This window comes from Gaetbulibacter sp. M240, from assembly GCF_043876815.1.
Taxonomy (GTDB): Bacteria; Bacteroidota; Bacteroidia; order Flavobacteriales; family Flavobacteriaceae; genus Gaetbulibacter_A.
Genome location: NZ_JBAWKA010000003.1, coordinates 403,699 through 451,984 on the forward strand (window position 1 = coordinate 403,699; position 48,286 = coordinate 451,984).

Annotated in this window: 51 protein-coding genes and 1 tRNA gene (1 of these 52 cut by a window edge); 35 read left to right on the forward strand and 17 right to left on the reverse strand. The window is 34.9% G+C overall.

The features are described 5' to 3' along the window. The 15 genes from rodA to miaB form a co-directional block, all read right to left on the reverse strand. Nucleotides 1–1,242 carry the 5' portion of a rod shape-determining protein RodA gene (gene rodA, locus V8G61_RS10965; RefSeq protein ID WP_394875715.1) on the reverse strand. Its footprint begins 36 nt before the window's first position, so 1,242 of the gene's 1,278 nt are visible here — the first part of the coding sequence; the start codon lies at nucleotides 1,240–1,242; the stop codon falls past the left edge of the window. After that, on the reverse strand, nucleotides 1,242–3,200 hold the full coding sequence (gene mrdA / locus V8G61_RS10970; RefSeq protein ID WP_394875716.1) for a penicillin-binding protein 2: 1,959 nt from the start codon (nucleotides 3,198–3,200) through the stop codon (nucleotides 1,242–1,244). The genes rodA and mrdA overlap by 1 nt, the downstream gene beginning before the upstream one ends. Before the next feature lies 1 nt (nucleotide 3,201). After that, nucleotides 3,202–3,705, reverse strand: coding sequence for a rod shape-determining protein MreD (locus tag V8G61_RS10975; protein ID WP_394875717.1), 504 nt, complete (start codon nucleotides 3,703–3,705; stop codon nucleotides 3,202–3,204). Then, nucleotides 3,705–4,526: a rod shape-determining protein MreC gene (gene mreC / locus V8G61_RS10980; protein ID WP_394875719.1), complete on the reverse strand. Its 822-nt coding sequence runs from the start codon at nucleotides 4,524–4,526 to the stop codon at nucleotides 3,705–3,707. Before mreC ends, V8G61_RS10975 begins: the two co-directional genes overlap by 1 nt. Before the next feature lie 17 nt (nucleotides 4,527–4,543). After that, nucleotides 4,544–5,572 carry a rod shape-determining protein gene (locus V8G61_RS10985; protein ID WP_394875720.1) on the reverse strand — a complete coding sequence of 343 codons (1,029 nt, stop codon included), beginning with the start codon at nucleotides 5,570–5,572 and terminating at the stop codon, nucleotides 4,544–4,546. A 172-nt stretch (nucleotides 5,573–5,744) separates the two neighbouring features. Continuing rightward, a complete protein-coding gene (purH, locus tag V8G61_RS10990) occupies nucleotides 5,745–7,277 on the reverse strand; it encodes a bifunctional phosphoribosylaminoimidazolecarboxamide formyltransferase/IMP cyclohydrolase (RefSeq protein ID WP_394875721.1) in 1,533 nt (510 codons plus the stop codon). A gap of 145 nt (nucleotides 7,278–7,422) precedes the next feature. Beyond that, nucleotides 7,423–7,878: a GAF domain-containing protein gene (locus V8G61_RS10995; RefSeq protein WP_394875722.1), complete on the reverse strand. Its 456-nt coding sequence runs from the start codon at nucleotides 7,876–7,878 to the stop codon at nucleotides 7,423–7,425. A gap of 45 nt (nucleotides 7,879–7,923) precedes the next feature. Beyond that, a complete protein-coding gene (locus V8G61_RS11000) occupies nucleotides 7,924–10,635 on the reverse strand; it encodes an outer membrane beta-barrel protein (RefSeq protein ID WP_394875723.1) in 2,712 nt (903 codons plus the stop codon). A 163-nt stretch (nucleotides 10,636–10,798) separates the two neighbouring features. Then, nucleotides 10,799–12,430 carry a chaperonin GroEL gene (gene groL, locus V8G61_RS11005; RefSeq protein WP_394875724.1) on the reverse strand — a complete coding sequence of 544 codons (1,632 nt, stop codon included), beginning with the start codon at nucleotides 12,428–12,430 and terminating at the stop codon, nucleotides 10,799–10,801. 99 nt (nucleotides 12,431–12,529) lie between these two features. Then, the gene (groES, locus tag V8G61_RS11010) at nucleotides 12,530–12,805 is read right to left on the reverse strand and encodes a co-chaperone GroES (RefSeq protein ID WP_394875726.1); all 276 of its coding nucleotides are present in this window, start codon (nucleotides 12,803–12,805) and stop codon (nucleotides 12,530–12,532) included. 146 nt (nucleotides 12,806–12,951) lie between these two features. Further along, nucleotides 12,952–13,305, reverse strand: coding sequence for a preprotein translocase subunit SecG (gene secG, locus V8G61_RS11015; protein ID WP_394875727.1), 354 nt, complete (start codon nucleotides 13,303–13,305; stop codon nucleotides 12,952–12,954). Continuing rightward, on the reverse strand, nucleotides 13,305–14,231 hold the full coding sequence (locus tag V8G61_RS11020; RefSeq protein ID WP_394875728.1) for a hypothetical protein: 927 nt from the start codon (nucleotides 14,229–14,231) through the stop codon (nucleotides 13,305–13,307). Before V8G61_RS11020 ends, secG begins: the two co-directional genes overlap by 1 nt. Nucleotides 14,232–14,302: 71 nt before the next feature. Next, nucleotides 14,303–14,812 carry an LPS assembly lipoprotein LptE gene (gene lptE / locus V8G61_RS11025; RefSeq protein ID WP_394875730.1) on the reverse strand — a complete coding sequence of 170 codons (510 nt, stop codon included), beginning with the start codon at nucleotides 14,810–14,812 and terminating at the stop codon, nucleotides 14,303–14,305. A gap of 48 nt (nucleotides 14,813–14,860) precedes the next feature. Beyond that, nucleotides 14,861–16,114 carry a sigma-54 interaction domain-containing protein gene (locus V8G61_RS11030; RefSeq protein ID WP_394875731.1) on the reverse strand — a complete coding sequence of 418 codons (1,254 nt, stop codon included), beginning with the start codon at nucleotides 16,112–16,114 and terminating at the stop codon, nucleotides 14,861–14,863. 9 nt (nucleotides 16,115–16,123) lie between these two features. Then, nucleotides 16,124–17,572 carry a tRNA (N6-isopentenyl adenosine(37)-C2)-methylthiotransferase MiaB gene (gene miaB, locus V8G61_RS11035; protein ID WP_394875733.1) on the reverse strand — a complete coding sequence of 483 codons (1,449 nt, stop codon included), beginning with the start codon at nucleotides 17,570–17,572 and terminating at the stop codon, nucleotides 16,124–16,126. 151 nt (nucleotides 17,573–17,723) lie between these two features. Here miaB and V8G61_RS11040 point away from each other — a divergent pair, with 151 nt between their 5' ends. From V8G61_RS11040 to V8G61_RS11075, 8 genes are all read left to right on the forward strand, one after another. Further along, nucleotides 17,724–18,509: a hypothetical protein gene (locus V8G61_RS11040; RefSeq protein ID WP_394875734.1), complete on the forward strand. Its 786-nt coding sequence runs from the start codon at nucleotides 17,724–17,726 to the stop codon at nucleotides 18,507–18,509. A 140-nt stretch (nucleotides 18,510–18,649) separates the two neighbouring features. Beyond that, nucleotides 18,650–21,139: a type I DNA topoisomerase gene (topA, locus tag V8G61_RS11045; RefSeq protein WP_394875735.1), complete on the forward strand. Its 2,490-nt coding sequence runs from the start codon at nucleotides 18,650–18,652 to the stop codon at nucleotides 21,137–21,139. Nucleotides 21,140–21,292: 153 nt separating this feature from the next. Further along, nucleotides 21,293–22,459: a formimidoylglutamase gene (locus V8G61_RS11050; RefSeq protein WP_394875736.1), complete on the forward strand. Its 1,167-nt coding sequence runs from the start codon at nucleotides 21,293–21,295 to the stop codon at nucleotides 22,457–22,459. A gap of 156 nt (nucleotides 22,460–22,615) precedes the next feature. After that, nucleotides 22,616–23,980: a gliding motility lipoprotein GldK gene (gene gldK, locus V8G61_RS11055; protein ID WP_394875737.1), complete on the forward strand. Its 1,365-nt coding sequence runs from the start codon at nucleotides 22,616–22,618 to the stop codon at nucleotides 23,978–23,980. Nucleotides 23,981–24,060: 80 nt separating this feature from the next. Beyond that, complete coding sequence (gene gldL, locus V8G61_RS11060) at nucleotides 24,061–24,696, forward strand: gliding motility protein GldL (RefSeq protein WP_394875738.1); 636 nt, start codon at nucleotides 24,061–24,063, stop codon at nucleotides 24,694–24,696. 48 nt (nucleotides 24,697–24,744) lie between these two features. Beyond that, nucleotides 24,745–26,307 carry a gliding motility protein GldM gene (gldM, locus tag V8G61_RS11065; protein ID WP_394875739.1) on the forward strand — a complete coding sequence of 521 codons (1,563 nt, stop codon included), beginning with the start codon at nucleotides 24,745–24,747 and terminating at the stop codon, nucleotides 26,305–26,307. A gap of 109 nt (nucleotides 26,308–26,416) precedes the next feature. Then, nucleotides 26,417–27,307 (forward strand): gliding motility protein GldN, encoded by an 891-nt coding sequence (gene gldN, locus V8G61_RS11070; protein ID WP_394875740.1) that lies wholly within the window; start codon nucleotides 26,417–26,419, stop codon nucleotides 27,305–27,307. Between the two features lie 83 nt (nucleotides 27,308–27,390). Then, a complete protein-coding gene (locus V8G61_RS11075; protein WP_394875741.1) occupies nucleotides 27,391–28,434 on the forward strand; it encodes an NAD(P)/FAD-dependent oxidoreductase in 1,044 nt (347 codons plus the stop codon). Nucleotides 28,435–28,437: 3 nt separating this feature from the next. Here the strand turns inward: V8G61_RS11075 and V8G61_RS11080 are convergent, their stop codons facing one another. Continuing rightward, nucleotides 28,438–28,821 (reverse strand): DUF983 domain-containing protein, encoded by a 384-nt coding sequence (locus tag V8G61_RS11080; protein ID WP_394875742.1) that lies wholly within the window; start codon nucleotides 28,819–28,821, stop codon nucleotides 28,438–28,440. A gap of 85 nt (nucleotides 28,822–28,906) precedes the next feature. On the opposite strand from V8G61_RS11080, the gene V8G61_RS11085 reads away from it, so the two are divergent. The 7 genes from V8G61_RS11085 to V8G61_RS11115 all read left to right on the forward strand — a co-directional run bounded on the left by V8G61_RS11085 (nucleotide 28,907) and on the right by V8G61_RS11115 (nucleotide 34,756). Then, nucleotides 28,907–30,820, forward strand: coding sequence for an ABC-F family ATP-binding cassette domain-containing protein (locus tag V8G61_RS11085; RefSeq protein ID WP_394875743.1), 1,914 nt, complete (start codon nucleotides 28,907–28,909; stop codon nucleotides 30,818–30,820). Nucleotides 30,821–30,916: 96 nt separating this feature from the next. Next, nucleotides 30,917–31,741, forward strand: coding sequence for a Two component regulator three Y domain protein (locus V8G61_RS11090; RefSeq protein ID WP_394875744.1), 825 nt, complete (start codon nucleotides 30,917–30,919; stop codon nucleotides 31,739–31,741). A 71-nt stretch (nucleotides 31,742–31,812) separates the two neighbouring features. Next, complete coding sequence (locus V8G61_RS11095; protein ID WP_394875745.1) at nucleotides 31,813–31,995, forward strand: CPXCG motif-containing cysteine-rich protein; 183 nt, start codon at nucleotides 31,813–31,815, stop codon at nucleotides 31,993–31,995. A gap of 58 nt (nucleotides 31,996–32,053) precedes the next feature. Beyond that, a tRNA-Met gene (locus V8G61_RS11100) sits at nucleotides 32,054–32,126 on the forward strand. A gap of 659 nt (nucleotides 32,127–32,785) precedes the next feature. Then, entirely contained in the window at nucleotides 32,786–33,055 is a 270-nt protein-coding gene (locus V8G61_RS11105; protein ID WP_394875746.1) for a hypothetical protein, read from the forward strand. A 30-nt stretch (nucleotides 33,056–33,085) separates the two neighbouring features. Then, nucleotides 33,086–33,937, forward strand: coding sequence for a CFI-box-CTERM domain-containing protein (locus V8G61_RS11110; RefSeq protein WP_394875747.1), 852 nt, complete (start codon nucleotides 33,086–33,088; stop codon nucleotides 33,935–33,937). Between the two features lie 3 nt (nucleotides 33,938–33,940). After that, a complete protein-coding gene (locus V8G61_RS11115; protein ID WP_394875748.1) occupies nucleotides 33,941–34,756 on the forward strand; it encodes a hypothetical protein in 816 nt (271 codons plus the stop codon). A 276-nt stretch (nucleotides 34,757–35,032) separates the two neighbouring features. Here the strand turns inward: V8G61_RS11115 and V8G61_RS11120 are convergent, their stop codons facing one another. After that, nucleotides 35,033–35,431: a hypothetical protein gene (locus V8G61_RS11120; RefSeq protein ID WP_394875749.1), complete on the reverse strand. Its 399-nt coding sequence runs from the start codon at nucleotides 35,429–35,431 to the stop codon at nucleotides 35,033–35,035. Nucleotides 35,432–35,519: 88 nt separating this feature from the next. Here V8G61_RS11120 and V8G61_RS11125 point away from each other — a divergent pair, with 88 nt between their 5' ends. The 20 genes from V8G61_RS11125 to V8G61_RS11220 all read left to right on the forward strand — a co-directional run bounded on the left by V8G61_RS11125 (nucleotide 35,520) and on the right by V8G61_RS11220 (nucleotide 48,089). Then, entirely contained in the window at nucleotides 35,520–36,437 is a 918-nt protein-coding gene (locus V8G61_RS11125) for a tyrosine-type recombinase/integrase (RefSeq protein ID WP_394875750.1), read from the forward strand. A 53-nt stretch (nucleotides 36,438–36,490) separates the two neighbouring features. Then, nucleotides 36,491–36,922, forward strand: a complete 432-nt coding sequence (locus tag V8G61_RS11130) for a hypothetical protein (RefSeq protein ID WP_394875751.1) — start codon at nucleotides 36,491–36,493, stop codon at nucleotides 36,920–36,922. A gap of 163 nt (nucleotides 36,923–37,085) precedes the next feature. Beyond that, nucleotides 37,086–37,508: a hypothetical protein gene (locus V8G61_RS11135; RefSeq protein ID WP_394875752.1), complete on the forward strand. Its 423-nt coding sequence runs from the start codon at nucleotides 37,086–37,088 to the stop codon at nucleotides 37,506–37,508. Between the two features lie 244 nt (nucleotides 37,509–37,752). Further along, nucleotides 37,753–38,217, forward strand: a complete 465-nt coding sequence (locus V8G61_RS11140) for a DUF4274 domain-containing protein (protein WP_394875753.1) — start codon at nucleotides 37,753–37,755, stop codon at nucleotides 38,215–38,217. 256 nt (nucleotides 38,218–38,473) lie between these two features. Further along, complete coding sequence (locus V8G61_RS11145) at nucleotides 38,474–39,028, forward strand: hypothetical protein (RefSeq protein ID WP_394875754.1); 555 nt, start codon at nucleotides 38,474–38,476, stop codon at nucleotides 39,026–39,028. Nucleotides 39,029–39,209: 181 nt separating this feature from the next. Beyond that, nucleotides 39,210–39,824 carry a hypothetical protein gene (locus V8G61_RS11150; RefSeq protein WP_394875756.1) on the forward strand — a complete coding sequence of 205 codons (615 nt, stop codon included), beginning with the start codon at nucleotides 39,210–39,212 and terminating at the stop codon, nucleotides 39,822–39,824. 165 nt (nucleotides 39,825–39,989) lie between these two features. Next, nucleotides 39,990–40,496, forward strand: a complete 507-nt coding sequence (locus V8G61_RS11155; RefSeq protein ID WP_394875757.1) for a tetratricopeptide repeat protein — start codon at nucleotides 39,990–39,992, stop codon at nucleotides 40,494–40,496. Between the two features lie 259 nt (nucleotides 40,497–40,755). Further along, complete coding sequence (locus tag V8G61_RS11160; RefSeq protein WP_394875758.1) at nucleotides 40,756–41,304, forward strand: hypothetical protein; 549 nt, start codon at nucleotides 40,756–40,758, stop codon at nucleotides 41,302–41,304. 163 nt (nucleotides 41,305–41,467) lie between these two features. Then, entirely contained in the window at nucleotides 41,468–41,962 is a 495-nt protein-coding gene (locus tag V8G61_RS11165) for a hypothetical protein (RefSeq protein ID WP_394875759.1), read from the forward strand. 242 nt (nucleotides 41,963–42,204) lie between these two features. Continuing rightward, on the forward strand, nucleotides 42,205–42,795 hold the full coding sequence (locus tag V8G61_RS11170) for a hypothetical protein (protein WP_394875760.1): 591 nt from the start codon (nucleotides 42,205–42,207) through the stop codon (nucleotides 42,793–42,795). A 163-nt stretch (nucleotides 42,796–42,958) separates the two neighbouring features. Beyond that, nucleotides 42,959–43,408, forward strand: a complete 450-nt coding sequence (locus V8G61_RS11175) for a carboxypeptidase-like regulatory domain-containing protein (RefSeq protein WP_394875761.1) — start codon at nucleotides 42,959–42,961, stop codon at nucleotides 43,406–43,408. Nucleotides 43,409–43,578: 170 nt separating this feature from the next. Next, nucleotides 43,579–43,998: an SMI1/KNR4 family protein gene (locus V8G61_RS11180; RefSeq protein WP_394875762.1), complete on the forward strand. Its 420-nt coding sequence runs from the start codon at nucleotides 43,579–43,581 to the stop codon at nucleotides 43,996–43,998. A gap of 168 nt (nucleotides 43,999–44,166) precedes the next feature. Then, nucleotides 44,167–44,667 carry a hypothetical protein gene (locus tag V8G61_RS11185; RefSeq protein WP_394875763.1) on the forward strand — a complete coding sequence of 167 codons (501 nt, stop codon included), beginning with the start codon at nucleotides 44,167–44,169 and terminating at the stop codon, nucleotides 44,665–44,667. A gap of 114 nt (nucleotides 44,668–44,781) precedes the next feature. Continuing rightward, nucleotides 44,782–45,327 (forward strand): hypothetical protein, encoded by a 546-nt coding sequence (locus V8G61_RS11190; protein ID WP_394875764.1) that lies wholly within the window; start codon nucleotides 44,782–44,784, stop codon nucleotides 45,325–45,327. A gap of 219 nt (nucleotides 45,328–45,546) precedes the next feature. After that, nucleotides 45,547–45,942 carry a hypothetical protein gene (locus V8G61_RS11195; RefSeq protein WP_394875765.1) on the forward strand — a complete coding sequence of 132 codons (396 nt, stop codon included), beginning with the start codon at nucleotides 45,547–45,549 and terminating at the stop codon, nucleotides 45,940–45,942. 147 nt (nucleotides 45,943–46,089) lie between these two features. Continuing rightward, nucleotides 46,090–46,449 (forward strand): hypothetical protein, encoded by a 360-nt coding sequence (locus tag V8G61_RS11200; protein WP_394875766.1) that lies wholly within the window; start codon nucleotides 46,090–46,092, stop codon nucleotides 46,447–46,449. Between the two features lie 3 nt (nucleotides 46,450–46,452). Beyond that, nucleotides 46,453–46,893, forward strand: a complete 441-nt coding sequence (locus V8G61_RS11205) for a hypothetical protein (RefSeq protein WP_394875767.1) — start codon at nucleotides 46,453–46,455, stop codon at nucleotides 46,891–46,893. 150 nt (nucleotides 46,894–47,043) lie between these two features. Further along, nucleotides 47,044–47,313 carry a hypothetical protein gene (locus V8G61_RS11210; RefSeq protein ID WP_394875768.1) on the forward strand — a complete coding sequence of 90 codons (270 nt, stop codon included), beginning with the start codon at nucleotides 47,044–47,046 and terminating at the stop codon, nucleotides 47,311–47,313. A 15-nt stretch (nucleotides 47,314–47,328) separates the two neighbouring features. Further along, nucleotides 47,329–47,487, forward strand: coding sequence for a hypothetical protein (locus V8G61_RS11215; RefSeq protein ID WP_394875769.1), 159 nt, complete (start codon nucleotides 47,329–47,331; stop codon nucleotides 47,485–47,487). Continuing rightward, nucleotides 47,475–48,089, forward strand: a complete 615-nt coding sequence (locus V8G61_RS11220; RefSeq protein WP_394875770.1) for a hypothetical protein — start codon at nucleotides 47,475–47,477, stop codon at nucleotides 48,087–48,089. The genes V8G61_RS11215 and V8G61_RS11220 overlap by 13 nt, the downstream gene beginning before the upstream one ends. The last annotated feature ends 197 nt before the right edge of the window (nucleotides 48,090–48,286 follow it).

The window sequence follows — 48,286 nt, forward strand, 5'->3', positions numbered from 1 at the left end:
AAAAATAAATATTAATATAGTAAAGGCCCAAAGACCGGAACCACCGTAACTAAAAAGCGGTAACGGAATCCCTATAGTTGGAATGATGCCCATTACCATCCCTATGTTAATAAGAAAATGAATAAAGATTATTGCTGCGACACCGTAACCATAGACCCTGCTAAATTGAGATTTCTGAAGTTCTGCCAGATGGAGGATGCGTAATAACAGCAATACAAAAAGGATAACTACGCCTGCACTTCCAAGAAAACCCCATTCTTCGCCAACAGTACTAAATATATAATCGGTATGTTGTTCCGGTACAAATTTTCCTGTGGTTCGAGTGCCCTCCATAAAACCTTTCCCGGAAAACCCTCCAGAACTTATGGCTTTTTCCGATTCATTTAAATTATATGCAAACGTTTGCTTCATACGTTGTAATTCTTCAGGATCTTTTTCCAAACGAAGCCATAAACTTATACGATCTTGTTGGTGCGGCTTCAGTATATTCTGGTAAAAGAACCTAACGCCAGAGGCCACCAAAACGGTGACTATTATGTATAGCAGGCTTTTTGCGAATACCGCTTTTTTTCTATTTAAATAATAGGCTAGAAGAATGATGATACTCCCTACTATGGAAGTGAAAATAGCCCCGAATTTTAAGGCAAAAATGGAAATTAGAATGAGAAATACCCCGATGACCAAATAATACTTTGGTAGACCCTCACGATATAAAACAAAAAAGAAGGCTGCGTAAACAACTGTACTTCCTGTATCATTCTGGAGTAATACTAAAACAGCAGGAACCGTTATGATGAGGAAGGCTTGTATTTGATCTTTGAAATTTTTAATATTCGTATTCAAATCACTGATGTGCTTTGCAATGGCTAGTGAGGTTGCAACTTTCGCAAATTCACTGGGTTGAATTGTTAAACCGCCAATAGCATACCAGGAGGTTGCACCGTTCACGTTTTTACCAAATAAGAATAAACCCACTAATGAGATCATGGAAATAATATAGATCACACTAGAAAAACGCTCATAGAATTTAGCTTCAATAGACAGCAAAATAATGATAAGCCCAATAGTGAAAAAAATAAAAATAAGTTGTTTACTATAAGAGTGTTCTAAATCGAAATAATCAATTGTATCTCCTGTGTGGGAGGCCGATAAAATATTAACCCATCCAAAACCAACCAGCATGAAAAACAGGATTATTGTGATCCAGTCGAATTTATAATGTTTATTGGTTTCTCTGTACATTAATTTAGGACTTTAACTTCAGACTCAAAATTATTTATGGCGTCTAGTCGTGCGTTTAATTGCTCAAGTTCTTCCGGCGAAACAGAGTAAAATTCCGAATCTGCATTAATTTTGAAAGGCTCTCCGGAATAGGGTTTTTTATATTCGTTTTCCAGAGTATGGTCTAAAATCCATTTTTCCAAATCGGTTCTTGTAATGGTTCCCCTAAGATATTTTTCAATAATCAAGCTAGCAATTTTTCCCGCATACCGACTTCCCCAGTATCCATTTTCGACAAAAACAGCCAACGCGATCTTAGGGTTGTCTTTTGGCGCAAAGGCCACGAAAATAGAATGATCTGTTAATTGGGTTTTTTTACCATCAACGTTAACAAAATTTTCGGCAGTTCCTGTTTTACCGCAAATTTCAATACCATTTACCTGAATATACTTGGCCGTTCCTTTGTTATAAACATCGAACATTCCCTCTATGACAGGTTCAAAATTTTCTTTATCAATGGTAGTGTAATTTGGTGTTGTATATTTTGAATCGATACTTTCATCCTCAATTGACTTGATAATATGAGGCGTATAAAAATAACCTCTATTTGCTATAGCTGCAGCCATATTTGCCAATTGAACGGGGGTTGTTTCAACTTCACCCTGGCCTATGGCATTGGATAAGTTAAAGGTTGATGCCCAGCGATTTTCCCCATACCATCGGTTATAGAAATCGCCATCAGGAATACGTCCCGGACGCCCTACATTTAAATCGTAGCCCAAGTAATCACCAAGTCCAAAACTTCTTAAATGCTCGCTCCATGCATTCAAACCTTTGGACGGCTTATCGTATTTTTCTACAATTCTGCGATATACATTTGCAAAATATGCATTGCAAGATTCGTATATTCCTTTGTTCATGTTAACAACAGGAGCGTGTGCATGGCAACCCATTAATTTTTTACTGCCGTAATAGTACCCATGCCTGCAAGTAAACTGGTCTCTGGGAGTGATGACGTTTTCCTGTAAGCCAATAAGAGCATTTAGGACTTTAAAAGGAGACCCTGGTGGATATTGGGCTTGCAAGCTTCGATCGAAAAGTGGTTTTGCGATGGAGTCATTGTACAGTTTGGTAAAATTTTTAGAACGTTCACGACCCACTAAAGTGTTAGGGTCGTAAGTTGGGGCTGAAACCATGGTTAAAATTTCTCCGGTTGATGGTTCAATAGCAATAATCCCGCCTCGCTTATTTTGCATTAGTAATTCACCGTAAGCTTGTAATTTAGCATCTATAGTTATAGTGATATCCTTTCCCTGAACGGGAATCGTATCGAATTTACCTTCTTTGTAAGGACCAATATTTCTATTAAAACGATCTTTTTGAATGAACTTTATACCTTTTTCTCCACGTAAAACTTCTTCATATGAAGCTTCAATGCCTTGTTTGCCAATTAAATCACCCATCTTATAATAGGGGTCTTTTTCAATATTCGTTCGATTTACCTCTCCAATATCGCCCAAAACATTAGCCCCTATGGAAGTCTCATAACTTCTCAGGGAACGTTTCTGGATATAAAACCCTTCAAATTTTCGCATTTTCTCCTGCAATACGGCATAATCTTCTTTAGACAGATGGGATATAAATACGGAAGGCAGTCGAGGTGAATAATTTGTGGCTCTATTCAGTTTTTTATCATAAGTGTCTCTGTCTATTTTCAGCAATGCACAAAATTCCTGAATATCAAATTCTCTTACCTCTCTGGGAATAACCATGACATCATAAGAAGGCTGGTTGGAAACTAATAACCTGCCGTTACGGTCGTATACAAAACCTCGTTTTGGATAATCATAAACTTTCCTAATAGCATTGTCTTCAAATAGATTTTCATCATTAGACGTGTAGACTTGCAGGTAAAATAGCCTTGAAATAAAAAGCACACCTGTAAATAAAATGGATATGAAAAGTAAAAACTGTCTCATATTAATTTCTCCTACTAAAAATAACGGTAAAAATGATACTTAAGAAAATAGTGAAAATTCCTGAAAATAACGTTTTTTTGAGTACGAATAGTATTTTGGATATGCTAAAAATTTCTAAATAGAATAATACAAAATGATGGATCAAAACCAAAAGGCTAATATAAACGAGTTTCGATCCTAAATCGAGGGCATTGAACTTTATTTTTTGATTTTCATACATCACACCAAAGGCGAATTTTAAAATAACGGGTCGAGCATAGGCAATCGTTACTGAAGATGCGGCATGTATTCCACCTGAATCCAAAAACATATCAACGCATACTCCAATAAAAAAGCTCGCTAACATAAATAAAATCCGATTGCTTTTTACGGGATAGAAAGCAATGAATAATATATAGACATATGGATTAATGTAACCCAAAAAATTGACATGGTTAAATAAGATTACCTGAGCCAATAAAAGCACTATAAACCGGATTGTATTGATTGGTATCAGTGTGGTCATTAATTGTCCTCGTTATTTAAAAGGGCCTTAATTTCTGGGGCATCTTTATTTTCAATGATATAAACATGTTCCAGGTTGGTCATGTCATTGAATAGATTAACCTGAATTTCATAAAAGTTTTCTGCTGCGTCGAGTTTAAAATCTGAAATATATCCAATATTTACACCTTTAGGAAAAATTATGGAGCGGCCAGAGGTTACAATAGTGTCTCCAATGCGCACAGGAGCTATTTTTTCAACATCAAAAAGTTGAACGATATTCGGGTTTTTGCCGTTCCAGATTAGCGTTCCAAAATGGTTGGATTTTTTGAGTTTAGCACTAATTCTACTTGAGGTATTCAAAATTGAGATCACCGTGGCATAGTGTTTACTGGTATGGTCTATAATGCCAATGATTCCTTTAGACGAAATTACCCCAAGATCTTCTTTTATACTGTCTTTTTTACCCTTATTAAGTAATAAAAAATTATCGGTAGCCGCGTAATTATTTCTTATAATATTAGCGCTGGTAAATTTATATTTCTGATCAAATCTACTTGAATCAGTAAATACAGAATCGGGAGTTATTTGAGAATTGAAGAGCATGGATTTTAATTCCTTGTTTTCTTCAACGAGTAGTTCATTTTGCGATTTCAAATGAAAATACTGCGAGATATTGTTTGTGGTATTCAACAAACCACCCGAAATAAAATTAGCCGAGTTTATAAATTTACTTTTATGAAAGTCGTGGGATTGAATGGTAAATACCAGAGAAATTAAAAACAGCAACAAGAACAACAAGAAGTTTTTGTTTCTTATTATAAAATTAATAATTTGTTGCATGAGCTATTTCAGGATTTCTATTTTATCAATACGCTTTTGTATTTAGGTATGTTTTTAAGCGTTATTCCTGTACCTCTAACTACGGCACGAAGTGGATCCTCAGCGATATAAACCGGTAGATCTGTTTTTTGCGACAGGCGTTTGTCTAAACCGCGAAGCATCGAACCGCCACCAGCTAAGTAAATACCTGTATTATAAATATCGGCAGCTAACTCCGGTGGTGTTTGCCCTAGAGTTTCCATAACGGCGTCTTCGATACGTAAAATGGATTTATCCAAAGCTTTGGCAATTTCACGGTAAGAAATTGAAACTTGCTTTGGCTTTCCAGTTAAGAGATCACGCCCCTGAACACTCATGTCCTCAGGTGGTAATTCGAGATCTTCGGTAGCTGCTCCAATTTGGATCTTAATTTTTTCCGCGGTCCGTTCACCTACATATAAGTTATGTTGGGTACGCATGTAATACACGATGTCGTTAGTAAATACATCACCCGCAATTTTGACGGATTTATCACAAACAATACCGCCCAAAGCAATCACAGCAATTTCAGTAGTACCACCACCAATATCAACAACCATATTTCCTTTTGGCTGCATAATATCCACACCAATACCAATAGCAGCAGCCATCGGCTCGTGAATCAAATACACCTCTTTTCCATTAACGCGTTCAGCACTTTCCTTTACGGCACGCATCTCAACCTCTGTAATACCGGAAGGAATACAAATAACCATCCGAAGGGCAGGAGAGAAGAAACGTTTTTTAAGCGCCGGAATATTTTTTATAAACATACTGATCATCTGCTCAGAGGCATCAAAATCAGCAATCACTCCATCTTTTAAGGGTCTTATGGTTTTAATATTCTCGTGCGTTTTACCCTGCATGAGACTAGCTTCTTGTCCAACAGCAATGATTTTTCCGGAAACCCGGTCCCGAGCCACGATAGATGGGGAATCAACTACTACTTTGTCGTTATGAATGATTAATGTGTTGGCTGTACCTAAATCTATGGCAATTTCCTCAGTTAGGAAGTCAAAAAATCCCATGGGCTATAAATGCTTTTTATTGGTTTAAAAACGAATCTCGTAAATGTAATAAAACTTACTCAAAAATTTCGGTATTCGAAGGCTCAAAATTATAATGATTTTTTGTCTCTTGTTCTTATACGCAGTTTATCTATTATTAGATGTTTTCTGCGATTAAATCTGTGACTGAATTTTAGTGTTTGAAGTGTCGGGTTCCTGTCATAACCATCGCCACGCCATGATCATTACAATAGTCGATACTTAACTGATCTTTTATAGAACCACCCGGTTGAATGACTGAAGTAATTCCAGCTTTATCAGCAATTTCTACACAATCCGGAAACGGGAAGAAGGCATCACTAGCCATAGCTGATCCGTTTAGGTCGAATTTAAAAGATAGGGCTTTATGAATGGCCTGATTTAAAGCATCCACACGACTGGTTTGCCCCGTTCCGCTAGCACAAAGTTGTTTGTCTTTCACTAGCACAATCGTATTCGATTTGGTGTGCTTACAAATTTTTGAAGCGAATAACAGGTCTTCAATTTGGGCTTCTGTTGGCTCTACCTTGGTTGCATTTTTTAGATCCGTTTTAGAATCTGTAACCAAATCCTTATCCTGAACAAGCGTACCATTCAAACAAGTTCTTAAGGTTGTTTTTGGTAATTCAATGTCTTTTAGGATCAATAGAATTCTGTTTTTCTTCCCTTTTAATATTTCTAAAGCTTCTTCAGAATACGAAGGTGCGATTACCACCTCGCAGAAAAGTTTGTGAATTTCTTCAGCAGTCGCTTTATCAATCTCGGTGTTACTAATTAAAATTCCGCCGAATGCTGAAACAGGATCTCCTGCAAGGGCATCAACGTATGCCTTATGGATACTATCGCGTTGAGCTAATCCGCAAGCATTATTGTGTTTTAAAATAGCGAATGTTGGTGCCTCACCTTTAAATTCGTTCATCAAATTAACCGCGGCATCCACGTCTAACAAATTATTGTAGCTCAATTCTTTACCGTGAAGTTTATCGAACATGGCATCAAAATCACCATAGAACACACCCTTTTGATGCGGGTTTTCCCCATAGCGCAAGGTCTTGCCGTTTGGTTCACTTAACTTCAGAACAGAGGCGTTTTCGGTCGTATTGAAGTAATTGAAAATTGCCGTATCATAATGTGATGACACATTGAAGGCATTAGCTGCAAAACGCTTACGATCTTCTTCAGAGGTCACGCCATTTTTTTCGGTTAGAAGTTCTAAAATTCCAGGATAATCTTCAACTGTAGCCACACACATCACATCAGCATAATTTTTAGCTGCAGCACGGATCAGTGAAATCCCTCCGATATCAATCTTTTCAATAATATCCTGATGACTTGCACCCGAAGCTACCGTGTTTTCGAATGGGTATAAATCTACGATCACCAAATCGATCTGGGGAATGTTATATTCCGCTAATTCTGCTACATCACCATCATGATTTTGTCTGTTTAAAATCCCTCCAAAAACTTTCGGATGAAGGGTTTTAACGCGGCCGCCCAAAATAGAAGGATAGGAGGTAACGTCTTCCACGGGAACAACCGGGATATCCATTTCTTTTATAAACTTTTCAGTGCCGCCTGTTGAATAAATCGTGACACCTTGTTCGTGTAGTTTTTTTACGATGGGGCCTAATCCGTTTTTACTAAATACTGAAATTAAGGCTGATGAAATGGTTTTATTGTTACTCATTTTGGGTTGTGTTCTATTAGTCTTTTAAAAATAATTATCGCGCCAGAGCATGATATGCAAAAGTACTTATTTACTTTAGAAAAAGAGAGTGTAGCTAATTGAAAATCGAGATGATTTTTCAACGAAACCCGAAAGTTGTTAACAACTATAAAATTCCGGCAACTTCAGCACACACGAACTCTAAAAAGCGTTCGTCAGCCTCAGTGAAAGGGTCTGGAGTATTGGAATCGATATCAATCTGACCCACATTTTCACCGTTTACAAAAATAGGGATCACAATTTCAGCTTTTACAGTAATACTACAGGCTATATAATTGTCTTGTGCGGTGACATCGGGTACCACAAAATTTTTATTGCTCACCGCGACCTGTCCACAAATACCTTTTCCGAACGGAATAATCGTGTGATCTGTAGGTGCTCCTACATAGGGACCTAATTTCAGTTCGTTCTTATCGCCGTTCTTAAAATAAAACCCTACCCAATTGTAATAGTTAACATGGGCTTCCAGTAACTGACATACCTGGAATAAACGTGTGTCTTTGTTTAAAGTATTATTGGAAATAATGGTCTTTACCTGTGGTTTCAAAGTATCAAAAATCATGACAATAAATTTAAGGAACAAAAGTATTTAAAAAGACCTAGTTTTTTATCCTTTTTTTGATGAAGATTGATTATTTCCTAAACGGTAGGTATAGCTTAATATAACATAACGTCCTAAACTTGGCGTGGTATTTTCTTCGAAATAGTTAACTGTACTCCGTCTGTATATATCGATATTTTGATTTAAAAGATCTATTAATACTAGTTTTATTAACTGATTGTTATTCTCTGAAAATGTATATGATAAAGCCGCATTCCAGAGAGGTAATTTTTCATCAGGACTGAATTTATTATCTGTAAAAATGATATAATTTAGTTGACTATTGAAATTAAATTTTTCAGAAATGTCGTAATCAAAGGAAGTATAATAATCCTGTCTTTGGAAAGTGCGGTTCAAATCATCAACCAATGAGAAGGAAGTTTGGTTGGTATCAAAGGAAAGTCCGGTTTTTAAATCGAGGTTCCGTTTGTTAGTGTTTTCAAACCAAAAATTAAAGGCGAAATCCTGAGTGATAACATCGTTTAGTTCATTGTTTATTAATGTATTGGATGTTCTAAATAGATTTTTATTTTTTAATGTATAACGAATTCCTAATGACTTTATTTTTTTACTGAAGCTTAATGTTGTTCTTAGAAGTTTATTTTGTCCACTGTTTATAAACGAGTGTGTTCGCACAAAATCGTTTATAACAACATTCGAATTGATAGCATCATCTATGAATTGAAATTGTATTCTTGAATGAAAACTTAGGGATGATTTAAAATCGTGAATGATATTGCTCAAGATAACTTGACTGATTTTTTCAGTTTTTAAATCGGGATTACCGGTTCGGATAGAAAAGGGATTTAAATTATTAACTACTGTAGTAATCTGGCGCGATCTGGGACTCCTTATAATTCGTTTGAAAAGTAATCGGTGTTTGGTTCCTTGTTTAGGTTTAAATTGAAACAATACCGTCGGATTTACATAAAACTGGTTTTTAACTATTGGGGAAACATCCTCAGTTCCAAAAATCCTATTCAGGTCCTGGAAGTTAACTCCGGAGGAAATAAACCATTTTGGAGTTCGGAAATTGTAAAGCAAACCAGTATCATAACTGCGTTGAATGTTGTTAAATTTAAACAAGAGGGTTTCTTCAATATTTTGATCGCTAACAGTAATTCGTTTTTGAACACCATCTTCGTTATTGACCTCGGTACTGGCTGAGCTCAGTAATTTTAATTGGTGACCCTTCCACAAAGGTTCTGAAAAATTGAAATAAAGTTTTAATTGTTTGTTCTTTTCCTTTTCATCTCTAAATGTCAGTTGTTCTTTTTGAGATTCATTCGTCTTGTCGACATTTCTAGTTATGATATTGTTTTGATCGTTAATGAAGTTTTTTTCTAAAATGGAAGATTTAATTCCGGTTACAAAACTACGACCTGATTTTGTTAGGCGTTTAAAGTAATCTATATTGAATGATCCTGAAACATTTTTATTTTTTCTGCTAAGTTCAATGGCATTGATTCTGGAAAGTGTACCACTTTCATCAATAAATCGAACTTTTTTGTCTAAAAGGTTGGTTCTGTTATCCGAAGTAAGGCCACCACTCACTTTTATAGTATGGGTCTTATTGTGCTTACTTTCGTAGTTGTAGTTTAAATTGTGATTGTCGGTAGTATTATTAAAATTGTTGTCTGCATTTAGAATAAAATTATTGTTTGCGGCAAAATTGATTCTTTTGCTGAATGTCATTCCGTAATTATTGGAATGATTATAGAAATAATTCGCATTTAAAAACTCTTTCTCTCTAAACTCCTGACCTATATTGATTCCTGCCACCCTTGTAGTTAAAAACCCGGTTAAACTATTCGGATTGATGGCATTGTCAGATGTTTGGTCGTCAGAATCGTCTGAAATACCATTTGCATTTTCTAAAAAACTGCTGATGTTTGACCCCGTAATGTTTATATTATTGAATTTGCCTATAACTGAAAGCTGGGTTTTACTACTGAAGCGATTATAATTGGTATTAATAAAATATTTATCATCTAATCCAGAACCTCCCGCTATTTTTCCGAAGCCTTTGTTTTTTTGACCTGATTTTAAAGTTAAATTGATTACGACCTCTTTGTTGCCATCATCAATTCCTGTAAGTTCTGACTCATCACTTTTTTTATCAATGACTTCTACCTTCGAAATAACATCTGCCGATAAATTTTTCAATACAATAGATGGATCACCGCTAAAAACTTCCTTGCCATCTATAAATATCCGGCGTACTTCATTACCCTGAGCTGTAATGTTTCCTTCAGAATCTATTTCAACTCCAGGGAGTTTGCCCAACAATGACTCCAGATTATCATCAGAATGCACTTTAAAGGCGCTGGCACTGTATGCTACCGTATCTTTTTTGATCTGAATCGGGATTACGGCTGAGATTGTAACAGCATCGAGCTTATTCATGTCTTCTTCAAACTTGATATTTTTTAAATCGAGAGTGCTTCCTTTTAAGTTTACAGTTTTGTAGACTGTTTTATAACCCATAGAAGATGCTTGAAGTAAAAAAGTTCCTTTTTTGTTTTCAATAATCTTAAAAGCTCCGTATTTATCAGTAATAGTGTAGTTTACAACCGTAGAATCTTTAACGCTTAATAGAACGATTGAGGCTAATTCAACCGGTTGGTTTTGAGGATCAAGTAATTTTCCTGTAATGGTAGTTTGGCTTAGGGAAATCTGACAAGAAATAATAAAAAAAAAGCTTAGTAGCTTTAACATAAAAAGGAATTTGAAAACGAATTCGAAGATTAATTTTACTTACACTATAAAATTAAGACCTCTTAATTAGCAAAAGGTTTAATCAACATCAAAATTAGTTTAATATAAAACAAAAAACGCCTCATAAAATGAGACGTTCTTTTACAATTTATAAGCGTGACTTTTACATCATGCCCGGCATGCCACCACCCATTGAAGGATGACCACCTTCATTATCTTCTTTAATATCAATTAGTGCACATTCCGTAGTGAGGATCATTCCTGCAACAGACGCCGCATTCTCAAGAGCGATACGTGTCACTTTTTTAGGATCGATAATTCCTGCTTTTAGCATATCTACATAGGCCTCTGATTTTGCATCATAACCAAAATCCTTTTTACCTTCCAGTACTTTATTAATAACTACAGAACCTTCACCGCCAGCGTTTTCTACGATGGTACGTAATGGCGATTCAATCGCTTTGTTTACGATCTGTACACCCGTTGTTTGGTCTAAATTATCAGTAGCTAATTTTTCTAATACGGCTTTAGCTCTTACAAGGGCTACACCACCACCGGCAACAATGCCTTCTTCAACAGCAGCTCTGGTTGCATGTAAGGCATCATCTACACGGTCTTTTTTCTCTTTCATTTCTACTTCACTCGCAGCACCAACGTAAAGAACAGCGACACCACCGGCTAATTTTGCCAGACGTTCTTGAAGTTTTTCTTTATCGTAATCGCTAGTTGTTGTTTCGATCTGAGCCTTAATCTGATTTACTCGGGCTTTGATATCGTCTGCATTTCCAGAACCGTTTACAATCGTCGTATTATCTTTATCTACGGTCACTGTTTCAGCGGTTCCTAACATACTTAGATCAGCATTTTCTAAAGTAAATCCGCGCTCTTCAGAAATTACGGTTCCGCCAGTAAGGATAGCAATATCTTCCAACATTGCTTTACGTCTGTCACCAAAACCAGGAGCTTTAACGGCAGCAATCTTTAAGCCACCCCGTAATTTATTTACTACTAAAGTCGCTAAGGCTTGTCCGTCAACATCTTCAGCAATAATTAATAATGGTCTACCCGATTGTGCTACGGGCTCAAGGATTGGAAGGATTTCTTGTAAGTTTGAGATCTTTTTATCAAAGATCAGGATGTATGGATTTTCAAGATCCGCGATCATTTTATCTGAATTGGTAACAAAGTAAGGAGAAAGGTAACCACGGTCGAACTGCATACCTTCTACAACGTCAACATAAGTTTCAAGTCCTTTTGCTTCCTCTACAGTAATCACACCTTCTTTACCTACCTTTTCAAAGGCTCTGGCGATCAATTCACCAATAGTATCGTCGTTGTTTGCAGAGATTGCAGCAACTTGCTTAATCATTTCTGATGAGTTGCCTACTTTTTTAGCTTGTTTATCCAAGTCATGGACAATAGCTTCTACGGCTTTATCTATACCTCGTTTAAGATCCATTGGATTTGCTCCGGCAGCAACGTTCTTCAAACCTTCCTTTACAATAGCCTGTGCTAAAACAGTCGCAGTTGTTGTACCATCACCAGCCAGATCGTTGGTTTTCGAGGCCACTTCTTTTACCATCTGTGCACCCATATTTTCAAGCGCATTCTCTAACTCTATTTCTTTTGCCACTGTTACACCATCTTTAGTTACCTGTGGTGCACCAAAACTTTTACTAATAATTACGTTACGCCCCTTTGGACCTAAAGTTACTTTTACTGCATTTGCTAATGCATCCACACCACGTTTAATACCGTCGCGTGCTTCTATATCAAATTGAATGTCTTTTGCCATTTTTATTTGTTTTTTAGTCGTTTCCGCTAGTGCGGAAATTGATTAAAGTTTTTAGTTGATTTTTGTTTTTATGTTCCGCAAAGCGGAAAAGATTCGATTTTAAATAATCGCAAGAATATCACTCTCACGCATCATTAAATAATCCGTACCTTCTAATTTTAGTTCAGTTCCGGCATATTTTCCATATAAAACATTGTCGCCAACTTTTACAGTAATAGGGTCGTCTTTGGTGCCTGGTCCGGCAGCCACAACGGTACCTTTTTGAGGTTTTTCTTTAGCGTTATCCGGAATAATGATTCCTGAAGCTGTTTTGGTCTCAGCTGCAGCAGGTTCTACTAGAACTCTATCTGCTAATGGTTTAATGTTTAATGCCATTTGTTATTTATTTTTATTTTTTCAGATTAATGTTAACAGGTAGGACTAATGCTAAAAATGTGCCAATAACAGGGTACTGACAAACTTGCAGGAATAAAAAAATGCCAGGGTAAAGCCTGGCATTTTTTTTAAGTTTTGTCTTGATTCTATTGGGTCGAATCAATTGGTGTCGCCGCATTGTCAGTTGTATTAGCAGGGGCGTTTGGTAAAGGTTGATTCGTTGTAGCATCCTGATCCAAAGCCTTTGAATCCAGTTCTTGTGTTCCGTTGTTAATAGCAAGATTAGATAGTAAAATTAATGCTAATAATAAGGTTGCTAAGGTCCAGGTACTTTTATCTAAAAAGTCTGAGGTCTTTTTTACCCCGCCTAACTGCTGTGTACCACCACCACCGAAGGATGAGGATAATCCTCCACCTTTAGGGTTTTGCACCATAATTACTACAACGAGTAAAAAGGCTACCACCACAATTAATACCAAAAATATTGTAAACGTACTCATTAGTCTTTATTGTTTTGTTCTTGTAATTGTTCTACCGCTTTAATTTGGTTTGCAAAGAAACTACTTTTTTCTGGATATTTCAAACTTAAAATCTTATAAGATTGAATCGCTTTTTTATAGTTTTTTTGCTCCACATAAATACGTGCTAAAGTCTCGGTCATCAAGGCTTCAGGTTGTATCATTTGTGCTTTCGCTAAATTCTTTTTTGTAGGTGTGTTTTTTGAAGGCGTTATTTTTGGATTTTCTGAAATGAACTTATCGATCAGCTCAAACTTCTTAGTGCGCTCCAGTTGATCTTGTGTCACTTCTGTAACCTTATCCTTCTCGCGTTTTATAGGTTTAAAACTGGTAAGCTTTAGCCATTCGTTAAACGAATGCGATTCACTTTTATCAAATTGCAGGGGTTTACCAAGTTTTAAGATTTCTTCAGGCGAAGCCGGTTCCATTTCCTTGGGCTCAGTAACTTCTTTTATGCTTTCACTTTCATCTAGAGCAAATGCTTTCCGAGCTCGTGCTTCTTTGGGCTCAAATAATCCCGGGTCTAAAATAGCCGCAGACTCTTTGATTTGCTGTTTCAAGGCATTATCAATGATCACGCTTTTATTTACAGAAATATCTTCAACATCAACCTCAATTTGTTTTAAATGCGGGCTGTTTTGTTTGATATATTGAGAAATTTTATTTTGATTGAAATGGTCAGAGGTAATGAAATCAAATAAAATGCTTCGATCTGTCGTATATACTGCCGTTGTTTTTAGTTCCTTATTGTATTTGAAACTACTTTCATTCTTTAATCCTTTTAGATAGATGGCTCGTGCTGATTGAAAATAGGGAAATTCGTCAATAATCGATTTTACCGCTTCAGTATGCTGATGCGTTATGCTTTCTGGAAACTGCATTAAATATGTAAAATCTTTCGGGTTCATTGGATCAAATCAAAAGTACTTATTTAATTCTAAAACGCGATCTAAGTAGGCTCTAAAATCTCTAAATATTTTTACCATTTTGCCAAGGTGGCATTAAAGATATCCTGTGTTAAACGCTCAAATATTTCTTCATGAGCCGTTGTTTTTTGAGCACCTAAAAGCTGTGCGCTTCCCGGGAAATCGTAAAAGAACGAAAAGGTTTGTTCCATATCGTCATCGGGATTCTTTTTATTAAAAAAGCGCAGCTTTACAGCTATGGTCAATCGGTTTTGGGCCGCACGGTTATCCGAAGTTGCCGTGGTTGGTGAGATCCGGTAATCGGTAATTTCGCCTTCATAAACCAAATCACCATTAGAGGTTACTAAACTCAAATTGGTTTGATTTTGAATAAGATCCTGTAAAGCAATTCTAAAATCGATATTCAATCCGGGCTCTACCAGAAGTGCTGAATTTTCGAAATAATTTACCTGATAGGTCTTTACATCAGCAGGAATAGAAGCCCCTGTGAACGAGTATATGCCACAGCTTATAAAACTAAAACTTAGACTTAAAATTAAAAAGTGCTTAAAATATTTTTTCATGTGTTTTTCTGCTTTCGCAAGAATTATAACGCGCTCGTTTTTGTTTTGTTATAGGTCGTATTGTTTGATCTTTCGATACAAGGTACGTTCGCTGATGCCTAATTCAGCAGCGGCTAATTTACGTTTTCCGTTGTGACGTTCAAGCGATTTCTTAATTAATTCCAGTTCCTTATCCTGTAGTGATAAAGTTTCTTCCTCTTCGATTTCTTCTGCAAAATGATACTTGTCTTTAGTCTCTTCCTGGTGTTCTGTTTTTTCTGGTATAGAAAGGACTTCCATATTTTCAGCAGCTTCTTCAAACTCAGCGTCACTTTCATTTTCCCCGTATATTTTCTGGATCAGGCCTTCATGATCTTTTTCTACATCTGCGGAATTTCCGGATTTCATAAGTTCTAAAGTGAGCTTTTTTAGATCGTTCAGATCACTTTTCATGTCAAAAAGCACCTTATACAGAATTTCACGTTCACTACTAAAATCGCTTTGAGATTTTGTCGATTTTACGACGGCTGGTAAATTGGATTCTTTAGGTAAATAGCCACTTAAGGTTTCGGCTGTAATGGTTCTGTCTTGTTCTAAAACGGAAAGTTGTTCCGCAATGTTTCTTAACTGCCGAATATTGCCACTCCATCGGTGTTTTTCTAAGACAGCTACAGCATCATCTGTAAGCTTGATGGTGGGCATTTTGTAACGCAAAGCAAAATCACTGGCAAATTTTCGGAACAGGAGATAAATATCGGCTTTACGTTCGCGTAGCGGCGGTAAATGAATATCCACGGTACTTAAACGATAATAAAGATCCTCTCGAAATTTTTCTTTTTCGATGGCCTCCAACATGTTCATATTGGTTGCGGCAACGATCCTTACATTTGTTTTTTGAACTTTACTTGAACCAACTTTTAAAAATTCGCCATTTTCCAAAATACGCAATAAACGAACCTGCGTAGTTAATGGGAGTTCTCCAACTTCATCTAGAAAAATCGTTCCGCCATCAGCCACCTCAAAATAACCCGCACGGGTTTGTGTGGCTCCGGTAAATGAACCTTTTTCATGACCAAAAAGCTCACTATCAATAGTCCCCTCCGGGATAGCACCGCAGTTTACCGCGATGTATTTATTGTGTTTTCTATGTGATAATTGATGAATGATCTTAGGAATACTTTCCTTCCCTACACCGCTTTCTCCTGTAACCAGAACTGAGATATCGGTAGGGGCCACCTGAATGGCCTTTTCTATGGCACGATTTAGTGCGGGCGTATTCCCGATAATGCCAAAACGTTGTTTTATAGTTTGTATAGACTCCAAGATACTTTTTTAATTATTATCACTTAATCCTATAGCTTTTCCAATAAGTGTGGCACTGGTACAATCGGTAACCTGAACCTTTACAAAATCACCTATCTTATAATTTTCTTTTGGAAAAACAGCCATTAGGTTTTGAGGTGTTCTGCCCGACCAATGCGCCTCTGATTTTTTAGAGGTTTTTTCGATCAAAACTTCAACAACCGTATTTAAATGCTGGCGTGTTCTGTAGCCACTGTGCTCCTGCTGTAGGGCTACAATTTCTTTTAGACGTTCTTTTTTTACAGCTTCCGGGATATCGTCTTCCAATTTACGTTCAGCTAAAGTTCCAGGGCGTTCAGAATAAGCAAACATATATCCAAAATCGTATTTTACATATTCCATTAACGACAAAGTATCCTTATGATCCTGATCGGTCTCTGTTGGGAATCCGGTAATCATATCCTGACTAATAGCACAGTCTGGTAGGACGCTCCTAATATTGTCGATAATTTCAAAATATTCTTCTCGAGTGTGTAAACGATTCATCGCTTTTAAAATACGGTCGCTACCACTTTGTACCGGTAAATGAATATGATTGCAAATATTTTGGTATTTCGACATGGTTTCGATCACATCCATGGTAAAATCCTGAGGATTGGATGTTGAAAAGCGAATACGCATTTTAGGCTGTGCATGAGCGCATAATTCCAGTAGCTTCGCGAAATTTACGGCCGTTGCTTTTTGAATGTCGCTGGCTTTTTCAAAGTCTTTTTTCAAACCTCCACCGTACCATAAATAACTATCTACATTTTGACCTAATAGCGTTACCTCTTTATAACCCTTAGCCCATAAATCGTTAATTTCTTCAACAATACTTTGCGGATCTCTACTGCGTTCGCGGCCTCTGGTGAAAGGCACGACACAAAAGGTGCACATATTATCACATCCTCGTGTGATCGATACAAAGGCGGTAACACCGTTGGTGTTCAACCGTACCGGAGCAATATCGCCATAAGTTTCCTCTTTGGAAAGGATCACATTGATGGCTTCACGACCTTCATCGACCTCTGAGAGCAGGTTGGGAAGATCTTTATAGGCATCTGGTCCAACCACTAGATCAACAATTTTTTCTTCTTCAAGAAATTTTGTTTTTAGGCGCTCTGCCATACAGCCTAAAACTCCCACTTTCATGTGTGGGTTAGAGTCGCGTTTTACTGCGTTATATTTTTCAAGGCGCTTTCGAACAGTTTGTTCGGCCTTATCTCTAATCGAGCATGTATTCACCAAAACCAGATCAGCATCTTCTAAGGTATTGGTGGTATTATAACCTTGTTCCAACAGGATAGAAGCCACAATCTCGCTATCACTAAAGTTCATGGCGCAGCCATAACTCTCAATAAAAAGCTTTCTGGTATTGCCTTTTTTTTGATCGAGGACCAGCGTTTCTCCTTGTTTTTTTTCGTCTATTATTTTTTCCATAGTCAGTATTAAACCACATTCGGTTAAATAAGAGTGCAAAGATACAATTAATTTATACTTTATGACAAAGTGGCAGGTTTAAAAATATAATAATTAACAATATTTTGAATGAAAAGAAGTAATTTGGGGACCCAAACTAAATAACAAACCTATGAATACAATGAACCAAATTACTGAAAAGATCAGGGCTGCACAGGCTTTAGATTTTGGGATTATCTTTAATGAAGCCATCGAGCTGTTTAAAAAAACCTGGATACAAGGTTTTTTACTCCAACTTTTTACCATTCTTGTAATGATACCATTAATAATTATGGTATACGTCCCTTTATTAGGGCTTATAATTGCACAACAGGAAAACAATGGTTTTAATGAAGATGCCTTCTCTAATTTTTTCGCAGGAATGTCGGTATTGTACATTGCTGTTGTAATCGTTTGTGTGTTAGTTCTAGGTGCTGTTTCAATAGCCTTAAACGCCGGATTTTTCAGAATTATGAAAAAGTTAGATCATGATGAAATGGTTAGTACCAACGACTTCTTTTATTATGTGAAGGGGAAATACCTAGGAAAAGCATTTACCTTATTAATAATAACTTTATTGTTATCTGCGGGATCAGTATTGCTCTGTTATTTACCATTAATATATTTCTTTGTGCCCATATCGTTTTTTGCAGCGATCTTCGCTTTTAATCCTGAATTGAGTGCTTCAGAAATAGTGTCCTTGAGTTTTAAGCTTGGGACTAAAAAATGGTTGATCGGATTTGGATTAATCCTTATTTCATCCCTTCTGTCTCAGATCGTTGGATTTATATTATGTGGCGTAGGAACCCTTTTTACAGCCGCTTTTGCTTACCATCCTGTGTATTTGATTTACAAGCATGTGGTAGGTTTTAACAACACAGAACTTATTGATGAAATAGGCACCACACCGGTAGAATAATTTAAAAAATTACCTCAATAGAAAACCTGCTTTTTCCACGGAAAAAGCAGGTTTTGCTTTTTGTTGGTTTTATAGATTCTAGTCAAAATTAGGGAGATAAATTTTTTTTGCTATACATTTGCACCTACAAAAATTGAAGTATGGCGAAGAATTTAGTAATCGTAGAGTCACCCGCAAAAGCAAAAACCATTGAGAAATTTTTAGGAAAAGATTTCAAAGTGGAGTCGAGTTATGGACACATATCCGACCTACCCTCGAAGGAGTTAGGTGTAGATGTTGAAGGTGATTTTAATCCGGTTTACGAAGTCTCTAAAGACAAAAAAGCGGTTGTTAAAAAACTAAAAGATCTCGCCAAAAAAGCTGAATTTGTGTGGTTGGCCAGTGATGAAGACCGGGAAGGAGAAGCTATCGCCTGGCATTTGTTTGAAACCTTAAATCTTGATAAAGATAAAACCAGGCGTATTGTTTTTCATGAGATTACCAAATCAGCAATTCAAAAAGCGATCGAAAACCCTCGCGGAATCGATTACGATCTGGTAGATGCGCAGCAAGCACGTCGTGTTCTAGACCGTATCGTGGGTTACGAAATATCACCGGTACTCTGGCGTAAGGTAAAAGGAGGCTTGTCGGCAGGTCGTGTACAATCGGTTTCGGTTCGATTGATTGTTGAAAAGGAACGTGAAATTCAGGAATTCAAAGCTGAAGCATCCTATCGTATCGATGCCGAATTTTCAAATGAAGAGGGGCAAACCTTTAAGGCTAAATTGCCAAAGAATTTCGCTACCAGAGAAGCCGCTGAGAAATTTTTAGAAAAAAATGCTCAGGCTAATTTTAAAGTTTCTGATCTTCAAAAAAAGCCGGCTAAAAAATCACCGGCAGCACCATTTACGACGTCAACCTTACAGCAGGAAGCTTCCAGAAAACTTTATTTTTCAGTGAGCAAAACCATGAATATGGCACAACGCTTATATGAAGCAGGTTTGATCACTTATATGAGAACAGATAGTGTAAACTTATCGGATGAAGCCAGAAAGGGTGCTAAAAAGGAGATTGAAAAGGCCTTTGGTTCTGAATATAGCAAGCCGCGTAATTATAAAGGTAAATCGAAAGGAGCTCAGGAAGCTCACGAAGCCATTCGACCCACAGATTTTGCAACCCAATCTGTAACTATTGATAGAGATCAGGCACGCTTATATGATTTGATCTGGAAACGTTCAATAGCATCGCAAATGAGTGAAGCCGAGTTGGAACGTACCAATGTGAAGATCTCTGCAAACACTCATAATGAAACTTTTACAGCCAATGGTGAGGTGATTACTTTTGATGGTTTTCTCAAAGTGTATTTAGAAGGTACCGATGATGAGGATGTGGAACAAGAAGGTATGTTACCTGGAATGAAGGTGAATGAAACCTTGTTGAACAATTACATTTCGGCTACCCAGCGGTATACACGTCCGCCGGCTCGCTACACGGAAGCATCACTAGTAAAGAAATTGGAGGAATTAGGTATTGGTCGTCCATCAACATATGCGCCAACCATTTCAACGATTCAAAATCGAAATTATATTGAAAAGGGTAGTGTAGAAGGTGAAGAACGTGATTATGTTCAAATGACCTTAAAGAATGGCCTTGTTAAAACCAAAACACTGACTGAAAAAGTAGGTTCTGATAAAGGAAAACTGGTACCAACAGATATTGGAATGATCGTAACCGACTTTTTGGTCAATCATTTTGATGCGATTTTGGATTATAACTTTACGGCTAAGGTTGAAGAAGATTTTGATAATATAGCGGAAGGTAAAGAGGATTGGAAAAAAATGATGAAGGACTTCTACAAAGGATTTCATCCCATAGTGGAAGATGTTAAGGAAAATGCTGATAGAGAAACCGGAGAGCGTGTTTTAGGAAAAGACCCTGAAACCGGTAAACAGGTGAGTGTGCGCTTAGGAAAATTTGGGCCTATGGTACAAATAGGAACTGTTGATGATGATGAAAAACCACAGTTTGCAAGTTTGAGTCCGGACCAGCAATTGAATACTATAACCTATGAAGAGGCTATGGACCTTTTCAAACTACCAAAAAAACTGGGAACCTATGAAGATGAGACCGTTGAGGTAAATAATGGGCGTTATGGACCTTATGTGCGCTTTGGGAAAAACTTTGTATCCCTTCCAAAAGGCACCGACCCTTTAAGTGTGGATTTTGATGAGGCTATGGGTCTTATTAAGGAAAAGCAAAAAGCAGATGCTCCTATATATATGTATGAAGATAAGCCTGTGCAAAAAGGTAAAGGGCGTTTCGGACCTTATATAAAGTGGAACAACATGTTCATCAATGTGAATAAAAAATATGATTGGGATGATTTATCTGATGAAGATATTGTCGAACTAATTGAAGATAAAATTCAAAAAGAAAAAGATAAGGTCGTTCAGGATTGGAAAGAAGAAGGCATTCGTATTGAAAAAGCACGTTGGGGAAGACATAACATAATAAAAGGTAAGACTAAGGTTGAATTAGCCAAAACGGTCGATGTCTCAAAAATGACTTTGGAAAAAGCTAAAGCCTTAATTGAAGCAAAGGCCCCGAAAAAGAAAGCTTCTAAAAAGAAAAAAACGACCAAAAAGAAATAAACCTTTTATTTAACAGGTAAATTTAGGCATGAGATAATGGGTTTTTCATAAAAAAGTGAATTGCACCGATTATTTTATACTAATGCTAGAGGAAAACTCGTTTATTCTGTGCATATTTGTTTTTGAAGAACTCTTAAATTATCACCTTTTTAAATGGACTTTAATTTTCTGTCTCCTGTTTCAGACACTGTTTTGGCCCATAACCAATTGCTGCCCAATCAGGCACTAGGTAAAAAAATTAAAATTCATTCGGCTCAAAACGGACTTCCCGATCTAGACGACGTACAAATAGCTATTATTGGTGTACTGGAAAATAGAAACGACCTGAATTACATTGGGGAAGAATTTCAACTTGATACCATCCGGAAGGCGTTTTATGCTTTGTACCCAGGAAGTTGGAATACCAGTGTAGCCGATCTGGGAGATCTTCATAAGGGAGAGACCGTTGAAGACACCTACTTTGCTTTAAAAACGGCGGTGAGCTTATTATTAAAGAAATCAATTATACCAATAATATTAGGTGGTTCTCAAGATCTCACTTATGCTAATTATCGTGCCTATGATGTGGTGACACCGATGGTCAATATTGTGAATATCGATTCGCGCTTTGATCTGGGCGATTCCAACAGGCCCATTAAAAATACCAGTTTTGTCGGAAAAATTATTTTAGACCAACCCTACAATCTATTTAATTATGCTACAATAGGATATCAAACCTATTTTAATGCTCAGGAAGAAATTGATCTTATGGATAGCCTTTATTTTGAATCGTATCGATTAGGAGAAGTTTCCAAAGATATTACGATTGTAGAGCCTGTACTGCGTGATGCGAATATTGTTAGTGTCGATCTAAGTTCTGTTAAAAGTGCTGAAGTGAGTTTGAATCAAAAATTTTCACCCAATGGTTTAACCGGGAAAGAAATTTGTGCCATTGCGCGTTATGCCGGTATAAGTAATAAAGTATCCTCTTTTGGGATCTATGAATACAAGGCGTCTAAGGATGATGACATAACTGCGATGTTGATAGGGCAAATGCTGTGGTATTTTATAGAGGGTGTAAATTTTAGAGTTCAGGATGATGATTTTTCGGATGATAAAACTTATCAAAAGTTCATTACACTCGTTGACGACCAGGAACTCATATTTTATAAAAGTAATAAAACTGGCCGATGGTGGATTGAAATTCCTTTTTTATCGGAGGTCGATAATAAATTGAAAAGACACACGTTATTACCTTGCATGCATCAAGATTACCTGGACGCCTGTAAAAACAAGGTTCCTGAGCGGTGGTATAAGGCCATTCAGAAGAATAGCCTTTAGCATTTAGGACAGATGAAAAGGCGCTTTTTATCGGTGAAATGCCTAATTTTTACGATGAAATGTCATTTTTTTAGATAAAAAGTTGTTTTTTCGAAAATATATAAATATGTTTACGCTCTCAAATTTAAAACTTAACTAATTAACCTCGAGTTTTCTATGGATATGAAGAAGTTTATATTATTAACCACGGCATTAACACTAATGATGAGTTGTGGCTCTAAAGACAAGGGCGAACTTGTCGGTGTTCAAGGGAAGAAATGGCACCCCGAAAAACCTTATGGTATGGAATTGATACCTGGTGGTTCCTTTATAATGGGAAAAGCAGATGATGATCTGGCTGGTATTCAAGATGCCACATCAAAAACAGTTACTGTAAGAGCCTTTTATATGGATGAAACCGAAATTACAAATAGCGAATACCGCCAATTTGTAAATTGGGTAAGAGATTCCATATTAAGAACCAAATTAGCAATTCTTGCTGACGAAGTTGGAAAAACACCTGATGATGGAGGTATTGGTGAATATGCATTTAAAGATGCTGATACCGCTAATATGTCTGTTTACGAAAAGTATATGTTTGAAAACTATACTGGTTTAGGTCCAACAGGATACGAAGGACGAAAGCTAAATAAAGACATTGATTTAGTTTTTGATACTGAGGATTATCCAGACGAGTATTATACTGAAGTTATGGATACCATGTATTTACCTTTGGAGGAATCCTACAATGGTCAGCGTACTTGGGATGTGAAAAAATTCAAATTCCAGTATAATTATATGGATATCCAGGAAGCAGCTAAACATAGAGGTATAGCTCGGAAAGATGTTGTTAGAAAAGAAGAAGTTGAGGTTTATCCGGATACCACAGTGTGGATCAGAGATTTTGCCTACTCATATAATGAGCCGATGCACAACGATTATTTCTGGCATGATGCTTACAGTGAATATCCTGTAGTTGGAATTACCTGGAAACAAGCCAAAGCTTTTTGCGAATGGAGAACAATCAATAAAAACTCGTATCAAAAATCCAGAAAAGGTGCTGCGTTAGTGAATAGATTCAGATTACCTTCTGAAGCCGAGTGGGAATATGCTGCTCGTGGCGGATTAGAAGCTGCAACTTACCCTTGGGGTGGTCCTTATACGAAAAGTGACAGAGGTTGCTTTATGGCAAACTTTAAGCCTGTTCGTGGAGATTATGCGGCAGACGAGGCACTTTATACTGTAGAAGCGAAATCTTATGAGCCAAATGATTATAATCTTTATAACATGGCTGGTAACGTATCTGAATGGGTAAATGCATCTTACGATCCGGGATCATATGAATTTACATCAACGATCAATCCAAATTTAAACGATCCAAATAATACCCGTAAAGTAGTACGTGGGGGATCATGGAAAGATGTGGCTTACTATTTACAAGTAAGTACCAGGGATTACGAATATGCTGATTCAGCGCGAAGCTATATCGGATTTAGAACTGTTCAAGATTACATGGGGACTAAAGTAACGAGCAGTAAATAAAAACAATGAATATTTATCAAATCAATTATTATACTATTAACCTACTAAGTAACTAGATTACTTATTTAAAAACCAAAATTATGGCACAGTCAAAAGTAAACAAGAAGTTCATGAATATGGCTTACGGATTAGGAGCAGCAATCGTAATCGTAGGTGCATTATTTAAAATCACTCATTTTGAAATTGGACCCTTAACAGGTAACGTGATGTTAACCATTGGTCTTGTAACTGAAGCAATTATTTTCGCTTTATCAGCTTTCGAACCGGTAAGCGACGATCTAGATTGGTCTTTAGTTTATCCTGAATTAGCTGGTGGACAAGGTACTAAAAGAGAAAAGAAAGAATCTCCAGAAGGTCTTTTATCTAAGAAATTAGATGATTTATTAAAAGAAGCGAAAATTGACGGTGAACTTATGGCAAGTTTGGGAGACAGCATCAAAAATTTTGAAGGTGCTGCTAAAAATATGTCATCAACAGTTGATTCTATTGAAGCTTCCAAGAAGTACGGTGAAGAATTATCTTTAGCCGCAGCTCAAATGGAGTCTTTAAACAGCTTATACAAAGTACAGTTAGAAAGCATCAACAAGCAGGCTACTATCAATGAGGAGTCTATTGAAAATGCTGCTAAATTAAAAGAACAAATGCAATCTTTGGCGTCTAATTTATCATCATTAAATGGTGTATATGGCGGTATGTTATCTGCAATGAGCAAATAATTAGGAGGTAATAATCCCAAATTAATTAACCAAAAACCTAATTAGAAAATGGCAGCAAATAATTTATCACCAAGACAAAAGATGATTAATCTGATGTATTTAATCTTCATTGCGATGTTAGCATTAAATATGTCGAAAGAAGTGCTTTCAGCCTTCGGATTAATGAATGAAAAGCTTACGGAATCTAACCAGTCCGCTACAGTTCGAAATGAGAACTTTATGGCGAGTTTAGAAACCAAAGCTAACGACCAACCCGAGAAGTATGTGCCTTTAAAAGCGAAGGCAGATCAGATACACGAATTAGCTACGAATTTTAACACTTATTTACAGAAATTAAAAAGTGATATGACGGCTAAGATCGATGATCCTACAGATTATGAGATCATGGATAAAGGTGATTATCTGGATGAGAACTTCTTCAAGGGCGACAAACTTAAGCCGGAAGGTGAAGAGTTTTTAAAGCAAATGAAAACCTTTAGAGAAGGTGTCGCTGAGATCTTAAAAGATGAGCCTGGTATGCAGAGCATCATTAAGGATGTTAATGAAAAATTCGGTACAGAACCTGAAACAAACAGAGATGGTATCAAGATCGACTGGTTAGATTACCACTACAAAGGATTTCCTTTGGTGGCCTCATTAACTAAAATGACCCAATTACAAGCAGATGTTAAAACCACTGAATCAGAGGTATTATCATCTATGTTACAAGGAACGCTTTCACAGCAGGTTTCTATGACCAACTATACAACTTTGATGGAAACATCTAAATCGGCTTACTTTAACGGTGAGCAGTTTGATGGACAAATTGTATTAGGTCGTACTGATAACACCACCGTTCCTAAACGTGTAGAGTTAACCTTAGATGGTAGAGAACTTAAAGAAGATCAATACGAAATTAAAGATGGTAAGGTGCAACTGAAAGTTGGTACCGGAAGTGTTGGAGAACACACTATTGAAGGAAAATTGATTTTCGGTGAAGAAGGTGAGGAAGTTGAAGTTCCTGTAAAGCAATCGTTTGCTACTGTAGCTAAACCAAATGCAGCAACTATTTCTGCTGATAAAATGAATGTGGTATACCGTGGTGTTAAAAACCCAATGACTATTTCATTCGCCGGTATCCCTGATAATAAAGTAAATGCAAACGCACAAGGTTTAAGCAGAGCTGGAGGAAGTAGATACGTTATGGATGCAACGAATATCAAAGGTCGTGAAGTAACTATAAACGTCTCTGGTAGTTTGCCAGACGGAAAACGTGTAGGCGATAGCAAAACCTTCCGAATTAAAGATTTACCAAAACCAACCGGTACGGTAAGAGGTGAAGATGGTGCTGTCAAAATGCAACGTAACAGTTTAGAGATATCTACTATAGGTGCTAAGTTTGATGATTTCGATTTCGAATTACCATTACGTGTAACAGGATTCAAATTTAAAGTGCCAGGTCAGCCTACTATCAGTGTAGACGGTAGTAAACTGGATAGCAGAGCAAAAGCGGCATTGCTTAAAGCAAAACGTGGATCGGATGTTACCATCTTTGATATTGAAGCGAAAGCCACTGGTGTTAGTGTGATCCTTAAAAAGGTATCGCCAATCATCATCGAGCTTACAAACTAAGAATTCTATTAGTATAGAAACATAAAAACATCCATGGTTTTTGGACAGGAAACTATGGATGTTATACCGAAATTTTTCGGTAAATGATATAAATAATAAATTTAAGCACATGAAACTTAGACATTTCTTATTAACACTTTCAACTGTATTTACAGTGTCTGCGATGTTTGGCCAGGCCAATATCCTTAACGCCAAGAGTCCTCAGGAAATTGGGGTAAGAACGGCGGCTCAAATTGCTGTTGATAATGATAAACCATTGGAATATGGTTATGTAGACGACAGAGATATCTTATATTCTAAAATGGTTTGGGAAAAAATTGTTTTAGATGAGCGCGCTAATTTCCCGCTGTATTATCCAATTGACACGAATAATATTGGAAGTAACAGACGTTCGTTATATGATGTGCTTATGAAGAATATCAAGAACGGAAGAATCAAAAATATTTATGATGATTCTTACTTCAACGGAAAGCGTACTTTGAAGGATATTGAATTTGCACTTGTAAAAACAGATACCACAGAACTAGGTATTGAGCAATTGAATGCCGGTGAAGAATTATCTGCTGAATATATCGACAGACGAGAACTCACCGCTGCAGACATTAAAGAATATCGTATCAAAGGACTTTGGTATTTCGATAAGCGCCAAGCAGAATTGAAATATCGCTTGTTAGCCATCGCTCCTGTAGCACCAGACGTGAATTTTATTGATTCCGATCAACCTGACTTAGTGCCTTTATTTTGGATATTTTTTCCAGATGCCAGAGAGGTGTTACACGAAGCTAAGGCCTTTAACAATCAAAACAGTTCAATGCCGTTCTCCTTTGACCATCTTTTGAATTCAAGACGTTTTCAATCGTATATTTATAAGGAAGAAAACACGCAAGGCGATCGTGCTATTAACGAGTACGTCGCAGACAATGCGCTGATGCAATTACTTGAATCAGAACGCATAAAAGATAGAATCAGAGATTTTGAATTAGATATGTGGACATACTAATTCTTTATCTGACCTAAAATATCTAAAACGCCCATGGAAACATGGGCGTTTTTTTATTTAATTTCTAATTATCTTCGTGCTCTATGAATGTGGATTACATTATTGTGGGATCCGGTTTGGCCGGGATTAGTTTTTGCGAGCAACTTGTTACCCATAACAAACGATTTGTGGTATTCGATAATTCCTCGCAGCAATCGTCATTAGTTGCGGGAGGGGTTTACAACCCCGTGGTATTAAAACGCTTTACACCGGTTTGGAAATGTGATGAACAATTACCTCTGGCTATGAGGCAATATGCCAGGTTGGAAGTTGCCCTCGGGGTGAAATTGGATTATAAAATTCCTGTGTACCGTAAATTTGCATCTCTTGAAGAACAAAACAATTGGTTCACAGCTTCGGATAACCCTGGGCTTTCTGCTTATCTTTCAACCAGCATAGAAAAAAACACGAACCAACATATTTTGGCGCCCTATGGTTATGGTAAAGTACTTCATTCCGGGCGGATTGATGTAAAAACCCTGGTTAATGCGTATAAAAAACACCTTTTAGATCAGGGAATGATCGTTGAAAAAGCCTTCGATTATGATCAATTAATAACTGAAGACGCTACTTTAAAATATCAGGACATCGTGGCAAAACATATCGTTTTTGCGGAAGGTTTTGGTTTTAAAAAGAATAAATTCTTTGAAAAACTACCAATTTCTGGAACAAAAGGGGAACATTTAACCATTCATTCACCAGAACTTAAATTAAACGGGATATTAAAGTCTGGCGTGTTTCTTATTCCAATTGAAAACGATCATTACATTGTAGGTGCTACCTATAATAGGGAAGATAAAACCCATGAGGTAACCGAAGCTGCGAAACAAAGTTTATTGAAAAAACTAGATACACTCATTACCTGTCCGTATAAGGTGGTAGATCAGTCTGCTGGAATACGGCCTACAGTAAAAGATCGCCGGCCTTTAGTTGGCGAACATTATCGTTTAAAAAATCATTTTATTCTAAACGGATTGGGATCTCGTGGTGTTATGATTGGACCCTACGCGGCAGATAAGCTTTTTCAATATATAGAAAATAATGTCCCGCTGGATAAGGAGATCGATTGTAATCGTTTTGATTATTAAATCTTATTTTTTAGAGGCTTCAGGGTTATAACTCACAAAAAAGTTGATCCAAATAGTGCGGGAAAGTCTAAGAATTATTGGCATAAAAACGATTAAGGTGCCGATTATGGAAATGAAAATCATATCGATCCCTGCATTGAAAACAAAATACGAAATAACAAAGGCAGCAACGGCAAAGGCAATCCCAACAGCATAACTTACGTACATGGCGCCGTAAAAAAAGGAGGGTTCCATTTTGTATTTTAAACCACAATGTCTGCAGGTGTCGTGCATACTTAGGGCTTGCGAAAGAATGTAGGGATTCTTATTTTTAAACATAGATTCTTCCTGACATCTTGGGCAAGTTGCGGTTAAAATACTATATAGCTTTGTACCTTTCGTAAACATAATAATTGTGTATTTTTGCAATCGCAAATCTGGCGTAAAAGTAATCATTTACTCCCGCAGCAAAAGCAATTAAAGTTACATTTCTATGATGAATATTCATAATTTATCGATTTCCTTTCAAGGCGAATACCTTTTTGAAGATATCACTTTTAAATTAGGTCAGGGCGATCGTGTTGGTCTTATTGGGAAAAATGGTGCCGGAAAATCAACGCTGCTAAAGATTCTTTCCCGTGAATTGGAGCCTGATTCCGGACAGATAGCTACGGATAAAGAACTTAAAATTGGGTTTTTAAAACAGGATATTGATTTTGATTATGGTCGCACCGTCCTTGAAGAATCCTACGAAGCCTTTACGGAAATAAAAGCTATTGAAGCTAAAATGGATTCGGTAAATACCGAAATGGCAGAACGTACTGACTATGAAAGTGAAGGCTACCATCAATTGATGGTCGATATTAATGAACTGCAACATCAATACGAAATTCTAGGGGGCTACAATTATCAGGGTGATACTGAAAAAATATTACAAGGATTAGGGTTTACCCGTGCTGATTTTGATAAACTTACGGATACATTTTCCGGGGGCTGGCGAATGCGTATTGAACTTGCTAAACTGCTGCTCCAAAACAATGATATCCTATTATTGGATGAGCCTACGAACCATTTGGATATCGAGTCGATCATTTGGTTGGAAGGCTTTTTAAAGCAATATTCTGGAGCTGTGGTTATTGTTTCACACGATAAAATGTTCTTAGATCAGGTAACGAATCGTACCATTGAAATTTCATTGGGAAGGATTTATGATTATCCAAAACCTTACACGGAATATTTGGTATTGCGCGACGAGCTTAGAGAGCAACAGTTGGCTTCTCAAAAAAATCAACAAAAACAAATTGAGCAAACCGAAAAACTGATAGAGAAATTTCGGGCGAAAGCCTCGAAGGCTACGATGGCCCAGTCACTTATCAAAAAGCTTGATCGCATGGATATTATTGAGGTTGATGAGGATGATAATAGTGTGATGACCTTGAATTTTCCTATTTCTGTAACTCCCGGAAAGGTGGTTATTGAAGCGGTTGATGTCTCCAAAAATTATGGCGATAAGCAAGTTCTTAGACACGTAGATTTACTTCTGGAACGTGACAGTAAGACGGCCTTTGTAGGCCAGAATGGTCAGGGTAAATCTACCTTGGCAAAGATTATTGTAGGTGATATTAAATATGAGGGGTATTTAAAATTGGGACATAATGTTCAGATAGGATATTTTGCTCAAAATCAGGCAGAATACTTGGATGGTAACAAAACTGTTCTGGATACCATGATAGATGCTGCGAACGAAACAAATAGAACGAAAGTTCGGGATATTTTAGGATCGTTTTTGTTTCGAGGGGATGAGGTTGAAAAGTATGTAAAAGTACTGTCTGGAGGAGAACGAAACCGTTTGGCACTGGCGAAATTAATGCTGCAGCCTTTTAATGTTTTGGTAATGGATGAGCCTACCAACCACCTGGATATAAAATCTAAGAATGTATTAAAGGATGCTTTGAAACGCTTTGGAGGCACCTTGATTTTAGTATCCCACGACCGTGATTTTCTTCAAGGACTAACAAATAAGGTTTACGAGTTCAAAGATCATAAGATCAAGGAATATTTAGGTGATATTGATTATTATTTGGAAGCGCGATCCGTGGCCAATTTGCGAGAGGTGGAGAAAAGAACTGTTGAAAAACAGGAAAAAGCTAAGCCAAAACAGCAGCAATCTTACGAAACTCAAAAAAAATTGAAATCGCTCAACAATCGCTTAAGTAATATAGAGTCTAAAATCCAAGAATTGGAATCCGATATTAAAGCCATTGATGTATCCTTAGAAATTAACTATGAGGAAGTTACCTCGAAACCTGATTTTTTTGATACGTATCAGAATAAAAAAACCAAACTTAAACAATTAATGGACCAGTGGGAAGCTGTTCATATGGAAATTGAACAGTTCACCGAGTAGCAAATGTTAAAATTTTATGTCTTTCATCGATAAAAATAGCATTTAATCTGAGTTTGTAATAGATTTGATATCAGATAACTATAACTATTGACAAAGATGAAAGCCCTTAAATTACTATTTCTTAGCCTACTGGTTTCCAGCTTCACGTTTGCAGAGGTTTCTCCTAATGAAAAAGATGCATTAGTAGCCCTATACAATGCTACAAATGGTACGGAATGGAATTCAACATGGAACTTAAACCGTCCTGTAAAGTCCTGGCATGGCGTTACCTTGGAGAATGACCGTGTTGTGGAAATAAATCTTCAGTTTAATAACTTACAAGGAACATTACCGGCTGAGCTTGGTAATCTAGTTTACTTAAGGAAAATCAATTTAGGTTTCAATAAATTACAAGGAACAATTCCTAACTCCATTAAAAATCTTCAAAACCTTAAAAGTTTAGAGTTGTTCATGAACCGATTTGAAGGCGCTATTCCTTCAGAATTAGGTGAATTGAAACAGTTGGAAATTTTAAAATTATATAGTAATAAGTTTACAGGAGAATTTCCTCAGGCCTTATTAGGCTTAACGAACTTAAGAGAATTATTACTCGGTAGTAATTATTTAAATGGAAGTATTCCCAAAGATATTAACAGACTTTCTAAGCTTGAGAAATTGAGTTTAATGGATAATAACTTTACCGGTCAAATCCCATATGAAATTTCGGATTTATCAAATTTGCAAGAGTTGATTTTATCAACCAACAGATTAACCGGAAATGTGCCTTTGGCTTTAACTAACTTGCCGAGATTAAGCACATTAATGGTAGGAGACAATCTATTAAATCAGGATCCTACAAGTGTTGCTAATGGCGACCAAACTGGATTTGTAGAATTACAATTTCAGGCATCTACAGCTACGATGGACATTGAAAAAGAGTAGTTGAAAATTTTAGGTTATAAATTTTAGTTTTAAAGACAGCTTTTTGAGCTGTCTTTTTTATTTTTAGGGATATGTTAGAGCACTTTTTTACTTGTCCGTATTGTTGGGAGCAGATCTCTATGTTATTAGATACTTCTGTTAGCCAACAATCCTATATAGAGGATTGCGAAGTTTGCTGCAATCCTATTCAAATTCAGGCCCGTTTCGAGGACGGAGAATTAACTGCTTTTGAAGCGGAAAATATAGAACAATAATTTTTTAATAATTCCTATTGTAGAAACTAAAAAGGATTGTATATTTGCTGTCCAATATCGCGGGATAGAGCAGTAGGTAGCTCGTCGGGCTCATAACCCGAAGGTCACTGGTTCGAGTCCAGTTCCCGCTACTAATCATGGAGTCAATCATTTGAAATTCAAATGGTTGACTTTTTTTCTTCCCGAAATATTCCCGAATAGTTTACAAGAAGCATTTCTAGTTCAATTTTATTTGCATAGGTTTTTGTGACTTTTCATAAAGTTACATGATTCGTTAATCCCTTTAGTTTTGAAGATTCTATTATTAATAAAATATCTTTCAGAAAATAGAAAAGCTTATATTAAAGTTTCTACAGATAATTCTAAAACTTCATTTTACTCCTCAGGAATGTCTGTGGTTTAACGAGTTTAATTTTTTGAGGTGGGCGTATAACGAAATTTTTGAACTCCCCCACCATCTTATACGGGGGTACTTGCTTAATCCTGCTTATATAGTTCAGATAATAGTCGACTCAAAAAATATTGTTTTATATTTTTTTTAATTCAACTATATCGAAGATACTAACATCAAAAGGTTTTGCAATCTTTATTAGTGATATAATATTTGGAGCATTCTCTCATCTTCAAAAGTCCTTCTATCTGCAAAAGTATTAACTCCACGTTTGTGGTATTTAATAATAATTCTTATCTCTGTATTTCATATTGATAGTTAATCAGATACGGGAAACCGTAAATCACTTCTACCTATTTATGTTATAATTGAATGCATTAACTAACTAAACTTTTTAATATGTTTTTTAAAAACAAAAAAGACCCACTCAAAACATATATAAAGAATGATTTGAATTCTGGTCTTAAAAAGATGATTAGAGATGGATTGATTGAAATTAATAGTCCGTTGGCTGCTATGCATATTATGAATTATATAGCGCATATGAAAAAATCCTATTCAGAGATGAGAACACTTTTTCAAATTAAATACTCACTACAAAGTGGTGAGGTTTCGATGAAAGTATTGGAAGCGGTCTCTGAATTCCAAAAAGAATGGATTGAATCATAAACTAACGTATAACAAAAGTATTAATTTGACATGAAGCTATTAAATGATTTAGTTTTAAGAACAAGGACTAAATGCCCTGATTTTGGAGATATATTGTCAGAATTGGGACATATTGATGTTTATGGCACATATCGTCCAGTAGCTTATTACGAAGAGGGCATCAAAGAGATTGGTGATATATTTGGTTCTGAACCATATTACAAACAAGGTTACATTACAAATTTAATTACTCAGGAAAACAGCTTCAATATTCTGTTTATGAAATACAAAGGGGAATATTGTAATGATATAGGAGGGTTATATATTTCAAGGGAAGATATTATAGGATTTGAAGTATTCGATGCTGATAACCTTGAGGTTATAAAAGACGAGGAAGTTAAAGAACGAATGAATTATATGTGGAAGAAAGGAGGGGGTGTTTTAGGTAGTGTAACTGGTGGATTAACGAGTAAATTAATTAAGCTGAAAACTGAAAGCATAAAGGGAAATAAGTTTGTACTTTCCTTTTATGACAATCAAAATAAGATTAATAATATAAGCCTATATGTAAGAAGCGAATATTTTCAAGAGACATACCTTTTTATAAATACATATTTCAAAAATAAACTGGAGGAAGAAGCTATAAAAGGAGAAACTGGTTCAAATAGCAGTTGTTTTATTGCAACAGCATGCTATAAAGACTATTATAGTAAGGAGGTTATATTCTTTAGAAACTACAGAGATTCAAGGCTCTCTAAATCACTTATAGGGAGACTTTTTATTTTTATTTATTATAATATTAGCCCAATTTTATATAAACCAGTTTTCAATAGTCCAAAAACCAGTTTTGTTTTTAAGAAGGTATTGGACAAATTGCATAAAATACTCAAACAAAACCATTAAAAATTGAATCAATATTTAAAACACAATAATCAACTTCAAAAAGTTTATTCAGAACTAGGAAAGGAAATCGACATAACTCAAAAAGAAGCCACCAAAGTTCTACATATACATCATGATAAGTTTAGGCTTCACATGAATGAAGGAACTTTGGACAGCGAAGATTACCTTAAAAGTGAAATGGCCTGGGATAATATAGACCAAAAGCTAAAAACACTTAAGCACATAAAATTGATTCTGCAAAAATACAGAAACGGTTCTGGAGTTGATGATGAGTCAGAAGCACTGGATGAAGAATTGTTGAACCATTCAAATATAGCGACTCAAAAAGAGCTTCATTTTATTGCTGAAATGTTTACAGATTACAGGACTCGATTAGCAATAGAAAATTCCGATGTTGATGAACTCATAAAGCTTAAAATCAAGTCAAAGACCAATTCTCAATTCATTAAAGAAAAATTCATAAAAGCATGTGAGAATTTAGATGCCTCTGTTTTTGAGCCCCTCATTGATGAGGACGAATTCTTTGAAGATTTAGATAAATATAAGTTCCTTCAATCTATGAAAGAGCAGTTTGACCATCTAAAGGGAAATGGAATAGAGAAAGTTAAAATGGTAGTTGGAAAATGTGAAATGTGTTTTATAGGAGAACAGGTTCATGAATTTTACTCCGTTCCAGGGAATGGACAACCAGCTTTTGCTTATAATATTCAGGAACGAGATGGGATAATAAAAGACATATTTAGATGTAACCTAAGCGATAGGTACAGTAAAGCGTCAAGGGATAGTAGAGACCCTAATATTACCTATCTAAACTATTAGTTTATCCATTAAATATTCTTTAATACTGAATTATTTTATCGCTATTTAGGAACTGGAGATTAGCGATTTCTCCTCCCTCAAATCTTAATTTATGGCCTCAATGTAAAAATTGAAAATAAACTAAAATTGCAATACGCATATACATTAGGGTACTTCGAAGGTCAATTTGGGTCAAAAATTGGGGCTTGGATGGGTAGGCTGATTCAACGATGGATGAAAATGTCCTGCCTATAAAACACATCCTTTGGCTTTAAGACTTAAAGTATTATTGGTTAATTAATTATTAAAACTCCAGGGTTCAAACCTTAAGGTTTTCATGTAATCTTGTTGCTTAACAATTAGCATCTTTTCGATTCCTTTATCATCTTTAATTGGTAGAAAAGCGTAGTCATAGCAAAAATAATAAACTCCTTTCTTAAATGGATAGATGTGCGTAAACAATTCAAATTGATATCCAGATTGAGCAAGTACATCTTTTCTAACAGTACTTTTTCCACTGGGACAAAAATGTGCTAATAAACTTCTGTTTCCTCTCAAAGCACTATTTATTTTCTGAATCGTAATTTCATGCTGAGGTCTGTTTTTGTTGTGATAAATACTCCTGCACTGAGCATCACAAAACTTTTTATCGGACCTACCAATAAGTTCCTTATTACACGATAAACAGAATTTCATTTGCATAGCCCTTATTATTAAACGTTTATATACGTATGTAAATGTTTAAAAATACGCTTAAGAAATTTTAAAAGACGAATTTTATCCTATGAAACCTACTTATAACAAATTATCATTACCTAATAACATCGTTAAAAGGCCAGATTACCAATTGGCATTGGATTTAATGAATCAAAAATTGATTCTTAAGAAGTACAGCGCTAATACTACAAAAACCTATTTACACATGTTTAAACGCTTCTTAGAATACATAAACCCATTACCGTTACACCAAGTTAGTAAAGCCCATATAATGCATTATCATAAGGAACTGGTTACAAAACAGGGCGTATCGGCATCCTATCAAAATCAAAGTATTAATGCTATAAAGTTTTATATTGAAAAAGTTTTGAATTTACCTAAGGTAACATATGATTTTTGTAGACCACGAAAAGCTAAAGCGCTTCCAAAAGTCCTATCCATTGAAGAAGTATCCAAAATACTTGATTGCACAAAAAATATTAAACATAAAACTATCCTTTCAGTTATATATGGTTGTGGGTTAAGAATATCAGAAAGTGTTAATTTAAAAATTGAGGACATTGATTCTTCCAATATGCGGATTTGGGTTAGAAATGCCAAAGGGAATAAAGATAGAATTACCCTTCTTTCTCCAGGTTTACTTGAACAGCTGCGAGCTTATTATAAACTATATAAACCAAAGCAGTGGTTATTTGAGGGCGTCAATGGTAAACCATATAGTGTTTCAAGTATTAGGCAGGTTTTTAACCGTTCAAAGAAGAAGGCAGGTATAAACGCACCAGCTACTGTTCATACCTTAAGACATTCATTTGCTACTCATTTGTTGGATGCTGGCACTAATTTGAGATACATACAAAAATTATTAGGTCACAATAGCTCAAAAACCACTGAGATTTACACACATGTAAGCACAACAAATCTTACAAATATTACAAGCCCCTTCGAAATGGTAGGAAAAATGACTACATTTGGAAATAGGAAATAAACGCAATAAAATACGTTTATTAACTAGTTGTACTGCATTTGAAAAAACGTCCTATGAAAAATTTCTTTTTTGGAAAAATTCTTATGATTTTAATGACAATCATATTAATAGGCTGTGGAAATAAAACAATGTATGACGTTTTTAAAAACGAAAATATTCCACTAGAATTAAATGGAAAAATAATTGATATTGACTATTACAAAGGCGGAAATACTATCCTAACTGTTAGAAATAAAACTGGAAAAAACTCGGGAGCTTTTGACAAAAGGTTTTATGAATTAGTCCAACTTTGGGATTCAATAAAGAAAAAACCATATTCTAACAAATGCCTTATTACAAGAAAAGACAGTATTTTCTTTTTGGATTGTTATGAGTTTGATGAAAATTTGAAAGACTCATTTCCGAATTTGAGCAAATGGAATGAAAAAATAAAAGGGAAATGGATTTCTAAAAACAATGCAGAAATTAAAAACCTTATTGAGTAATAAAATAAAAACGCAGTACAACAACGGCTATAAATAATTGCTAGTTATCGCTTATCCTGAAAATTCCTGCGGAATTTTCAGCTTTTTGTCTACTTGTAAAGTTAAATACTAAAACACGCAACTACTCATAGCCGTGAACGTTACCAAACATTAAAAACCCGCCTTGAAATCGAAATTACTATCATTTATAATTAAATACGGATTGCTAATCGGCGGACTTTTTATGTTATTAATATCTCTTATTATTATTAATAATGGATTTAAAAAGAAACAGATAACCAAGGAAAATAAAATTGTTACTGTTAAGGTAATTGAATCGCCTACAGACTGTGATAATTTAGGACGTAGGAGAGATTATTGTAAGCTCAAATTTAACGGACAAATATTCGTAAAAAATGTGAATAGAATATTTTGTGAATTAGTTGTTGGCAAAAAAGAAATCAAAATGTTGACAAATGAAAAAAAGGACGAGCTTGTTTTTCCGAATGAATATGAAAACTCAAAAGACTTCCTTTATGGAATTTTACTCGTGCTTTTTGCGATTGTTATTTCTTACAAAGGTTGGAAAAATAAAAACGTTTGGTAACACCGTGTATAATTCATTGCTTAGTTTCTCACTTATCGGAAAATCCTGCGGATTTTCCTACGGTTCGTTTTTATTTGCTAAATTGATTACCTAAAACCGCAACAAACCATACACGAAACGTTGTCTTTAATGCTGAAAAAACATTCTTCGAGCAATGAAATTATTGCTGAATAGTGAACAGAGTGGACGAGAAAAATAAAAATATCATGGATAGAAAATGATAATACGCCCGAATAAAATTCTGATGATAAAAAAGAACTTTATCGAATTCTCATTTGACGATGATATTGAAAATGATGAAGAAACTGTTCCCGATTTCAAAAAATTCCAAACTCTAAATTCAGCGGAACAATATTATCTTGCGGACAACTATAATTGGGATGACGGAACAATTGTTTTGGATTGGATAATTAATAGCCCAAAATGCGATAAGGGAACTGCGTGTTTGATTTTTTGGAGAGCGGAACCTGATTATTATTACGATTATACAGCGGAAACAATCGAAAGCTATCAAGCTGATGTTTGGCATTTGCTTCAAAAGATTGTCGAACGATTTAAGAAAGATGATTTTAAAGCAAGTAAATTTGAGTTCATACCAGCCAAAGAAGGATATAAAACTGATTGGGAAATTAAATTAGATATTTGGAAATTTCCAACTGAATTGAATAACGGAATTAAAGGTAAAAAACCGTTCGGATTTGGATTATAATAACCAACATTTGCGGAAAGCACTAAAGACAACACGGTGTATAAAACATAGCTAATTAAGTGTTTAATCGATAAGTTTGTGTTTTATTTACTTAAACCGCCAAGTTTTTAATTTGGCTATAAAACTGAGAAGTTAAATCAAAATATAAAAAATTGGCTCTGTGCTAAACCCAAAATGTAGTACCTTTTTACACGCTACGTTTCATACACTGAGCCGTTGGCTGTAATGCCGAAAACCTATACCATTAAACTTTTGAATGAAAAAAAATAATTCACTTTCTTATCTAATAATTTTGACAATTCTATTAGGTGCTGGAATCTATTACCGAGGTGAATCTAAAAAAAGACTTTATAAAGGAGATATTATATCGAAAGAGGTAACAGTATCTTCATTCAAACCAAAGCTAGATGATTACGAAAGTACAGATGATATAGAATTTGAATTTTCTGAATTTCCTGATAAAGTATTTGAAATTGATTACTTATTAATTGACTTTGATAAAGGAAAAGAACTGCTAGCCAATTTAAATATAAATGATAAAATAATCATCGATGTTGATAGACAACATTACAATAATAAAATAGATAAAAACCCTTTTTTAGGAATAAAACATTCGATTTCTATTTTGGGAATCAGAATATCTGAACAAGACGAAATTCCTGTTTTAGACTATAATGTAGAGGTAGTTTCAAAGAATCTAACTATGAGTTATGTTTCTTTTTTTGGAGTATTATTAATCGTTATATTCTGGGTTTATGAATATATTAAAAGAAAGACAAAAGAAAAAAACACTACAGCCAACAAGGTATAAAAAACATAGGCAATTTAGGCTTAATTCAAAGGTCTGTGTTTATTTATAAAGTCGCCAAATATAAAATTTGGCGTTTACTAAAAACTATAAAAGCAAAATATTTATATTTGGCTTAGTACCAATCCGAAATGTATAGCTTATCACCTGCCCTACGTTTCTTATACGAGACGTTGCCCACAATATGAAAAAAACGATATTATTACTATTAACAATCATTCTGACTTCTTCCAATTCTAATTCTCAAGAAATAAAAGATAACGGAAAAATTGAAAACGGAATTTACACTTGTAGCAGATTTGATTGGAAAATAACTATCCCAAATGGATATGAAATAAGAACTGTAAAAGATGAACAGGACTTGGAAGAAGTTGGTTACGAAACTGTAAATGACCAAGTGCCAGATGGAATGACAGTTCGAAAAAATCGACCATATTTAGTCGGATTTGGAATTGACGAAAAAAACTACTTTTCTGCCTCATTTGAGCCACTAGAAGGAACAAAAAAAATGACTTTGCCTGAACACCAAAAGTTTGTCGCAAAATTGATTTCTGACTCTTACGCAACTATAAACGGAATTAAATCCGAGCAGGAATTGGAAAATAAAAAAATAGGAGATTATGACTTTTATATTATTAAAGGTGAGTTATATAATCAAAAAACAGATGAACTTTTATTAACGCAACTGATTTACAACACGTATATAAAAAATCATTTATTTAGTGTTTCAATAAATTATTCGACTGAACAGAACGGAAAAAAACTGATTGAAAATTTTGAAAAATCATTAACTGAATAAAAATACTGTGGGCAACAAAGTGTATAATTCATTGCTTAGGTTCTAGCTTATCGGAAAATCCTGCGGATTTTCCTACGGTTCGTTTTTATTTGCTAAATTGGTTACCTAAAATCGCAACAAACCATACACGAACCGTTGTGGTTAATGTCCAAAAAAACCTACTAAATGAATAAAATTTTACTCATTTTAATTCTGTTATTCACAGCTACAAGCTGTAATAAAAAAGAAAAATCGACCGAACTTACTAAACAAGCTATGGCAGTCTTTACGGAATATAACTTGGACAATAAAACCCGTATTGACAGTTCACTAACTCTTCTAAACTTAGCTATCGAATTAGATAAAAATAACTTCAAGGCTTATGAAAACAAATATGGTTTATTAAGCCAAAAAAAAGACATAAATGGAATGTTTAGCTGCGTTAACAAAATGGTCGAACTTAGACCAAACCAACCTTATTGGAAATTAATTAAAGGTTTTGTTTTTGACTTAAAAAAAGACAGTATAAATGCCCTAAAACTTTACAAAGAAAGTGTAAATCAATACAAAAACATCCTTAAAGTGGACTCTACTGATTTTAATTTAAAATTGGAATTCGTCACAGCCTTAAGGACAGTGAATAAAAATAAAAGTGCTGATAGTATTTTAAAAAAAATGCAAAATAGACTATAAAACTGAACATCAAATGCAAATTCTAGATTACTACATTAAAAATGACACTTTGACAAGAAAAGGACAAATCGAGAACTGGAAAAACCTTATCGTTGAATAAAACACTAACCACAACACCGTGTAAAAATAATTGCTTGGTTCTGGCCTACTTGGAAAATCCTGCGGATTTTCCTCTGGTTCGTTTCCTTTTTACTATTTTAGTGGCTTATAAACGCAACTATCCTTACACGTAACGTTGGCAACAATGTCAAAAAAACCTATGAACAGAATTTTAATCATTTTTCTAATAATCGGATTTTACTCTTGTGGAGAAAATCAGAAATCTGAAAAGAAAACGGAAACTGATTTAGTTGAGAAAGGTGTTTCTGAACTTAAAGACTTTGATTTATTACAAGATTTTGAGCAAAATAAAGCGGAATTTGGAACTGACACTTTTGACCTTTTTGGTCACTCTTCTGAAGGTGGCGAATTGATAGTATTCCACGATAAAAAATTCGACTATATTGTTTATGATTTTTGGATATATGGAGAACTTGGAAAACTGAATTATACTTATTGGACAGAAAAAAACGGAGAAACGAGTTTCAAATTTATCAAAAAATTGGAATATAGTTATGACAAACCATTTTATCAAGGAGATTTTGAAATGGATTCTACCATTAACTATTTATCGTATTCAAACTCAAAAATAAAACTATTTGATATAAACAAAGCGGAAATAACAGAATCTGAACTGATTGAAAAAAGCAAATTGGAATTAGAATCATTTTTCACCGATGTTACTAAAGGAATAGAAATAATAAAATAAAACACAGTTGCCAACAACATGTAAAAATAATTGCTAGGTCAGTATTAATCGGAAAGTCCTGCGGACTTTCCTTTCGTATTTTTCCTTTTGCTATCTTGAGGGCTCAACCACGCAACTATTCTTACACCAAACGTTGTAAGTAATTTAAAATATCATCATCTAAATGAGAAAATTGTATTTATTAATTGTACTCTTAACTTTTCAAAATATTTTTTGTCAAGTAGAATCAGCTGAAATTATTCTTAATTACAATTTCTCAGCAGGAGAGGAAAATCTTGAAATTAACTTGAACAGGAATTCAGATTCGACCAAAGTTACTATAGATTCAAAAAAAATTCTTGAATATTTCTATTCGAAAAAACAAGAAAGAAAAGTAATCGAGACAGTTAATAGAAACTTTTATATCAGCAATGAAGTTTTTGATGACCTTCTTAAACAAATCAAGGCTATATCCAAATCTGGATTAAACAAAAATACAATTGTTATAGACAACGGAAAAATTACTACAATAACAGTTAAAAATGATAAAATGAACATATACTATGAGGTAATAGCCTTGAACATGGAAAATAGTGAAGGAGAATTGAAAAAATTCCTAAATGTATGCGTGAAAATTTTAGATATTGGAAATTTTAAACCTGAAAACTATTTTGATTAAAAAACTACTTACAACACCGTGTAAAAATAATTGCTAGGTCACCGTTCATTGGAAAGTCCTGCGAACTTTCCTTACATATTTCCCTTTTGCTATCTTGAGGGCTTAACTACGCAACTATCCTTACACCAACCGTTGTAGCCAATTTCAGAAAACTCAATTACTCGACCAAAAGAACAGTTCACTCAATTTGACTTTGACTAACTGAAAAATGAAATTAAGTTTGAGGTATCAAACCAAAATAGATGAATTACAAAATAATATTTCCTCTTTTGACTTTAATCGGATTTCTAACCTCGTGTAATTCTTATAAAGTAAAAGTGTACTCGTTGAGCAGAAACATAGAACTTATCGAAACAGATGGAAAAAAGCGAATGTTTGCCAAAGAGCCGAATAAGTCCATAGTTTTCATTTCGGACTCGACTGTGAATTACTCAAAAATTTATGGACATTTAGGAGCGTCAACTACAATTAAGTACAGAAAATCCAAAGACACGCTGATTTTGGAATCTCAAGATATCTACGGGAAAAATTTGACCGAAAATAATCCTGACTTTTCCAATCTTTATCTGATAAGTAATGACAGTTTGACCAGCTTATTGAATAACGAAAAATATTATTCAACTGACTATCTGAAAAGTTCGTCCAAAAAAGCTAAAGGATTTTACATCATTTACGAGAATAAAGCCTACAAAATAAAAAGTCAAAAAAGTGCCGACCGAATACTTGGAAAAATTGAAAATATTGATGCAAATAGATTTGTTGAATTGGACAGAGACTTTGCGAAAAGGAAATACGGAATAAATACTAAATATAAAACACTTGAATATAAATAAAAACTGGCTACAACACCGTGTATAATTAATTGCTTTGGCAAGTGCTCATCTGGAAAATTCCTTCGGAATTTTCTCGGGCAAGTATTTGTTTACTAAATTAGTTGCTGAAGAACGCAACTAACCATACACCAAACGTTGGCAACAATATGAAAAACCGAAAACTTTGAGAATTAAAACAGTATTTTTCATATCATTCTTTTTTTGCTTTTTCTCTGTATTTGGACAACGGACTTTAAGAGGAAAAACTATCGACCAATTTTCAGAAAGTGCCATTGGAATCACAATATTCGACAAAGACACAATCAAAATTGGACAAACTGACTTGAATGGGTATTTCCAAATTAAAGTACCCAAAGAAACGAATAAATTGATTTTTGCTGGAGTCGGCTATGAATGGGCAGTTGTTACAGTTCCATCGGAATGTGAAAACCTAGAGATAATTATATTTTTGGCTTCTACTTACGATTTTATGTCTCCTAGAAAAGTTGACAGACTTCGGAAAAAAGAATTTGAAAAATTAACCGAATTGCACTATCAAGCTTATAAAAAAGGAATTTTTGAAACCGAAACACCTTGTGTCATTCGAAAGTTCGAACCGAATTGGCCAAAATAATTGAATGAAAATACTGTTGCCAACAATGTATAACCGCAATTACGGCGGATTCGACTACGTCCGAATCCACTCGGAATTGCTAACGTCAGTTTAAACCGAAAATTAACGCATATTAACCCGTAACTGACGGTTATACGAGACCGTTGTGCATAATTTAACCAAACCGCGAAATGCCATTTCCATTAGACGAAAAATACATACAAGAAACTGAATCGGAACTGAACGTAAAATTCCCATCTGAATTTAAAAACCGAATGATAAAATCAAATGGCGGAGAATTATTGATTTCGGACGAGTTTGAATTTGAACTATATCCTTTCTTTGATAAATCTGACCGAAAAAGAATAAGTCGAACTTGTAATCATATTGCACTTGAAACAAAAAATGCTCGTGAATGTATTGGTTTTCCTGACAATGGAATTGCGATTGGAGCAGACGGATATGGAAATCAATTAATCTTGACTCACAGCGGAAATGGGAATTTAACTGACGAACTGTTTTTTTGGAATCACGAGACAAGAGAGGTTGAAAAAATAGCTGAATCGATTAATAAACTTTACGTTGAAAAAGCTCATTCTGGAACAAAATAAAATCGAAATGTAACTAAAAAACTATGCACAACATTGGCTATAAACAATTGCTATTACAGGCTTATCCTGAAAATTCCTGCGGAATTTTCAGCTTATCGTGTACTTGCAAAAGTCGGTATTAACCCACGCAACTGTTCATAGCCGAGACCGTTGTACCCAATTTGAGAAATGAACGAACTAACATTTGAAATAAATTCTAACGAAGAAATTTGGGAACTTTTTGACAAGGACTTGAATTCAATCTTCATCCACAAATTTGTGCCGAATGAGGTAATTGAATGGTGGAAAACGGATTTAAAAACTCAAAACGGAACTGAATTCAAAAACCTATCTGTTCGTCAAATGGAAATGGATGTCCAAACTGACTTGAACGGATTGAAAAAAATACTCGAACTGAATAATAAGCAATTAAGAATTTATCAATTCGAAAAACCTATTTCAGACACTCTCGAAATTCAAAGATTGCAGGAAAAGAATCGTATTCTGATTTTGAAACAAAACGGATTAAAGCATTTCTTTTTTATAGACTTTGAGTTCATAACAATTGGGAGTTTTGAATCTGAATTTATTAGTGGAATTGAACTTAATCCAAAATTCGAGAAACGAATTGCGGAAAGAAAACGAATAATAACTGAACAAAAAACTGGGTACAACAACGGCTATAAGTAATTGCTAGTTATCGCTTATCCTGAAAATTCCTGCGGAATTTTCAGCTTTTTGTATACTTGTAAAGTTAAATACTAAAACACGCAACTACTCATAGCCAAAACGTTGTACCACATTATGAAAAAACACTTATTTTGGACTTTAATTCTCGCAACTTTCGTTTTTTCTTGTAAGGAAAATAAATCGGAAAACACAAACGGACATAATATGGAAAACGAATTTGTCTCAAGAATCCACACAACGGAATTAGAAGCTGACTTATACCAACTTTTGGGAAAAACCTCATTTGAAAAGCACATTTCGGATTTTGAGAAGGTGGACTGGAATAGTGATTACGAAAAGGAATTTAACTCAATGGACTTCAATATGCCAGATTTGGAGGTTTTAAGCAAAAATGACTCAAAATATCTTTCGGTTAGTATTTCGCCAAATACGGACGACATTTATCAATTCATAATTGGACTTGGAACTCATTTAGAGACAAACAACCCAAATAATCCGAATCGAAAAGTTAAACTTTATATGACAGAATCGGACAATAAAGAAGTTCCGAAAAAATTTATTGACCTGTTTTTCAAAAGGGAATTTGCAAAAATAAACTCTGAACTGGATAAGCTGTACTTGATGGATGAGATTGAGGACGTGTATAACAATAAAAAATAACGTGGTACAACAACGTGTATAATTAATTGCTTTGGCAAGTGCTTATTTGGAAAATTCCTTCGGAATTTCCTCTGGCAAGTATTTGTTTACTAAATTAGTTGCTGAACCACGCAACTAACCATACACAAAACGTTGCCATTAATTTGAATCGTAATGAACAAATCCGTAATAATTGTACTTCTATCTTTACTAATCTCCAGTTGTACGGATATTAATCAAATGGAAAATTCAATTGCGGAAATTGAAAGTTTGAGAAATGAAAATGATAGTCTGAAAAAAATCATTACGGAAATGAATAGTAAATACGTTTTTGACAGCATTTCGTTCAGAAAGATTTATTCAAAAAATAATAAATATGAGCGAAATGCGGACTTTGAAATAGAATTACTAGTCGTTGGCTATAATCCAGATAAAAGTTATTTTATAAAATATGACTCGATTGTTGACAGACAAAAAATCAACCCCTACTTTTTACCGCAAAGTGAAGGTGGATTTAAATACAAAACTAAACTGACTGAAAAAATAAATAATATCTGGATTGAAATGAATGTTGAAAATGATTTCGGACAACAAAAAAAAGGAGTTCTCCACGAATCAATTCAGACAAAAAACTAATGGCAACAACGGCTATAAGTAATTGCTAGTTATCGCTTATCCCGAAAATTCCTGCGGAATTTTCAGCTTTTTGTATACTTGTAAAGTTAAATACTAAAACACGCAACTACTCATAGCCAAAACGTTGTAAACAATTTAAGACAAACATTGAAAAAAGCATTAAAATACGGATTTCTGATTTTCGGAATGCTAATTCTAATCGGTTTTGCGCTGAAAGGAAATATCACGCACGAACAATTTGACTCTGAAAAGTGGAAAAACTGGACGGAATCAGAATCTGAATGGTCATTGCGTTGGGATATGATGAACAGTTTGAGGAATAATCACGAACTAAAAGGAAAATCCAAGACTGAAATAATTGAATTGTTGGGAATTCCAGAAACTAAAAACGATTCCGAATTTGGTTACTATTTAGGAATGGCTAAACACGGAATTGACACAGGTCATTTGACAATCAAATTTGACAAAAACGACAAAGTAACTAGTTTTAATGTTAGACATAGTTAATAAATGAAGCAAATAATATTTACCTTAACTTTTATAATTAGTATTTCAATTAACGGAATTGCACAATCAAATGTAGATGTTAATGAAATGGTTGGATTTGGTTGCTACGAGGACGGAAGTCAATCAAAGCCAGTTCAGAAAGTTTCCAAACTAATTGACAAAGAAAAATACAATTCCATTATTAAACTTCTTGATTCGGAGAATAATGCTGAAAAATATCTAGCTGTAGTTGTTTGCGAAAAACTAACTGAATTAAACAAACTCACTCTGACAAAAGAACTGAAAGAAAAAATTGCGGAAATATATAAATCTAACGGAATTGTTTCTGTTTGCTCTGGTTGCGTTTATTGGGACAAACTGACTTTGAAAAAAATGCTTGATAAAGAAAATGATATCCGAATATCTGCAAATTATTGGCTTGACTATAAATTTAAAAAAGAATAAAAACTGTTTACAACAACGGCTATAAATAATTGCTAGTAATCGCTTATCTTAAAAATTCCTGCGGAATTTTCAGCTTTTTGTATACTTGTAAAGTTAAATACTAAAACACGCAACTACTCATAGCCAAAACGTTGTGCCTAATTTAAGAAAATGATTGCCGAAATAAATAAATCGTGGAATTGGAAAGGATTTAATGCAACCGAAATTATTCGGACAAACGACTTTGGCAATGTGATTTTCAAAACGGACAAGAACGATTATTGGAGAATCTGCCCCGAAGAAATTAGTTGTGAAAAGATTGCGGAATCGGAATCGGAATTTGACCGAATTACGGCTGACTCTGAATTTATTGAGGATTGGACAATGACGAATCTTGTGGACATTGCAAAATCCGAGCTCGGAGAATTAGAGGAAAATTAAAAATATTGCTTAAAAATGCCAGCAGTTATCGGTGGAGAATATAAAATATCTAACATTGGAAAAATAAGTTTTTCGGAACTAATTTCTTTTAGTGGGGATTTAGGATTTCAAATAAAGGACTTGAAAGTTGGACAAAAAGTAAAATTAAATATTAAAAAAACTTGGAAAGATTAATTCAATCAGGAATTTTAGATATACTTCAAAGTGTGGGAATAATTATTGCTTCAATAGTTGCTGTTTGGGGAATTAACAGTTGGCGTAGAGAAGCAAAATGGAAGAGAAAATATGAGCTCGCTGAAGAAGTTCTTGCAAATATGTACGAAGCTCATCACGCAATCCGAATAATAAGAAGTCCAATTGGATTTGGAAATGAGGGTTCAAGCCGTTCTAAAAATGATAATGAAACACCACAACAAACTGAAATTTACAATCAGGCTTACGTTGCAAGGGAAAGATTTGAGAGAAATAAAAAACCCCTTGAAAAGTTACATGCTTTAAAATATAGATTTATTGCACTCTATGGAAAAGAATATGAAAAACATTTTGATAAGTTTTCTCAAACCGTTCACAAAATATTTTTTGCATCAGACCAAATAGCAAGGGTTAAACTTGGAGAATATGGTAATGAACAAGAATTAAAAAGTAAAATAATGATAGAAAGTAGGGCTGATTTATATGGCTCAATAAAATTTGATGATAATATTGAGAAGGAACTTGGAGTAGCAGTAAATGCAATCGAGCAAAAATGTAGAGCAATTATAGGAAAAAATAACTAGGCACAACATCGGCTATAAGTAATTGCTAGTTATCGCTTATCCTTAAAATTCCTGCGGAATTTTCAGCTTTTTGTATACTTGTAAAGTTAATTACTAAAACACGCAACTACTCATAGCCAAAACGTTGGCAACAATTACTCACTCAAAATCTGAAAAGCTGATAATATGAAAAAAATATTATTAATAACATTATCAAT

What these genes read in the sequence shown, in the direction of transcription:
- V8G61_RS11050 (WP_394875736.1), top strand. Translation starts at nt 21,293, where the DNA reads ATGGACTTTAATTTTCTGTCTCCTGTTTCAGACACTGTTTTGGCCCAT.
- V8G61_RS11080 (WP_394875742.1), bottom strand. Translation starts at nt 28,821, where the DNA reads ATGTTTACGAAAGGTACAAAGCTATATAGTATTTTAACCGCAACTTGC.
- V8G61_RS10995 (WP_394875722.1), bottom strand. Translation starts at nt 7,878, where the DNA reads ATGATTTTTGATACTTTGAAACCACAGGTAAAGACCATTATTTCCAAT.
- V8G61_RS11215 (WP_394875769.1), top strand. Translation starts at nt 47,329, where the DNA reads ATGCCAGCAGTTATCGGTGGAGAATATAAAATATCTAACATTGGAAAA.
- V8G61_RS10975 (WP_394875717.1), bottom strand. Translation starts at nt 3,705, where the DNA reads ATGACCACACTGATACCAATCAATACAATCCGGTTTATAGTGCTTTTA.
- V8G61_RS11150 (WP_394875756.1), top strand. Translation starts at nt 39,210, where the DNA reads ATGAAAAAAACGATATTATTACTATTAACAATCATTCTGACTTCTTCC.
- lptE (WP_394875730.1), bottom strand. Translation starts at nt 14,812, where the DNA reads ATGAAAAAATATTTTAAGCACTTTTTAATTTTAAGTCTAAGTTTTAGT.
- V8G61_RS11110 (WP_394875747.1), top strand. Translation starts at nt 33,086, where the DNA reads ATGAAGCTATTAAATGATTTAGTTTTAAGAACAAGGACTAAATGCCCT.
- V8G61_RS11125 (WP_394875750.1), top strand. Translation starts at nt 35,520, where the DNA reads ATGAAACCTACTTATAACAAATTATCATTACCTAATAACATCGTTAAA.
- V8G61_RS11190 (WP_394875764.1), top strand. Translation starts at nt 44,782, where the DNA reads ATGAAAAAACACTTATTTTGGACTTTAATTCTCGCAACTTTCGTTTTT.
- mrdA (WP_394875716.1), bottom strand. Translation starts at nt 3,200, where the DNA reads ATGAGACAGTTTTTACTTTTCATATCCATTTTATTTACAGGTGTGCTT.
- topA (WP_394875735.1), top strand. Translation starts at nt 18,650, where the DNA reads ATGGCGAAGAATTTAGTAATCGTAGAGTCACCCGCAAAAGCAAAAACC.
- V8G61_RS11180 (WP_394875762.1), top strand. Translation starts at nt 43,579, where the DNA reads ATGCCATTTCCATTAGACGAAAAATACATACAAGAAACTGAATCGGAA.
- gldK (WP_394875737.1), top strand. Translation starts at nt 22,616, where the DNA reads ATGGATATGAAGAAGTTTATATTATTAACCACGGCATTAACACTAATG.
- V8G61_RS11140 (WP_394875753.1), top strand. Translation starts at nt 37,753, where the DNA reads ATGATAAAAAAGAACTTTATCGAATTCTCATTTGACGATGATATTGAA.
- V8G61_RS11165 (WP_394875759.1), top strand. Translation starts at nt 41,468, where the DNA reads ATGAGAAAATTGTATTTATTAATTGTACTCTTAACTTTTCAAAATATT.
- V8G61_RS11105 (WP_394875746.1), top strand. Translation starts at nt 32,786, where the DNA reads ATGTTTTTTAAAAACAAAAAAGACCCACTCAAAACATATATAAAGAAT.
- V8G61_RS11170 (WP_394875760.1), top strand. Translation starts at nt 42,205, where the DNA reads ATGAATTACAAAATAATATTTCCTCTTTTGACTTTAATCGGATTTCTA.
- mreC (WP_394875719.1), bottom strand. Translation starts at nt 4,526, where the DNA reads ATGCAACAAATTATTAATTTTATAATAAGAAACAAAAACTTCTTGTTG.
- V8G61_RS11020 (WP_394875728.1), bottom strand. Translation starts at nt 14,231, where the DNA reads ATGAACCCGAAAGATTTTACATATTTAATGCAGTTTCCAGAAAGCATA.
- V8G61_RS11090 (WP_394875744.1), top strand. Translation starts at nt 30,917, where the DNA reads ATGAAAGCCCTTAAATTACTATTTCTTAGCCTACTGGTTTCCAGCTTC.
- V8G61_RS11000 (WP_394875723.1), bottom strand. Translation starts at nt 10,635, where the DNA reads ATGTTAAAGCTACTAAGCTTTTTTTTTATTATTTCTTGTCAGATTTCC.
- V8G61_RS11130 (WP_394875751.1), top strand. Translation starts at nt 36,491, where the DNA reads ATGAAAAATTTCTTTTTTGGAAAAATTCTTATGATTTTAATGACAATC.
- gldN (WP_394875740.1), top strand. Translation starts at nt 26,417, where the DNA reads ATGAAACTTAGACATTTCTTATTAACACTTTCAACTGTATTTACAGTG.
- purH (WP_394875721.1), bottom strand. Translation starts at nt 7,277, where the DNA reads ATGAGTAACAATAAAACCATTTCATCAGCCTTAATTTCAGTATTTAGT.
- V8G61_RS11160 (WP_394875758.1), top strand. Translation starts at nt 40,756, where the DNA reads ATGAACAGAATTTTAATCATTTTTCTAATAATCGGATTTTACTCTTGT.
- V8G61_RS11155 (WP_394875757.1), top strand. Translation starts at nt 39,990, where the DNA reads ATGAATAAAATTTTACTCATTTTAATTCTGTTATTCACAGCTACAAGC.
- V8G61_RS11145 (WP_394875754.1), top strand. Translation starts at nt 38,474, where the DNA reads ATGAAAAAAAATAATTCACTTTCTTATCTAATAATTTTGACAATTCTA.
- secG (WP_394875727.1), bottom strand. Translation starts at nt 13,305, where the DNA reads ATGAGTACGTTTACAATATTTTTGGTATTAATTGTGGTGGTAGCCTTT.
- V8G61_RS11040 (WP_394875734.1), top strand. Translation starts at nt 17,724, where the DNA reads ATGAATACAATGAACCAAATTACTGAAAAGATCAGGGCTGCACAGGCT.
- V8G61_RS11195 (WP_394875765.1), top strand. Translation starts at nt 45,547, where the DNA reads ATGGAAAATTCAATTGCGGAAATTGAAAGTTTGAGAAATGAAAATGAT.
- V8G61_RS11095 (WP_394875745.1), top strand. Translation starts at nt 31,813, where the DNA reads ATGTTAGAGCACTTTTTTACTTGTCCGTATTGTTGGGAGCAGATCTCT.
- V8G61_RS11210 (WP_394875768.1), top strand. Translation starts at nt 47,044, where the DNA reads ATGATTGCCGAAATAAATAAATCGTGGAATTGGAAAGGATTTAATGCA.
- V8G61_RS11205 (WP_394875767.1), top strand. Translation starts at nt 46,453, where the DNA reads ATGAAGCAAATAATATTTACCTTAACTTTTATAATTAGTATTTCAATT.
- V8G61_RS11120 (WP_394875749.1), bottom strand. Translation starts at nt 35,431, where the DNA reads ATGAAATTCTGTTTATCGTGTAATAAGGAACTTATTGGTAGGTCCGAT.
- miaB (WP_394875733.1), bottom strand. Translation starts at nt 17,572, where the DNA reads ATGGAAAAAATAATAGACGAAAAAAAACAAGGAGAAACGCTGGTCCTC.
- V8G61_RS11085 (WP_394875743.1), top strand. Translation starts at nt 28,907, where the DNA reads ATGATGAATATTCATAATTTATCGATTTCCTTTCAAGGCGAATACCTT.
- gldL (WP_394875738.1), top strand. Translation starts at nt 24,061, where the DNA reads ATGGCACAGTCAAAAGTAAACAAGAAGTTCATGAATATGGCTTACGGA.
- V8G61_RS10985 (WP_394875720.1), bottom strand. Translation starts at nt 5,572, where the DNA reads ATGGGATTTTTTGACTTCCTAACTGAGGAAATTGCCATAGATTTAGGT.
- V8G61_RS11185 (WP_394875763.1), top strand. Translation starts at nt 44,167, where the DNA reads ATGAACGAACTAACATTTGAAATAAATTCTAACGAAGAAATTTGGGAA.
- V8G61_RS11075 (WP_394875741.1), top strand. Translation starts at nt 27,391, where the DNA reads ATGAATGTGGATTACATTATTGTGGGATCCGGTTTGGCCGGGATTAGT.
- groES (WP_394875726.1), bottom strand. Translation starts at nt 12,805, where the DNA reads ATGGCATTAAACATTAAACCATTAGCAGATAGAGTTCTAGTAGAACCT.
- gldM (WP_394875739.1), top strand. Translation starts at nt 24,745, where the DNA reads ATGGCAGCAAATAATTTATCACCAAGACAAAAGATGATTAATCTGATG.
- groL (WP_394875724.1), bottom strand. Translation starts at nt 12,430, where the DNA reads ATGGCAAAAGACATTCAATTTGATATAGAAGCACGCGACGGTATTAAA.